This is a genomic window from Arthrobacter sp. AD-310 (assembly GCF_054656615.1).
Genome location: NZ_BAAHNO010000040.1, coordinates 1 through 42732 on the forward strand (window position 1 = coordinate 1; position 42732 = coordinate 42732).

Below are 42732 nucleotides of genomic sequence, written 5' to 3' on the forward strand. Positions count from 1 at the left end.
GCAAAACCCTCGGCTGGAAAACACCCGCACAAGCCCTCCAGCAAATACTGGAAGAATCAGCAGCCTAGAACGTGTTGCAACGACCACTTGAATCCGCCCCCGACGCTCTATCACCTTTGGGCCCAAAACCCCTGACGCCCATGCACTCCTGTGCGAGGCTGGGCACGTGACTGAAACCCCTGGTGACCCGGAACCCCTGATGACCTCCGACGTCGACGGCGGGACGTTCCGCCTCCGGCACGCCACGAGGGTGGACCTGCGCGCCATCGTCCACCTCCTTGTCGACGACACCTTGGGTGCCCGCCGGGAGGCGCGAAATGATATGGCGCCTTACGAGCACGCCTTTGAGGCGATCGACGCCGACCCGTGGCACCTGCTAATGGTCGGCGAGCTGGTGCCGCGGGGCCAGGCGCAGGGACAGGTGGTTGCCACGTTCCAGCTCAGCTTCCTCCCGGGGATCTCCCGGCAGGGTGCCTGGCGCTCGCAGATTGAAGGCGTCCGGGTGGCGGACAGCCTCCGTAGCCAGGGCATCGGAAAGCTGATGGTGGAGTGGGCTGTCGATGAATCCCGCCGCCGCGGCTGTGCCCTGGTGCAGCTCACCACGCACAAGTCCCGCACCGCCGCCCACAGGTTCTACGAGCGGCTCGGCTTCGAGGCCAGCCATGAGGGCATGAAGCTTACCCTGTAGCCGGTCGTCAGGCCTTCGCGGACCCCTTGGCCACGAACAGCGTCTCGGCCTGCTCGAGCGACATGCCGTTGGTCTCGGGCACCTTGAACATCACGAAGAAGAAGGACGCCGCGGCGAACAGGGCATACATGGCGTAGGTGAGAGGCAGGGAACCGGCGGCCATCACCGGGAAGCTGAGGGTGATGGCGAAGTTCGCCACCCACTGCGCCGCCGCGGCCAGGCCCAGGGCGCGGGCCCGGATGCGGGAGGGGAAAATCTCGCCGAGCAGCACCCACACCAGCGGGCCCCACGACGCGCCGAAGCTGACCACGAACACGTTGGCCGCCACCAGCGCAACCGGACCCCATGCGCCCGGCAGGGTGATGTTCTCGCCCGAACCGGTGGCCGAACCAAAGGCCAGCGCCATGGCGCCAAGGGACACCGCCATGCCCACGGAGCCTGCCAGCAGGATGGGCCGGCGGCCGATCCGGTCCACCAGGGCGATGGCAACCAGGGTCACCAGGATGTTCGTGATGGACGTGGCCACCGATATGGTGAGGGAGTCCTTTTCCTGGAAGCCGACAGCCTTCCACAAAGTGGTGGAGTAGTAGAAGATCACGTTGATGCCCACGAACTGCTGCAGCACGGACAGGACGATGCCCACCCACACCACGGCCTGCAGGCCCAGGGTCCTGCCGCGCAGGGATCCCTTCTGGCCGGCCAGCTTGTCTTCCTCGATGGCGTCCCGGATTTCGCGGATGTGCCGGTCCGTGTCATCGGCGGGTGCGATCGCGTCGAAGACCTTCCGGGCCTCATCCTCCTTGCCAAGGAACACCAGGAACCGCGGGGATTCGGGCAGCGTGTAGGCAACCCAGCCGTACACCACGGCAGGCACGGCCGCGGCCAGGAACATCCAGCGCCACGCCTCGATGCCCAGCCAGAAGGCCTGGTCCGCACCGCCGGCGCTGGTGGCCAGGAGCGCGTCGGACAGCAGGGCGGCGAAAATACCGGTGGTAATGGCCAGCTGCTGCAGTGAGGCCAGCCGGCCGCGGACCTTGCGCGGCGAGATCTCGGAGATATAGGCGGGCGCGATCACCGAAGCCAGGCCGATGCCCAGTCCGCCGACCAGCCGCCAGAAGATCAGGTCCCAGACGCTGAACGCGAAGCCCGTGCCCAGGGCGCTGACGAGGAACAGCACTGCGCCAAGCTTCATGGCGGGGATGCGGCCGTACCGATCCGCCACCTTCCCGGCGAGGTAGGCGCCCGCCGCGCAGCCCAGCAGCGCGATGGCCACCGCGAATCCCGTGACGGCCTCGGACAGCGCAAACTCGTCCTTCATCGCGTCCACGGCGCCGTTCACCACCGAGGAATCGAATCCGAAGAGGAATCCGCCCACTGCCCCCGCGAGGGCCAGCCAGATCACCCGCTGGGGTATCCGGGCGGTGGTCTGCTCCTGTGCAGTGGGCATGGTTCTCCCTGGGTCTGGGGTTTGATGGATGCGGTGCGGACGTCGTCGGCTGCGGTACCGGCCAGAGAGCCGGCGCACACGCGCCTAACAGTGTGGCACGTCACCGCCCGAGCTTCCACTTGGCGGCCGGCCCGGCGCAAAAGAAGCCGGCGCAAAAGAAGGACGACGACGGCGGGTGCGCGCCGCCGTCGTCGTCCTCCTTGCGCGGGACCCGCTTGCTAGTGGGCCATGGCCGCGGCGCTGTCCTCCGGCGACGCCTTGTGGTCCGTCAGCTTCTTGTTCGGCAGGGCAAAGCTGATGAGGAACGCGATGCCGGTGAGCGCCGCCGCCGTGAACATCACAACGTCGATGGAGTACGAGAAGCCCTCGGTGATGGGCCGGGTCAGGACGCTGTTGGCGGTGTGCAGCCAGCTGGTGTCGTTGAGGGACTCGTTGGAGGCGCCGTCGCGGAGGAACCCGTACAGCTTGGCGTTGGCGGGATCGGCTGCGACGGCCGGGTCCTGGAGGACCGCGAGGTAGGCCGGGTCTGCCATGGCGGTGCGCATGCCGTCGGCGATCCTGCCCGCGGCAAGGCTGAAGAGCATGGAGATGAACACTGCGGTTCCCACGGCGCCGCCCATGGAGCGGAAAAATGCGGCCGAGGACGTCCCCACGCCCATGTCGCGCGGCGGGACGGACATCTGCATGGCAAGGGTCAGCGGCTGCATACAGAATCCCAGGCCCACGCCGAAGAAGACGGCGATGACGCCGGGAACCCAAAGTCCGGTGTCCACATGCAGCGAAAGTCCCATCACCACTGCGGCCGCAGTGAGGATGCCGGTGCCCATGACCGGGAAGATGCGGTAGGTGCCCGACGCGGAAATGGTGCGCCCGGCCGTGATGGACCCGGTCAGGATGCCGAGGGTGAAGGTGATCATCATGAGCCCGGCCTCAGTGGGCGTCAGGCCCTTAACGAGCTGCAGGTACAGCGGGAGCATGGCGATCGCGCCGAACATGCCGATGCCGATGATGAAGTTCAGCAGCGAGGACAGGCCGAAGGTGGTGTTGCGGAAGAGCCGCAGCGGGATCAGGGCGTAGTCTCCGGCCCGCTTCTCGGCCACGAGGAACCATACAATGCCCGCGACCCCCAGCCCATAGCAAAGGAAGGAGTTCATTGAGGTCCAGCCCCAGCTGCGGCCCTGCTCAGCCACCAGCAGCAGCGGCACGATGGCCAGCGTGATCGCGGCGGCGCCCCAGTAGTCGATCTTCTGCTTTGCGTGCCTGGCGGGCAGGTGGAGGAACAGGAACACCACGGCCAGCGCGGCCAGGCCGATGGGCAGGTTGATGAAGAACACCCAGCGCCAGCCGTCGAAGCCCAGGATGTTGGCGGACCCGGCGAACGCACCACCCACCACCGGCCCGAGCACGGACGAGATGCCGAAGACGCTCATGAAGTAGCCCTGGTATTTGGCCCGGTCCTTGAGCGAGACGATGTCGCCGATGATGGTCAGCGCCAGTGCCAGCAGGCCGCCCGCGCCCAGGCCCTGGACCCCGCGGGCGAACGCGAGTTCGGTCATGGAGTGCACCGAGCCGGCGTACAGCGAGCCAGCCAGGAAGATGGCGATCGCGGTCAGGTAGAGCGGCCGGCGCCCGAAGATATCACTCAGCTTGCCGTACAACGGCGTGCTGACGGTGGACGTGATCAGGTAGGCGGTGGTGGCCCACGCCTGCAGGGAGAGGCCGTCAAGGTCATTGGCAATGGTGTAGATGGAGGTGGACACGATGGTCTGGTCCAGGGACGCCAGGAACATGCCCAGCATCAATCCCACCATCACGGTGACAATCTGGCGCTGCGTCAGCGATTCTCCGGCGGCGCGCGCCGTGGGGGCTTTGGGCATGGGAACTCCAAGGGAAAAGTAAGCAGAGGATAGTTGCTTTCAGTAACTATCCTACGCCCGCTTCCTATTCCCTGTACCGGAGATTTCCCGGGCCGCCCTTACCGTTCCACGAGGATGCCGTCCGGGTCACACCAGATGGTGGCCCCGGTGCGGATGGTCACGCCGTCGATCACCACATCCACGTCCACCTCGCCCGCGCCGGCTTTGGCGCTCTTCTTCGGGTTGCTGCCCAGGGCCTTCACGCCCAGGTCCAGGCGTGCAATCGCCTCACGGTCCCTGATGGCGCCGTTGATAACGACGCCGGCCCAGCCGTTTGCCACGGCGCTTTCGGCGATCATGTCCCCCATAAGGGCGGTGCCCAGCGAGCCGCCCCCGTCCACGACCAGCACGTTGCCGTTGCCCGGGCTTGCCAGCGTGGACTTCACCAGGGCGTTGTCCTGGAAGCAGCGGATGGTGCGGACGGGCCCGGAGAAGTGCGACCGGCCGCCCAGCGACTGGAACTGCAGCGATACCGATGCGAGTTCTTCGCCGCGCTCGTCGTAGAGGTCGGCGGTGTTGATAGCGGTCAGGGACTGTTCTTCTGCTGCCATGGCTTCTCCTATGCCGTTGCGGCCCTCTGCGGTGTCCACTGTCGGGCGGTGATGCCCACGATAGTCTGATTCCGTCGCCAACCAGCCGTCCCGGGGGAACAAGTCATGCACAGGCCCGATACACCAGCACCCCTCGACCACGGCGCCAACGCGGACGGTACGACGGCGGCACTCGCCGAACCCACACAAAGGGTCACGCCACGCTGGGTCACCGGCCTGGTCCTGGTCAACGTCGGCATCAACGCCGCGTTCTTCGGCCCCATCAACGTGTTTATCGGCCAGCAGGCCATCAGCATCGATGCGCCCAGCAAGGAGGCCATCCTGTCGCTGGTCACGGCGTGCGGCGCGGCGGTCTCCCTGGTGGCGAACCCGCTCTTTGGTGCGCTCTCGGACCGCACCACGTCCCGCTTCGGCCGCCGCGCCCCCTGGGTGCTGGCAGGGGCGGTCCTGGCGGCGGCGGCGCTGCTCGCCATGTCGGTGTCCGCAGCCGTGGCCCTGATGGTGCTGTTCTGGTGCCTGGTCCAGCTCGGGGCCAACGCCGCGTACGCCGCAATCACGGCAGCCGTGCCGGACCGTGTCCCGGTGCTGCAGCGCGGCGGGGTGGGCGGGCTGGCGGCCATGGGACAGACGCTCGGCATCCTTACCGGCGCTGTCTTCGGCGCCGTAGTCACCGGCAACTTCATGGTGGGGTATTGGCTGTGCGCCGCGGCGCTGCTGTTGTCCGTCCTTCCGTATCTGTTCCACCGGAACGATCCCGTGCTGCCCAAGGGTGCGGTGCCCCCGTTCCGCCTCGGCGGCTTCCTCCGCGGCTTCTGGATCAGCCCCCTGAAGTACCCGGATTTCGCATGGGCGTGGATCACCCGCTTCCTCGTCAACGTGGGCAACCAGCTGACCATCGTGTACCTCCTGTTCTTCCTGCGCGACGTCATCGGCCACGAGGATCCGGCCGTCGGGGTGCTCATCCTCACCGGCATTTACGCCCTCATGGTCATGGTCACCGCCGTCCTGGCCGGCCCGTGGAGCGACAGGGTGGGCAGGCGCAAGCCCTTCGTCATCGGATCCTCCGCCACCATCGCCATGGCCGGGCTGACCATGGCGTTCTTCCCGGTGTGGCCGGGCGCGCTCGCCGGCGCCGCCATCCTGGGCATGGGTTTCGGCGCCTACCTGGCGGTGGACTTCGCGTTGCTGACCCAGGTCCTGCCGTTCGCCGTCAGCCGGGGCAAGGACATGGGCGTCATCAACATCGCCAACTCCCTTCCCCAGGTGGTGGCGCCGGGGCTGGCCCTCCTGGCCGTGACCAGCTGGGGAGGGTACGCCGTCCTGTTCCTCCTGGCCGCGGTCATCGGCATGCTGGGCGCCGTTTTTGTGGTGATGATCAGGAGCGTGGACTGACCGGCCGAAGGCCGGGGAAGTAAGCCGGCTGACGATTTCGTCACATTACCGTGCCGTATAGTTGAACCGGACTGCAGACGGGCGGGGATGGGGGCGCTCCAGGCTGCCCACCATAGGATCACAACCCCGGAATGCTGATGCCCGAAACCATTTCAGACCATCCGCCCATGGCCGCCAGGCCGTCCGCTCCGCGCCAGCGGCTCCGCTACGCCCGAATCCTCGAGTCCGCGGCCGGTTTTGCCCGCAAGGGCCTTGACTCCGTTGAACTGTCCGAGGTGGCCGCCAAGGCCGATGTTCCGCTGGGCACCCTGTTCCGCTACTTCCCGTCCGCAACGCACCTGATGCTCGCCCTGTACCGCCACCAGCTGGACGAACTGCAAGCCGGATCGCGCAGTGCCTCCGCCCGGTTCCGCGGCCGCGCACTCTCCGGGCTGGTCATGGAGATCTTCCACATGCGGGTCATGCAGCCTGCGGTCGAACAGTGCCTCAGCCGGGGCATCTACCTTCCCGACCGGGACACCACAACGCTGCTGCGGGAGATCGACGCGTTGAGCGAAAAGGTGGTCGCGGCCGAAGCCACCGACGAAGTGGCTGCCCGTGTCCTGCTGTTGACGATCACTGGTCTGGTCCAGTCGGTTCGGAACCGCCGCCTTTCCCTCTTTGAGGCGGAAGAAGACCTGAAAAAGGCTTGCGCACGCCTGTCGCCAGGTGCCGAAAAGGGATTCACACTCCACCGGAGCGCGTAACCGGTCTAGACCAATACGGCAATAAGCACGCCTTTATGCCGTGACGTGAGTCACTCTTGGGCGTGGATAAACGTTTTACCGTGCTCTTTCGCGTCAAGCCGTCGCAGGACCGGCTTCCCGGCTGCCTACCATGGGTTCACCGGAGCGAGCAGGGAGCAAGCATCCCCGACGCTCCAGCGGACCCGACACCCCTGGGTTTCCTGATCGCACCATTTCCATCGCCTGACGCCCGCCCGGGCGCGGGTTCCCATGTGCCGTGCGCGCACGGCGAGCACCAGGAGACAACGACGTGTCCATTGACGCAATCACTGCCATTGACGATTCCGCCACCGCGCCCCTGACCGAGGATGAAATCTTCGGTGCACACCAGGGCGGCAAGCTGTCCGTCAGCACCACCGCCCCGCTGTCCAACAAGCGCGACCTCTCCATCGCCTACACGCCGGGTGTGGCTGAAGTCAGCCGGGCCATCCACAAGCAGCCCGAACTCGCCCGGACCCTGACCTGGGCCGAGCGCCTGGTTGTTGTGGTCAGCGATGGCACCGCGGTCCTGGGCCTGGGCAACATCGGCCCCAGCGCCTCGCTGCCCGTGATGGAAGGCAAGTCCGCGCTCTTCAAGACCTTCGGCGACCTCGACTCCATCCCCCTGGTCCTGAACACCAGCGACGTGGACGAGATCGTTGAAACCCTGGTCCGGCTCCGTCCCAGCTTCGGCGCCGTCAACCTTGAGGACATCGCCGCGCCGCGCTGCTTCGAACTGGAAGAGAAGCTCATCGAGGCCCTGGACTGCCCGGTCATGCACGACGACCAGCACGGCACCGCCGTCGTCGCCCTCGCCGCGCTGACCAACGCCGCCAAGGTCACCGGACGCCCCCTGGAAGGCCTGAAGGTCGTCGTTTCCGGCGCCGGTGCCGCCGGTATCGCCGTGGCCGAAATCCTGCTGGCTGCCGGCATCACCGACGTCGTCCTGCTCGATTCCCGCGGTGTCATCAACAGCAGCCGCGCGGACCTGGCCGCCGACGCCACCAGCAAGAAGGCTGACATCGCCGGCCGCAGCAATCCCCGCGGCGTGACCGGCGGGCCCGCCGAAGCGCTCACCGGCGCCGACGTCTTCATCGGTGTCTCCTCCTCCAAGCTGGATGAGGCGCACCTGGCCCTGATGAACCAGGACTCGATTGTGTTCGCCCTGTCCAACCCGGACCCCGAAGTCCTGCCCGAGGTCGCAGTCAAGTACGCCGCCGTGGTGGCCACGGGGCGGAGCGACTTCCCCAACCAGATCAACAACGTCCTGGCCTTCCCGGGCATTTTCCGCGGCGCGCTGGATGCCGGCGCCCGCCGGATCACCCCGGCCATGAAGCTCGCGGCGGCGCAGGCCATCGCCGAACTCGCCGCGGAGGACCTCGCCGCGGACTACATTGTGCCCAGCCCGTTGGACCCGCGCGTTGCCCCCGCTGTCACCGCAGCGGTTGCGGCAGCGGCGGACACGAAGTAACCCACCCGCCCGGGCGAACCTGCCTGGGCCAACGGCGACGGCGGCGCCTCCGTGCAAAAGGGAGGCGCCGCCGTCGCGCGTTAACAGCCGCCCTAGACTGGGAACCATGACGTCCGAGACCGTGGTGACCATCCTGTGCGGCCTGGCCATCCTGGTGGGGGTGGCCGGCACCGTCATCCCGGTCCTGCCTGGAAGCATCCTGATCGCTGCCGGCGTGCTGGCATGGGCCATCTGGGGAGGGGCCGGCGCAACGGGCTGGGTGGTGTTCGGCCTGGCCGCTGTGTTCGTCGCCGCGGGCATGGCCGCCAGTGCCGTCCTGACCGGCAGGAAGTTGAAACAGCACGCCATCCCCGGAGGCAGCATCATCGCGGGCGTGATAACCGGCGCGGTGGGCATGTTCATCATCCCCGTCGTCGGCCTGTTTGTCGGGTTTGCGGCCGGACTGCTGCTCAGTGAGCTGCTCCGCACCCGCAACATCGGCAGCGCGGCGGCCTCCAGCTGGGCCGCCCTCAAGGCCACCGGGCTGGGCATGCTCGCCGAGTTCGGGCTCGCCTGCCTCGCTGCCAGCACCTGGGTCATCGGGGTGTGGATCGCCGCAGTCAGCGGCTGAACGGTTGCGCCGCCAAAGCCGGGAGGCGTAGAACAAGGGCATGATCGAGCCAAGTTCAGCGCTGGAGCAGGTCCAGGCATGGATGGAAAAGTACCAGGCGGCCTGGGCAAGTAACTCGCCGGAGGACATCCGGGCCCTCTTTACCCCGGAGGCGCGGTATGAAACCCGGCCCGGGGACCCGGACCCCTGGGTGGGCCGGGACGACATCGTAAACCGCTGGCTGGCTGCCCGTGACGAGCCGGGAGACTGGACCTTCAGCTGGGAGTTGCTGGGAACCGACGGCAATACCGCTTTCGTCCAGGGCGTCACCACGTACGCGGGAGACCGGCCCGACTATGACAACCTCTGGGTCATCCGGTTTGACGGCTCCGGCCGCGCGAGCTCATTTACCGAATGGTTTATGGAACGGACCTGACCAGGCGGCATGCGCTGCAGCGGGCGCTCCTTCCGTCTCCCGGACACGGTTAGCATGGAAAGATGAGCGCCGGGGATTCTGCACCGATTTACTGGGACAGCCGGGACCTCACCCCTTTCGGCCATGCCCAGCTGCGCACACCGGTCCATGATCTTGCCGGAGGAGTTGGAGGCCTGCTTAACGGGGTATTGGGCGGCCGCAACCCGGCACTTCTGTCGATTGACGGCGAGGTCCCCCGTCTCAAGCTCCTCCTGCCCAAGCCCGCCAAGGCAGTTCATGAGGCCGTCTTCAGCAGCCGGGAACCGGAGCGCCTGATCACGCTGGCGCGGGCCTATCCCGGCTGGTCAGGGCTCTGCTACCTCATGGCCGGGCTGCTGGCCTACAAGCACGGCGGGTACCTGCGCGCCTCGGAACTTCTGCAGCGCGGGCTCACCACCCGTAACGACGACGACGCGAACCGCTACTCGTCCACCTATCTCACCCGGATCGTGACCCGGATCGAGCTGGCGGAGAGAGTGGAGATCCCTGTCCTTTTCAGCGAGGAGTCGGTGTTCCTTGCCCTGGCCCACTCCCTGCGCGAAACAGGCCGTACGGAAGCGGCGCTGGAGGCACTGAACGGCCTGCCGCCGTCGCTCCCCATGGCGCTGGCCCGCTGCTCACTTGCCTTGGCGCTGGGCCGCAGCCGGACGGTCATCGACTGGACGGAAGGCCTGCTCAACGCGGACGACCTGTCCGCCGCGCTGCTGCTGGTGCGGGCCCGCGCCCTGCGCCGGGAGGGGCGCTACGAGGCCGCGCACCAGGCCATCGCCGAGGTGCTGCGCCGGCGCAAGACCCACATGGCGCTGCGGAACGACGCCCTGACGGACCGGGCATTGCTGGTCCTGGAATCCAGCCGCCGGTCCCTGAATCCGCGCGACTGGGGGCGGCGCCGTCCCGACCCCGAGCCGCAGCGGGAGATCGCTGCGCCCGTTCCGATCCGCAAGGACGAGGAGATGCGCCGGATCTGGGAACAGGACTGGAAGAAGCTCAGCGAGGACTAAAGGGTCCCGAACAGCGGCAGCAACTGCTCGCCAAGCAGGACCATGCCCAGCAGGACCATGATGATGCCGCTCGCCAGGGTGACTGTCCGCGCCGCCTCGGGCCGGCTCTGCAGGAGCGTACGCGAGAGGAGCGCCACCGCGGTGTACACCAAACCGGCCAGGGCCACGAACGTCATGCCCAGCAGCCCGGACTGCACCGGCACCGGCAGGGACGCGTCGGTGCTGACAAACTGCGGGATCAGGGCGACATAGAACAGCAGCCCCTTGGGGTTGATGCCGCTGGTGCCCATGCCCTGCAGGAATGTGCGGAGCCGGCTGGCGGAGCGGCGCCCGACGGCGTCTGCCGCGCTGAAGGAGGCGCCGCGCCACGTGCGGAGGGTGCTGATGCCCAGCCACATCAGGTAGCCGGCGCCTGCGAGGGTGATCCAGCCGAGGACGCCGGGCATCCCCGCGAGGAGGGCGGCGAGCCCGGCCACCAGCAGCGCAGTGTGGAGGACGTAGCCGCCGCACAGCCCGGCCACCGCAGGAACGAAGCTGCGCTGCCCCAGGCCCGCCGTAATGGAGTAGGCCCAGTCCACCCCGGGTGTGCAGGCCAAGGCGGCGGCCACCAGTATGAAGGCCAGGAACAGCTCCGGATTCATGGGTTCTCCTGTCAGCGCATGTGTCAGGAGAAACGATAAGGATTTTCGGCCGCGAAGTGCTGTCCTCTTTTCGCCCGCCACCCGGCCCAGGCGGTAAGATCCTTGCGTGATAGACGCCATCGATAGAAACATTTTGCGCCACCTCAAAGAGGACGGCAGGATTACTGCCACGGCGCTTGCTGCAAAGGTTGGGCTTACCGTGGCTCCCTGCCACCGCCGGCTTCGTGACCTGGAGCAGTCCGGGGTGATCCGCGGGTACAAGGCGGACATCGACCCGGCAGCCCTCGGGCTCGGCTTCGAAGCGATCGTCTTTGTCACTCTCCGCCAGGTGGACCGGCCCACTATGGAGATCTTTGAGAACCGGGTGGCGGACCATCCGAACGTCGTCGAGGCCCAGCGGCTGTTCGGGTCGCCGGACTACCTGCTGAAGGTCATCGCGGAGGACCTGCCGTCCTACCAGCGGTTCTACGACTCCGAGCTAACGTCCCTGCCCGGGGTGGAGCGCCTCACGTCCACGCTGGTCATGAAGAACCTGAAATCGAACGCCGGGCCGCCGGTGTAGGGGAAACCCCGGCCCGTCTTCAGTCGCCCAGCAGCCCCGTGGTGCGGTAGGGGATGACTTCCCGAAGGAACATGCTGGTGGACGTCCGGACGATGCCGGGGCACAGCCTGATTTCTTCCGAAACCCGGTAGAGGTCGTCAGGGCTCCTGGCCACCACCCGGATCAGCAGATCGGTGTCGCCGGCGGGTGCGTGGCATTCCAGGACCTCCGGAATTTTCCGCAGGGCGGCGATGGCCTCGTTAAGGTGGCTTTGGTCCAGTTCCGCGCTGACGGCGGCCGCTACTCCTCGGCCAAGCGCGCCGGGCAGCACCCTGCTGCTGTTGGGCCGGAGGGCCCCGGAGGCCGTAATGGGCTCGAGCCTGGACTGTACCGTACCCCGGGCCAGGCCCAGCCGCTGTGACAGCACCATGATGGGGACCCGGGGATCTTCGTCCAGGGCGCGGAGGAGGCGCTTGTCCGTGGCGTCCAGTTCCTGCAATCTGATCAGTTCCTGTCTTTTCTCCGGGCGATGTTTAGTCAGTCTGACCGGTGGGAGCCCCGCTGGTTGCACCAACTGTAGGCGTAGTGCTGAAATGTTGGCAACCGGGTCACGGCTACCGCCGGATCCCGCAGGCCAATGGCTTCCCGGCACACCACCCGGGCGCTGCAGAACACCTCCCGCAAGGAGGCCGCCGCTGATTGACTCTTGTTCACGCATCGTCATTCCGCATCCTTCACGGCAAGAGCCCCTGAACCACCGATCCCGGACCAGCCAGCATTCGGACGTCCGGAGCCATCGGTAGCTGAGGGGCTCTTGTGCTGTCCGGCTTAGGCTGGAGCCATGACCTCCGCCGGCCGTTTCGCCCCCAGTCCCTCCGGTGAGCTCCATGTCGGCAACCTTCGGACCGCCCTCCTTGCCTGGCTCTTTGCCCGCTCCACCGGACGCCGTTTCCTGCTCAGGGTGGAGGACCTGGACCGCGCCCGGACCGGCGCGGAAGCGGTGCAGTTGCGGGATCTGGCGGCTATTGGCATCTCCTGGGATGGGGACGTGGTCCGCCAGACGGCCCGTGGCCCCCTTTACGTGGATGCGATTGACCGCCTGGCCGCTTCCGGCCTCACCTATGAATGCTTTTGCACCCGGCGGGAAATCCAGGAAGCTCCGTCCGCTCCGCATGCCCCGCAGGGCGCCTACCCGGGAACCTGCCGCAACCTCGACGCTGCGGAGCTCGAGTACAAGCGGTCTACCCGTCCAGCGGCAATCCGGCTCCGGGCCGGATACTCCGAATACACAGTGCACGATGTGCTCCACGGCCAATTCACTGGCGTGGTGGACGACTTCGTCCTGCGCCGCAATGACGGAGTGACGGCCTACAACCTGGCGGTGGTGGTGGACGACGCTGCCCAGGGCATCGACCAGGTGGTCCGCGGCGACGACCTCCTGCCCTCCACGCCGCGGCAGGCCTACCTGGCCTCGCTCCTGCATATTCCGGTTCCGGAATATGCGCATGTCCCGCTGGTGGTTAATAGCGACGGCGTCCGGCTGGCAAAGCGCGACGGCGCCGTCACCCTCGGGGATCTTGCCGCGGCCGGCCTGCCGCCGGAGGCCGTAAGGGACCGCCTCCTCGAGTCCCTGGGACTTCCCGCGGGTTCCCTTGATCAGGCCCTCGCCGCCTTCGATCCTGCCGCGCTGCCCCGTGAACCGTGGGTGTGGCGGTCCTCCGCCTAGGCCGGGTGCGGGGCCTCTTCGGACTCCAGCCTCTTCAGGGCCGTGTGCAGCCGTTCCGCGCCGCGGCGCTCATCAATAATGATGGACACCGCCAGGGCCAGCACGATGACCAGCAGCGCAACGGGGACGGAGGCCCCCAGAGCAGCCAGCCCAACGGCGCCGGCCAGGGCCACCATAATGCCGGCGGCCACGGCGATTACCGTCCGGTCCGGGCCCATCATTGCGCTGTACAGCCAGGTGAGGGCCAGCTTGAAGACGGCCACGGGAATGGCGATGGACGCCACCGCGGCGGCCGCGCTGATGTGGGCCTCGCGGTCGATGTAGTAGGCAGCGACGTGCAGCCCTGCCCCCGTGGCTGCAATGGCCGCGAAGACGGGAATGTGGCCGTAGCCGAAGAGGAAGGAGCGGTGCCGGCGGATGTGCAGGGCGCGCCCGGCCGGGAGCATGAAGTACACCCACCACATCCCGAAGGCCAGTGCCGTGCCGCCGAAACCGACCAGTGCCGCGTCAATGCTCCAGCCGTGATTGGCGACGATCGCCCGGAGCGTTTCGATGGCGCCGATGAGGCACTCGCCCAGGGCGATGATGGCCAGCAGGCCGTAGCGCTCGGCGATATGGTGCGCGTGCCACGGGGTCCGGTCCTTGCGTTCGGCCGCGTACGGGGTGAGCATCTCGAGCACGATCAACGGGATGACCAGGAGGAAGGTGGTGAAAATGTCAGTGCCGAACACCAGCATGGCGATCCAGCCCAACTGCACGGCCGCCAGGTATTTCGCGTACCGCAGGCACGTCTCCCGCCGGGCCGGGTCCTGCCGGGAGGCCCTGACCCATTGCGTCACCAGGGCGAGCCGCATCAGCACATACCCGCCCACGATCACCCGGTTGTCCACGTGGTGTCCCTCGACGATCGAGTGGAACATCGGCTCGATGCCCATCGCCAGGATCAGCACGCCCACGATCTGCACCATGGTGACGAGGCGGAACACCCAGTCATCGGTGTCGTAGGCGCTGGCGAACCAGGTGAAGTTGATCCACGCCCAGATCACGGCGAACATCGCAAAGCCGAACCCGAGCAGCCCGGGTACCACGTGTCCTTCCGCGATCACGTGGGCGAACTGGCTGCCGGCCACGCCGAAGGCGATGACGAAGGTCAGGTCGAAGAAGAGTTCCAGGGGCGTGGCGGCCCGGTGTTTCTCGTGCGGATCGCGGCCGCCCATGCGCGAGATGGCATGGCGTAGAGGGTTGGAGGACATACTTCAAAGGTTACTGCCGGGCCACGGCGGTGTTTCCCTGTGGCTTAGACGCGGCCCAGGGCGTCGATGTCCTCGAGGAAGTCCTGGTGCACTTCCGCGCTGACGGTGGTCCGGGTCTCGGCGATCGCGTCCAGGTAGTCCTGGGTGGACGGGCCCTTCCGCACCGCCTCGCGGACCGATGGCTGCGCTCCGGAGGCCAGCCCGCCGTCGTCGTACACCGCTTTCTCCAGCGCCCGCTGGGACGCGCTCCGGGCAGCGTACTCTATGTCCGCGGGGGAGAAGCCCTCGGTGCGCTCAACCAGGAGTTCGACGTCGACGTCGTCCACCACCGGAGCGGGGATGAAGCGCTGCCACATCGCTTCGCGGGCGTGCCGGTCGGGCAGGCCGATGGGGATGACGTAGTCGAACCGGCCGTGGCGCAGAAACGCTGAGTCAAGGGCGCGGATGAAGTTGGTGGCACAGACCAGCAGCCGGCCTGGTTGTTCGCGGAACGCCGGGATGATTTTGAGGAGCTCGTTGGTGACGCCCTGCAGGGGTGAGGGCGGGTCCCCTGCGCGCTGGGACGCGATTTCCTCCACTTCGTCAATGAAGACGACGGCGTGCTCCAGTTCGGCGATTTCCAGGAACGTTTCGCGCAGCGCCCCGGCCAGCCCCTGCGGGTCGGCTGCGAGGCGGGACGGGAAGACCTCGACGAAGGGCCATTCCAGGCGGGAGGCGATGGCTTTGGCGAAGGTGGTCTTCCCGGTGCCGGGCGGGCCGAAAAGGACGACGGCGCGTGGCGGCACCACGCCAAATTCGTCGGCGAGGTCCGCCTCGGCCAGGGGAAGCACGAGGCGGCGTTCCAGGAGTTCCTTTTCGCGGTGCATGCCGGCGACGTTTTCCCAGAGGTCGCGGGCGAGGACGCGGCCGCCCAGCTGACCGAGCGCGCCGAGTTCCTGCCGCTGGACCGGGATGGTGCGTTCGAAGTAGCGGAGGTTTTTCTTGAGGGCGAAGCCGCGGCCCAGGAACGCCTCCACGCGGGTTTCGGATTCGGGCATCAGGGCGGAGAGCTTGTTGAGCCCGTGCGGCGCCATGCGGTTTTCGACGGCGGCGAGCAGCGAGGTGCCGATGCCGCGGCCGCGGTACTCGGGAAGGGTGGCGAGGAAGACGATCCAGCCCTGGTCGTGCGCGGCGCGGCCGACGGCGGCGCCCACCACCTGTTCACCCTGGACGGCGACGACTGCGTGGTCCTTCTCGCAGGACGCGAGTACCTCGGAGAGGGCGTAGACGGGCTCCACGTTGTGGGCCTTGAGTGTTTCCCACAGGTGCAGGATCCCGTCCAGGTCCGCCGAGTGGAAGTCCCTGATCCGCCAGTTGGTCATGCTGTTCCTCCCGGGTTCGTCGTTGAACTGCGCTGTGCCCGTTGAGCTGCGCTGTGCCCGTTGCACTGCGTTGGTGCTGACCGCAGCGGCACGGTGACTGCACTCGAAGCATAAGGGATCGTTGGACTCCGGCAGGTTGCGGGTCCGTTGCATGACGGGCGCGGGCATTCCGTGGCGGATTCAGATCCCCAGGGAATCCAGCGACGCCCGCAGGGTGTCGGCGGAGTGATGCAGGGCAGCCAGTTCACCATCGTCCATCGGGGTTTCAAGGACGGAATGGACGCCGCCGCGCCCCACCACGCTGGGCAGTGAGAGCGCCACGCCCTCGATTCCGTATTGGCCAGCCAGGACGGTGGAAACGGGAAGCACCGCGTTTTCATCCCGGAGCAGGGCTTCCACGATGCGGGCACCGGACAGGCCGATGGCGTAGTTCGTGGCTCCCTTTCCGGCGATGACTTTGTAGGCCGCCCGCGTCACCTCCGTGGCGGTCTCCGCGAGGTCTTTGGGGGTGAAGACCCGCTCGCCGTCCACCTTCCAGTCGGCCACCGGGATGGGGCCGATGGTGGCGCTGGACCACAGGGGAAACTCGGTGTCGCCGTGTTCGCCCACCATGCTGGCGTGGACGCTGGCCACCGCAACCCCGGCCCGGCGTGCCAGCAGCCAGCGCAGCCGGGACGTGTCCAGGACGGTGCCGGAAGAGAAGACGCGGCCGGCCGGAAGCCCGGAAATCTGCTGTGCAGCGACGGTCAGCACGTCACACGGGTTGGTCACCAGGACGTACACGGCCTCCGGGGCGCGCTGGAGCAGTTGCGGCATTAGTTGTTCGAGGATTCGGACGTTGGTGCCGGCAAGGTCAAGGCGGGTCTGTCCGGGTGCCTGCTTGGCGCCGGCAGTAATGACGACGACGTCCGCGCCCTCGGTCGCCGCGATGTCACCTCCGCCGGTGACGGACGCTGCCCCGGCGGCAAACTGGGTCCCATGGGCCAGGTCGAGGACTTCGGCTTCGGCCTTTGCGGCATTGACGTCGAACAGGGCGATGCTGGTGGCCGATCCGCGGATCATGGCCGCGTACGCCAGGGAAGTTCCCACGCTTCCCGCCCCGACAATGGCCAGCCTGGTTGTGGACATCGGAACCTCGCCTTCCCGGGCCTGGAGCCAGGACCCGCTGTCTGGATCAGGGTAGGCGGGGCCGTTGAGAGTCCCCTGCCCGAGGAGTAGCGTGTGAGCCACCTCACCCGCACCCCTTCAGGAGCAACCATGCCACATCTGGGACGCCGGCTAGGAGCCGTTACGGCTGCGCTGGCGATGAGCGTGACCACCGGGGCAATTATGAGCCCTGCCTCTGCGCACAAAACTGACAGTCAGTACCAAACCGCCAAGGAACCTGTCGCCGAAGGACGCGGCGGTGCAGTCAGCACGGTCGACCCGGAAGCATCCGCGGCCGCCATCGAAATACTAAGCAAGGGCGGAAACGCTGTTGATGCCGCCGTCGCGGCCGCAGCCACCCTGGGCGTCACCGAGCCCTACAGTGCAGGCATAGGGGGCGGCGGCTACTTTGTGTACTACGACGCGAAGAGCGGAGAGGTCAACACCATCGATGGCCGCGAAACCGCGCCTGCGGCCATGCCCACGAATGCGTTTATCGATCCCGCCACCGGTAAGCCCTACAGGTTCACGCCTGAACTGGTGACCAGCGGAGTGTCAGTTGGTGTCCCGGGTACTCCCGCCACCTGGGAGCGGGCGCTGGAGAGATGGGGAAAGTTCAGCCTGGAGAAAGCCCTCGAGCCGGCTATCGAGGTGGCCGAGCGGGGCTTCGTGGTCGACGAAACCTTCCGCCAGCAGACCGATGACAACGACGAGCGTTTCAGGGCATTCCCGGCCACCACTGAACTTTTCCTCCCGGGCGGTCAACTTCCTGTTGTTGGCTCGATACTGAAGAACCAGGACCTCGCTGACACCTACCGGCTGCTGGCCGAGGAGGGAACAGCAGCGTTTTACAAGGGGCCGCTTGCCGAGGAGATTGCCAAAACGGTACAGAATCCGCCGAAGGACCCAGCCACGGCGCTTCCCGTTCCCAAGGGCTTCATGACAACGCAGGACCTTGCAAAGTACCGGGCCATTGACCAGGACCCCACGCACGTGAACTACCGCGGCTACGATGTGTACGGCATGGCCCCCTCCAGCAGTGGAGGCACCACCGTGGGTGAGGCGTTGAACATCCTCGAGACGTTCGACCTGCCGGCGGTCGGAAAGACGGACCGGGCCGCTGCCCTCCACCACTACCTGGAAGCTACTGCCCTGGCTTTTGCCGACCGCGGAAAGTACGTGGGCGATCCGGCCTACGTCACGGTTCCCACCAACGCACTCCTTGACGAGGTCTTCGGCAAGGAGCGGGCTTGTGCAATCGATCCGACAATCGCCGCGACCAAGCCTGTTCCCGCCGGTGACGTCACCTCCTACGACGGCGTCTGCCCGGTCAAACCGGCAGCGCTCGCCTCTGACGCGGATACGGAGAACATTTCCACCACCAACCTCACTGTCTCGGACAAGTGGGGCAACGTGGTGGAGTACACGCTCACCATCGAGCAGACCGGCGGATCAGGCATCACAGTTCCCGGCCGCGGCTTCATCCTCAATAACGAGCTCACCGATTTCAGCACCGTTTACGACGAGGCCGACCCGAACCGCATCCAGCCCGGCAAGAGGCCGCGCTCGTCGATGTCGCCCACGATCGTACTCAAGGACGGCGAGCCCTTCCTGGCACTCGGCTCTCCGGGCGGTTCGACCATCATCACCACCGTCCTGCAGACCCTGGTCAACCGGATCGATTTCGGCATGAGCATCGAGGATGCCTTGGCCGCACCGCGGGCCACACAGCGGAATACGGCGAACGTGACGGCTGAACCGGCATTCATTGACCAGTACGGAACCGACCTTACGTCCCGGTTTGGACACAAGCTGGTGCCGGCGGGCGACGCTTTCACCTCAGCCGCTGAAATCGGCGCCGCCACGGCCATCGAGTTCGACCCCGACGGAAGAACCGTGACGGCTGTTGCCGAACCGGTCAGGCGCGGCGGCGGATCCGCAATGGTCATCCGGCCGTCGCGTTAGGCTCCCGGCCGGACCATAAATACCGACGGCGGCACCCCGGGGTTCCTGAACCAGGGAACCGGGGTGCCGCCGTCGGGCGTTTGGCGCGCTTTACTTCTTGAAGGTTGCCGCCGGAGGATTGGCGACCACCGGCGAGATTCCGGTGTAGCCTTCCCGCGTGGCAGCGATCTCGTGGATCCGCTTGCGGCAGGCGAACCAGCCGAAGACCATCAGGACGGAGGCGATCACGGTGACCAGCATGGTGAGCGGGGAATCGATGAAGACCATCACCAGGACGCCCACCAGGAAGAGCAGGGACAGGTAGCCGGTGAACGGGGCGCCGAACATCCGGAACGACGGCCGCTCGACCCAGCCCTTGTCCGCCCAGCGCTTGAGCTGGATCTGGCACAGGACAATCGTGGCCCAGGTCATGATGATGCCCACTGAGGCGATGTTCAGGACGATCTCGAACGCTTCGGCCGGGACCAGGTAGTTCAGCGGGACGCCCAGCAGGGAAACAGCGGCGGTAATGGCGATGCCGCCGTAGGGGACACCTGCCTTGTTCATTCGTGCCGCGTACTGCGGGGCGGATCCGTTCACGGCCATGGAGCGCAGGATGCGGCCGGTGGAGTACAGGCCGGCGTTCAGCGAGGACAGGGCGGCGGTCAGCACCACCAGGTTCATGATGACGTCGACGCCCTGGACGCCGATGGAGCCGAAGAACGTCACGAACGGGCTGACGCCCTTCTGGTAGGACGTGTAGGGCAGGAGCAGGGCCAGCAGGATCACCGAGCCGACGTAGAACACGGCGATGCGGAAGACCACGGAGTTGATGGCCTTGGGCATGATCTTCTCGGGGTTCTCGGTTTCACCGGCAGCGGTGCCGACGAGTTCGATCGACGCGTAGGCGAACAGGACGCCCTGCATCAGGATGATCATGGGCAGCAGGCCGTTGGGGAAGATGCCGCCGTTGTCCGTGATGAGGCTGAAGCCGACTTCCTGGCCGTCCACGGGGGTACCGAAGATGACGAAGTAGGTTCCGACGATGAGGAATGCGACCAGCGCGGCAACCTTGATGAGGGCGAACCAGAATTCGAGCTCGCCGAAGACCTTCACGGAGACCAGGTTGAGGCTCAGGACCACCACGAGGGCGATCAGGGCCCAGAGCCATTGCGGAACGTCGGCCATCCAGGGGATGTAGTTGCCGAAGAAGTTCATGTAGAGGGCTGCGGCCGTGATGTCCACGATGGTGGTGGTGGCCCAGTTGATCCAGTAGAACCAGCCGGAGACGAAGGCGGCTTTTTCGCCGAAGAACTCGCGGGCGTAGGAGACGAACGAGCCGGAGGACGGGCGGTGGAGGACCAGTTCGCCCAGGGCGCGGAGGATCAGGAACGCGAAGAAACCGCAGACCGCGTACGCGATAACCAGTGACGGTCCTGCGGCGTTCAGGCGTCCGCCTGCGCCGAGGAACAGGCCGGTGCCGATCGCGCCGCCGATGGCGATCATCTGGATCTGCCGCGGCTTCAGGTTCTTGTGGTAGCCCTTGTCCTCGGCGTGCAGCGCCGTCTCCGAAGCGTGCGCGTGGCCGCCGTCGATGATGTGGTCGGGGAGTGGTGACTGAGTCATGGGGTGTCCTTGGGGGATTGTTACTTGCTCAGGTTGGCGAGGCGTTCGGGGCTCAGCAGTTCCTCCAGTTGGGTGGAGGTGAGGAGCCCGTGCTCGAGGACGAGTTCGGCCACGCCCTTGCCGGTGGCCAGGGCTTCCTTGGCGATAGCGGTGGCAGTGGCGTAGCCCAGGTGGGGGTTGAGTGCGGTGACCAGGCCGATGGACTGCTCCACGGTGACGCGGAGGTGTTCAGTGTTGGCGGTGATCCCGCGGATGCAGCGGGCGGTGAGGGTCCGGCAGGCTGCTTCGAGGTGGGAGATGCTCTTGTGGAGGCTGTGGACAATGACGGGTTCGAAGGCGTTGAGCTGGAGTTGCCCGGCTTCGGCGGCCATGGTGATGGTGACGTCGTTGCCGATGACTTCGTAGGCCACCTGCGAGACTACTTCCGGGATCACCGGGTTGATCTTGCCGGGCATGATGGAGGAGCCGGACTGTACGGCCGGCAGGTTGATTTCGCCCAGGCCGGCGCGGGGGCCGGAGGACAGCAGGCGAAGGTCGTTGCAGATCTTGGACAGCTTGACGGCCACGCGCTTGAGCACGCCGGAGAGGTGCACGAACGCGCCCACGTCCTGGGTCGCCTCGATGAGGTCGACGGCGGTGACCAGGGGCAGGCCGGTGACCTCGGCCAGGTGCCGGCAGGCTGCGTCGGCGTAGCCGGCGGGGGCGTTCAGGCCTGTCCCGATGGCGGTGGCGCCCAGGTTGATTTCGTGGATCAGGAGTTCGGCTTCGGCCAGCCGGAGCCGGTCTTCGCCGATCGTGATGGCGTAGGTGCCGAATTCCTGGCCGAGGGTCATGGGGACGGCGTCCTGCAGCTGCGTCCGGCCCATTTTCACGACCGTGCGGAACTCCAGGGCCTTCTCCGCGCAGGCTTCTTCGAGTTCGGCCAGGGCGTCCAGGAGTTCCCGGGCGGCGAAGATGGTGCCCAGCTTCACGGCGGTGGGGTAGACGTCGTTGGTGGACTGGCTGAGGTTGACGTGGTCGTTGGGGTGCAGCCGGGCGTAGTCGCCTTTGGGGTGACCGAGGATTTCCAGGGCGCGGTTGGCGATGACCTCGTTGGCGTTCATGTTGGAGGACGTTCCGGCGCCGCCCTGGATGACGTCCACCACGAACTGGTCCGCGAGCCGGCCGTCCAGGATGTCGCGGCAGGCCTGTTCAATGGCGTCGGCGCGTTCAGCGTCCAGCAGGCCGAGTTCCCGGTTGGTCCTGGCCGCTGCAAGCTTTACGGCGGCGAGGCCGCGGACCAGGTGCATGTTGGAGGAGAGTTTCTGCCCCGTGATGGGGAAGTTCTCCACAGCGCGCAGGGTGTGCACGCCCCAGTACGCGCCGGCGGGGACGTCGCGGTCGCCGAGCAGGTCGTGCTCGGACCGGACATCCGTGGTGGTTGCGGTGGTGGTCATGGGGTCCTTACGTGGCGTCGTTGTCGGGTTCGGACAGGGTTAGGGAGGAAGCGTGTTAGTTCAGGAAGTCGGTGGCCTGCAGCAGGCCTACCTGGTGGCCGCCGCCCAGGACGGGTGCGGTGGCGATGGAGGCGAGCGGCGCGGGGTCCACACCCAGCGCCTCCAGCAGCCGTACCGTGGCGGGCATCCGGGCGCGGTCGCCGCCGTCGGAAATCTTCACGGCCACGGCGCTGCCGTCCGCGAGGCCCACAAGCTGCACGCCCTCGAAGCCATCCTTGGCCACGGCACCGGGGAGCCGCCGGATGAGTTCGGTAACGTCCCGCCCCTCACCTGCCACCATGTTCGGGTGGTGCTGGATGGCGAGGCCGACGGCGGCTTCCGCGCTTGCGTCGTCGAGCGCAGCCGCGCGGGCGATGCGGCCGAAGGCGCGCGCCATGCCGTGCAGGGTCAGCGCGAACAAGGGAGTGCCGCACCCGTCGGTGCTTACTGCCGTTGGTTCTTCGCCGGTCAGTCCGGTGATGGTGTCGCGGGCCAGCTGCTGCAGCGGGTGTTCCGGGTGCAGGTAGCCCCGGACCGGCCAGCCGTTGATGACGCACGTCGCGGCCATGGCGGCGTGCTTGCCGGAGCAGTTCTGGGTCAGCTGGGTGGTGCTTCCCCCGCCGCGGAGCCAGTCCTCGCGTTCGCTGGTGCCGTAGGGGAGATCAGTGCTGTTTTCCAGGTCGGTGATGCTCAGGCCGTGCAGTTCAAGGATGCGCAGGGCTCCGTCGCGGTGTTCCGTTGCACCGGAGTGGCTGGCGGCGGCCAGGGCCAGGAGGTCCGCCGGCAGCTCAAGGCCGGCCCGCACCATGGCTACGGCCTGCAGTGGCTTGAGCGAGGAACGCGGGTAGAACGGTGCGTCCGGGTCGCCTGCCGTTGCCACGGGTGTGCCGTCCGCGTCCAGGGCAACCGCGGAGCCGTAGTGGATACTCTCCACCAGGCCGTCGCGGACGGCGGCGACCAGGGGAGTGTGCTGCGGCAGGCTTTGTGGGGCCGGGGCAGCAGTGCGGGCAGCAGAAAACGCAGGGGAGTGCATGGGGTCCTTGAAGGGGTGGTTGCTTGTTAGTTGTTCAGGATCGAATCGAGGGCCTGGCCCACGGCGTCCAGGTGCGAGGCCATGGCGTCACGGGCAGCTTCCGCGGAACCTGCCTCGATGGCTGCGAGGATCCGCTGGTGTTCAATGTCGGATGCGTGCTGCCGGTCGGCCACCATGTTCAGGGTTTCGGACTGGTGGGCGAGGGCGTCGCGGATGTCCGCCACCACGCTGGCGAACACTTTGTTGCCGCTGGCGCGGGCTATGGCCGCGTGGAAGCTGGAGTCCAGGGTGACCCAGGCTTCGGGATCGTTCTCCTCGGCCATTGATGCGACAAGCTGGCGAAGGGTCTCGAGTTCTTCGGCTGTGCGGCGTTCGGCGGCGAGGCCGGCGGCCGGGACCTCGATGTGCGGACGGGCCTCGGTCAGGTCCCGCGCGGAGTACTGGCCGAGGGTGAGGTCGTTGGCCACCTTGTCGGCAACCACGAACGTGCCCTTGCCCGTCTTCGTGACTGTCAGGCCCAGGGCGGTGCAGGAGCGGAGGGCTTCCCGGATCACGGAGCGGCTGACGCCGTAATTTTGCGCCAGTGCGGCCTCCGAGTTGAGCTTGCTGCCCACCGGGAATACACCGGACTCAATGTCGCCGCGGATGGCGTTGAAGACCGCCTCTGCGGCGCTAAGCCGTGCTAGGGGGACCACAGGCGGTCCTGCTGTCCGGCTGTCTGACAGGTTCACGCTTTAAATATGGCACCGGTCACAACGTGTGTCAATCGCGGACCGCCCACCCGTAGCCTCAGGCGCATAAATCGGAACGAACGTGTCGCTTCTGCTCTTCCTTGCGCGGATGGAGTGCGAGTAGGCTGACCCATATGAAGAACCGGCACGATCGTACCTGCGCGCAGCGTTGACGATGTCTTTCACGGCTGTGCTTGCGGGCGAGATCCGGGCGAGGAGAAGGGGGCTTCGGCTGACCCAGCGGGACCTCGCTGACATGGCAGGGGTTTCCGAGCGCTTTGTCCGCTTCGTCGAGCAGGGAAAGCCGAGCGTGCAGCTGGACTCACTCCTTGCGGTGTTGGAAACCCTCGGCCTGGAGCTTCAGGTTGCCACCCGACGGCGCGGTGGTGTTACCCAGGAGAGCCAGCCATGAGGCACCGCGTCGCGGACATCTACAAGGCGGGTGTCCTCGCTGCCCGGCTGGAGCGGCACGGCGGCGGAACCCGCTTCACCTACCTGCCGGCCTATCTCCAGAGCGGGGGACCCGCCGTCGCAACTTCCCTGCCGCTGACCGCCGAGCCAGTGCTCTCGGCCGCCGGAGCCGCTCCGCCCTACTTCACGGGCCTGCTCCCGGAGGGCCGCCGGCTCAATGCGCTGCGGCGGTCGATCAAAACCAGCGCCGATGACGACCTATCGCTGCTCATCGCCGCGGGTGGGAACCCTGTGGGCGACGTGCAGATTGTGGGCCATGGCGAACCACTGGACCCGGACGAGCACGCCGTCCGGCTGGACCCGAAACTGCCTGTCGACTTCGACCAGCTGCTGGGAGACCCGGACCTGATCGACCCGGTGGCGCTCGCCGGCGTCCAGGACAAGCTGTCCGCCGGAATGATCAGCCTCCCGGTGGCAAGCACGGGGAAACGGTTCATCCTGAAGCTCAACGCCCCGGAGTTCCCGCACGTGGTGGAGAACGAACTGGTGATGTTCCGGTACGCCGCGAAGCTGAGGATCCCGCTCAGCCGGGTGCGGATGATCCGTGATGTCTCCGGCCGTCCCGGCCTGCTGGTGGAGCGCTTCGACCGCGTCCCGGCACCGGGTGGCGGACCGGACGATGTGCTGCGCCTCGCTGTCGAGGACGGGGCCCAGGTGCTCAAGCTCTATCCGGCGGACAAGTACAACGTGTCGTACGGCCAGGTCTGCCACGCGCTCGCTCACCACTGCTCCGCGCCCCTGCCGGCCTTGCGGAACCTGGCCATCCAGGGAGCCTTCGCCTGGTTGACCGGCAACGGCGACCTCCACGCCAAGAACGTCTCCATGGTCCGGCAGCCGCACGGCGAATGGGTCATCGCCCCGGTTTACGACATCCCCTCCACAGTGGTCTATGGCGACAAGACCCTCGCCCTGACCATGGGAGGCAAACGCACGGGCATCTCCCGCCGCCACTTCCTGGGCTGGGCAACGGAGCTCGGGTTGCCGGACCGCGCCGCCCTCAAGGTACTCGAACTGGCGCTCAACGCGTCCGGACCGCTGATCGCCGACCTTGAGGCTGGAGCGGCCTTCGCCGTCGTGAACGGGCAGAAAGGGAACGGCGACGGCGGCGCACCCTTCCCGGACATGGTCACCCGGGCGTGGGTCAAGGAGCTGAAGCACCGCCGCCGGCTGCTGGAAGGGTAAGCCCGTCAGCGGCGTCCATACCAGCGGAGGACACGAAGGGCGCGCAGCGTGTTCCAGCGGCTGGGTTTTCCGTCGCCGTCCTCGAGCGGGAAATGGACCTTCCCGGCGTGGGTGTTTTCCAGGAGCCATGCGCCGTCCGGTTGCTGCTTTGACCGGACCACCTCCACTGCCTCGCCGAGGCGCGGGTCCGGGCCGATGCCGTCGGCGCGGAAGTAGTCCAGGCCGCGGAGGACGTCATAATACCAGCGGGTCGGATACGAGAAGCGCAGCCAGTCTTCACTGATGAGGTCGCCGGTAGATTGACGCCGCAGCAGTTTCCGATCCAGGAGGTACTCCCCGCCGGCCCTCCGGGCAGCCCGGGATGCTGGCGTCCCACCGGTGGCCTGCTCGTATTCGAGCAGGCCTTCCAGGACGCAGATGGTGCTGTGGAATGACGACCGCGTGGAGCCCCGTTCCGCTTCGCAGTTCCAGCCGCCATCGTCCAGCTGGTCCCCGACCAGCCGCCCCCAGCCTGTTGTGGCAACGCGGCTTCGCTCGGTGGCGATGTCACCGGCAGAAGCATCGGTGAGGTCACGCAGGACCTGCCACCGGATGGCAGGGTCGCCTTGGAGGAGCCAGCCGATCACGTCCCGCACTGCGTCAGAGATGCTGGATGCCTGCCCGCTGCATCGCGTCCTTGTAGACCTCCACGTTTTTGGCCAAAAGTTCTTCCTGTTTCGCTTCCGATACGGCGAAGGCGCGGCCGCCGAGTGCAGTGGCTTTGTAGACCTTGATGCCGGCGTCCTTCAGCGGCGAATGGTAGGTCTTCTCGTAGAGGGTGAGGAACGTGGAGGCGTCCGTTCCGTGCGCGATGATGGCTGAGACGCGGGAGTTGATCTTCAGGAACTGGCGGAAGGGGCGCAGCCCGTCCGTCTTTTCCTGCACGCTCAGGGCCGACGGGCTACCGGGCTCCCGCACCCAGGGGTAGGCGTTCCACGGCATCACGTAACGGGGGTCAAGTTCGGCCAGTTCGTAGATCTGGGTGGCCCGCCGCGCGGCCTCATCATCATTGTTGTGGGAGACGAATCCTGACTCCGTCCCCTTGCCCGGGCTGCCCTGGAGGGTGACGATCCTGCATTCATCTTCGTCGTGCACTGGATCGATGTAGGGGACGATCGAGCCGGGCTTCTTTTCCATAAGTTCGTCGCAAAGCTGGGTCACCTTCGCGATATTCGGTTCCTGTAGCAGGGCCTTTTTTTCGTCCCAATCAATCGTCACGATGTCTCCCTAAGCAGCACGGCGTCCAGAGTCAGGCGTCTTAAGCCACTTTACGCTTTCGGTCCTGAGGGTGGGCACGGGAATTTGTGCGCTGTCCGGGAAATCCTGGCGCGGGATCCTACGGGCCGGCCCACCCGCCGTCGCACGTCACGCGCCCGGCCACCAGCGTGGCCGCGACCGGCATGCCGGCCAGCCCGGCATCGGGAACCGAGAGCGGATCGGCGTCCAGCAGCACCAGATCGGCCGGGCCGCCCTCAAGGACCACGCCGCGCCTGCGGCTGGAGGCAGCCAACGCCTGCTCCCGCGTAATGGCTTCCTGGGGCTGCCACGGTTCCCGCCCGTCAAAGGCCGACCGTGTGGTGGCCGCCGATATCGCGGCCCATGGATCCAGCGGAGCCACCGGCGCGTCCGAGCCCAAAGCCAGTGACGCTCCCGCGTCCAGCAGCGAACGCAGCGGGAACGCGCGCTCCGTCCGCCCCGCCCAGTTGGCGTCGGCGGCGTCCCGGTCGTCCAGCGCGTGCACCGGCTGTACGCTGGCCACCACGCCCAGGCGCCCGAAGCGGGCAAGGTCCTCCCGCCGGACAAACTGCGCGTGCTCGATCCGGCCGCCGCTCCCGGACCATTCAAAGGCATCCAGGGCCACCTGGTTCGCGGCGTCGCCAATGGCGTGCACTGCGGGGAGGAAACCGGTGTCCGCTGCCCGCCTCAGAAGGGCGCGCAACTCGTCCACGGGAACGGTTAGCAGCCCGTGCCCGCCAAACGGGTAGGGGTCCACACAGTAGGCGGTCCGGGTGTTCAACGACCCATCGATCAGCACCTTCAGCGGACCGACGCGCAGCAGGCCGCCGCTCCCGGCAATGTCCAGGCCCGTCCGCATTCCGTCCGCAACCGCGCGGTCCAGGTCCTGCGGGTAGACGCCCGCCTCCACCCGCAGCGCATCGAAGCCGCCGGCCATCCGGCGCAGCCACGGGTCGCGGTTCCACGTCATCTCGAAATCCACCACGCCCACCACGCCACGGGCGGCCGCAGCCCGGGCAGCGGCGTCCACCCAGCCGTCCACAAGCTCATCCGGCAGCCGGCCCAGGTCGCGTGTCAGGCGGAACGCGGGCTCTTCCCGCAGCAGCCCCGACGCCGCTACCTCCAGCCCGAACCGCCGCGCGGCCGCGGTGTTCACCCAAACACAGTGCAGATCGTGGCTGATCAGGGCGGTTGGCCGGCCGCCGGTCGCGGCATCCAGCAGGGCCAGCGACGGCGCATCCGGCCAAAGCGCGTCGCGGAACCCCACGCCCACGGCCGTCAGCGGGGCACCGTCGTCACCGTCACGGAACCGACCGATAAAACGTCCGACGGCGGCGGCAGCCGCGCGGGCGGTCGTTGCCGCAGAGAGGTCAAGCCTGTTCGCGTGCATGGCCCACTGCGTCATATGGACATGCTCATCCCACAACCCGGGAATGAGGTACCTGCCGCCGCAGTCGATGGTGCGGACCTGCCGGGAACCGTCAACGGGGGTCCCCGCAGGGCAGATGCCGGCGATGGACCCGTAGCGGACGTGGACATCCAGCAGGGAATGCGACCCCGGCCTGAGTACGGATGCCAGGACCAGGTCCGTACCGGCGCCTGTCACGCCGGGCCCCGGAGCCGCTCCATTTCGCGGCGGTCCTTCTTGGTGGGCCGCCCCGCGCCCCTGTCGCGCTGCGGCAGGCCGAGCGCCGGCGCGAGAGGGCGCGGCGGCGTGTGGTCCGTGAAACAGTGCGAGGCGGCCTCGGCACCGACACGCTTTGCAATCAGCCGGCGGACTTCAAGGATCCGTTCGTAGCCGGGCATCCGGACCGTCACGGTATCGCCCGTCACGAGCGTGGCGGAGGCCTTGGACGGGCTGCCGTTCAACCGGACATGCCCGGCGCGGCAAGCGGCAGTCGCCGCGGAACGGGTCTTGTAGGCGCGGATCGACCACAGCCATGCATCGATGCGGACACTGGCGGGGGCGGAAGGAAGGCTGGTCATGATTGGCACCGAGTATAGCCCCGGCGCCTTCGTAACCAGCCCTGGCCTACTCCACAGTGACGCTGATCCGCTGCACCATGTTGTTGCCCATCCCCTGGTAGTTCCAGTTCTGCTCCAGGGGCTGGACCGCCCCGGTGGCATCGGTGGCGCGGCAGGACAGCACGTGCCCGCCCGGCTCGGCGATCCACGGCAGTGTCCACTTCCGCCACGCGTATCCACCCACCGGCTTTTCCAGCTGTGCCGGCAGCCAGGTGCCGTCAATCCCGACCTCGACCCCTGTCACGGCACCCTCGCCGGACCAGGCCCGCCCCTGCAGCAGGACGGGGCCGGGACCGAGGATCCGTTTCCGGGTGAAGAAGTCCGGGACGCCCGGCGGAACCATCAGCGAACGCACCCTGATCCGTGAAACAGGCGTGCCGGCGTCGTCCGCTGACTGCTGGTAGCGGTAGGCGACCTGCTGCTGGAACCCGGTGAACGGCGAGGTGACCACTTCAATGGATTTCAGCCACTTCACGCTGGCCATGCCGTACCAGCCGGGAACCACCAGCCGGAGCGGGTAGCCATGCTGGGGCGGCAATTCGGCGCCGTTCATTTTGTAGGCGAGCACGACGTCGGCACGCAGCGCCTCATGGACCGGCAGGCTGCGTGCGTAATGGTGGGGGACGCCGCCCTGCACCCCGGCGTCTGCACCGGTGAAGACCACCTCGACAGCGTTGTGCAGCACCCCGGCCTTACCGAGCAGGTAGGCCAGGGGAACCCCGGTCCAGTGCGCGGTTCCCACACCTTCCTGGCCCCACGGCTGGCTCATCGGCCGCGGCGAAAGCAGGGAGCGCCCGTTGCCCGCGCACTCCAGCGTGACTGGCACGGTGATGGCCGGATCCCGGCGCAGGGCCGCCATGCTCAGCTCCAGTGCCCGCTCCACGGCCCCGCTGATCCGCAGGTGCCAGGAACCGCCGTCGATATCCGGAATGTCGAAGTGCGTCAGGACGTAATGCAGCCCCGGGGGAGTGACTTCGCGCCGCAGCGCTTCCAGCGGCATCGAGTGGTTCCGGGCTGACAGCTGGAGCTCCTCGCGGGTGAGCGGGCCGGCAGTGGGCCCGCCACCCGGGAGATCCGGCGGATCCGGAGCTTCAGCAGGTGTGGAGGGCAGGTTGTGGTCGATTTGCGTCATGGCGCTGCGATTCTGTGGGACGGGCGGGGTTGTGCTTCCTTGCCTCTGGTTTACGCCCGCCCCGGGCACCCGTCAACGCCAAAAGACCCAAGACAAGCTACAGCACAGGCCGGGTCAGGAACTCCTCGAGGCTGATCGGGTCCTGGCCCGTCAGGCCGTGCACATCCGTCGAGACGCCTGCCATTTCACCTGCAGCTATGGCGGTGTACGTGCTCACCCAGGCGTCGACCTGCCACTTGGGCGCGTTGTAGACGGCCCGTGAGGCATAGGCTTCCTCCACCGTTTCGGCCCGGTAGGTCACGGTCCTGCCGGTCCCCTTGGTGATGATCTCCGCGGCCCGTGCCATGGTGAGTTCTTCGGGGCCGGTCAGGTTGTAAGTCTTGCCCTTGTGGATCGCGGGGTCGCGCAGCACGGCGACGGCGCTGCCTGCGATGTCTTCGCGGGCCACGCCTGAGAACGCGCCGTCGCCGGCAGGACCCTTGATGACACCTTCCTCGTCCGTCATCAGGGGCAGGAAGTCGAGGTAAAAGTTGTCCCGCAGGAAGGTGTACTCCATTCCGGATGCCTTGATGCGTTCCTCCGTGGCGTAGTGGTCCCGGGCCAGGGTGAACGTGGCGTCCGGGGCGGCACTGTAGAAGGAGGTGTACACCACGTGCTGCACCCCGGCCTGGGCCGCGGCGTCCACGAAGGCGTAATGCTGCTGCAGCCGGTCCTCCGCTTCGGCAGCAGAGACCATGAACAGCACCCGGACCCCTTCAAGGGCGCGGCGGGCAGCCTCCGTGTCCCCATAACTGCACACCGCGGTGGCGGCCTGGTCCAGTTCGGGGGCACGGGCCGGGTTCCGGACCAGCAGGCGCTGGGCGAAACCTAAATCGGAAAGCTGCCGGGCCACCATCCCGCCCACGCCGCCGGTTGACCCGGTGACGGCAAGGTCCGGGAGGTCCGCTGCCATCCCTAAGCTTCCCGCTTTGCCGGCGACTTGGTCTGCGCGGGATCCCGCTCCGCGAGCGAACCGATGGCGTCATCGATCCGCTTCAGAACCTCCGGCTCCAGCTTCACGCCGGCGGCGGCCACGCTGTCCGCGATCTGCTCCGGCCGGGAGGCGCCCACAATGGCTGAAGCGACGTTCGGGTTCTGCAGCACCCAGGCCACGGCCAGCTGGGGCATGGACAGGCCCGCTTCTTCGGCCACCGGCTTGAGGTCCTGCACGCCCTTCAGGACGTCGTCGCGCATCCAGCGCTCAATCATCCTGGCGCCGCCCTTTTCGTCCGTGGCGCGGCTGCCCTTCGGTGCAGGCTGGCCCGGCAGGTACTTGCCGCTGAGGACACCCTGGGCCATCGGCGACCAGACGATCTGGGAAACCCCCAGCTCCTCCGATGCGGGCACAACCTCAGCTTCGATGACCCGCCACAGCATCGAGTATTGGGGCTGGTTGGAGATGAGCTGGAAGCCGAGTTCCCTGGACAGGGCATGGCCGGCGCGGAGCTGCTCTGCGGTCCATTCGCTGACGCCGATGTACAACGCCTTACCCTGCCGGACAATGTCCGCGAACGCCTGCATGGTTTCTTCCAGCGGCGTTTCGAAGTCGTAGCGGTGGGCCTGGTAGAGATCGATGTAGTCCGTCTGCAGCCGGCGCAGCGAACCGTTGATGGAATCCATGATGTGCTTGCGGGACAGGCCCAGGTCGTTCTTGCCCTTGGGGCCGGTGGGCCCGTAGACCTTGGTGAAGATTTCGAGGGACTCGCGGCGTTCGCCCTTCAGCGCCTCGCCCAGGACGGTCTCCGCTGCGGTGTTCGCGTAGACGTCGGCGGTGTCAAAGGTGCTGATGCCTGCATCCAGGGCTGCCCGGACACACTGGGTGGCGACGTCGTTTTCCACCTGCGAGCCGTGCGTGAGCCAGTTGCCGAACGTGATTTCGGAGACCTTGAAGCCGCTGTTTCCCAAGTACCTGAATTCCATGGGTTTCACGCTAGCCCAGATGGTTGCTCAGGGTAAGGGCTTTTTCGCGTTTCCCGCGCACCGTTGGACGCGGCCTCTTTGATGACCTGCTGCGGCCCGGTCAGGGAAACAAGCGATCCGGTGTCCAGGGGCGCGAGCCGGGGCGGGTGCGGCGGCGGCTTCTTGAAGGCCCTTGGCACCTCATGCAGGGGCCGCTCGTTATGCAGGGTGGACTCCACCAGGGGCGCCACCTCCACCACTTCGTCGGCGGGCACCTTTGGGTCCGGCAGGTCCCGCACGGAGAGCTTGATCTCGGGCGCGGCTGCGCGTGCCCGCGCGATGGCCCGGGCATCCGCTTCAGCAACCGCGGACGCCCAGTCTTCGGCCAGGACCGGCGGTTCACGCCGGGCCGCCGTCAGCGCCGGGTGGTGTTCGACGGCGCCGCGGACCGCCGATTTCAGGTGTGCGGGCTTCAACGCGGCGCGCCAATCGCGGGCCGGCTTACCGGACAGGCGCCCGGGCAGCCCGGCCTTGGCCGGAGGGGAGGAGCCGGCGGCAGCACCGTCGTCGGGCGCTTCCTGCGCATCGTGCAGCCGGGTTCCGTACAGCTGCACCAGGGGGATGTCCTCCTTGCGGGACCGCCCGCGGAACAGTCCCATGATGACGACGGCGGCCAGGCGGCCTACGCCGGCCAGCACCAGGGTGACGACGCCGAGCAGGAAGAGGATGAAGAACATCAGGACCGCGACGCCCACGGTGCCCAGGAACGTCAGGTTGAGGATGAGCGTATCCGGGTTTTCCACGTCATCTCTCCTCTCCACGGGCGAACCGGCCCGCTCCTGCGCCCCTCTGCTTCCGCCGCAGTTCCGGTTCCACCTTACGGATTTTTGGTGCTCCTTGCCGCCGGCTTAGCCCGCGGGCCGGGGGTTGTAGCAAAGCTGTTATCGGATATGACAGCATCCCGGTATGACAAAGAGTGCGGGGCAGGAGAATTGCGTGTGCCTGTCCGGGGAGCAGTACGCGCAATGCTGCGGCCGGTTCCATTCGGGGGCGGAGGAAGCAGCCACGGCAGAGCAGCTGATGCGGTCCCGGTACAGTGCCTTCGCCCTGCTTAACGCCGGGTACCTCCGCCGCACCTGGCACCCGGACACCGCCCCGAAGGACCTGGAACTGGACCCGGATATGCAATGGCGACGCCTGGACATCCTGTCCACCGGAGCCGGCGGCCCCTTCGATACCGCCGGGACGGTGGAATTCCAGGCCCGCTACCGGCACGGAACCGAACGCGGGGTTCTGCACGAACTCAGCAGGTTTGTCCGGGAAGACGGCCGCTGGTTCTACGTGGATGGCGACGTCCTTTCCTCCTAACGGCGCCATCCCGGCTACTCGTCGTCGTAGTCGCTGTCCGGCGTGAAGCCTGCCTTGTCCACCCGCCGGTGGAACCTCATCCCTGCGAGGCCGCCCAGGACCGCCCCCACCAGGGCCACCAGGGCAACCACAACTGCGGCGATGATGCTGGTGGTGGTCAGCTGGCCTTCGTTGATGGGGATCCGGGGGAAGCTGTTCAGGCTGGCGAGCACGTTGAACTGCTGCCCGGCCACCATTCCCAGGACGGCAACGATGATCGCGGCGATCAGCGCCCAAATCCACACCATCAGGCCTTGCTTGGCGCCGTTGAAGCGCGCCATCCGGCCGGCCACGTAGCCGCCGCAGTAATAGGAGAGGAACAGGATCACCAGCAGGACGATAATGCCCACCAGGCCTACGGTTCCGCTGTTTTGTGCGGCCTGGTTGACGGCCTCATTGACGTCCGTGTTGTTGGCCAAGCCCACGGCTGTTCCGGCCGCAGCCACCAGGGCAGTCAGCAGGACGGCCATGCCGGTGGCTGTCAGCCAGCCGAAGAAGGCAGAGCCCACTTTGATCCCGCCGAACTGTTCCTTCTCGCGCGCGACGGCGGTCTGCCGGTCCGTGAGGTTCGGGTCCACGGCGGGCGCGGCGACTGTGGGGGAGTAGTCCCGTTCCGCGTAGGCTGCAGGCCGCTCCGAGTAGGTGGAGTCCGGCCCGGCGCCGCTTGCAGGCACCTGGTCAAAAGAGCGGGTGCCCTGGCTGTCCGCATCGGCGGCGCGGTAACTTCCGCTCCGGTCGTTGTCCTCCCGGGCTCGCCGCGGAGGCAGGTTCTCTGGGTCCGTTGAGCTGCTCATGGCTCAACTCAACCATCACCGGGAAGTGATAGCAAGCGTGCTTACTATTTTGTGACCTGCGGTTTTACCGGTATTTGCGGTGCAGGTTGTCCTTCCGGGACGGCCCGGGAGAGGCATCGGCGATCCACGGGCCGGTGCCTTCGGACTGGTCCAGGACGCCTTCCTCCAGCCAGGTGTAGTCCCCGGCCAGGACCTTGCGAGTGAGCCCGGAGTCGGCGTCGTCCGTGTTCCGCCACAGCTGGTCGAAGTACTCCTCCACACGCACCCGCGCCTGTTCGCAGTAGGCTTCGGCGAGCTCGTACGCGCCCGCGGCCCGCTCCGGCGCGGTGTGCAGGAGCATTTCGGCACGGGAGCAGCAGGCGGTCATGGCGAACAGTTCGGCGCCGATGTCGACTACGCGGCCAAGGAAGGCCTGCTTCCGCTCCATCTTCGCCTGCCAGCGGCCCATACCGTAGAAGGTCTGGCGCGCCAGCCGGCGCGAGGACCGTTCCACGAACCGGAGGTGCTTGGCGAGCCGGCCAAACCCGCTGTACGAGCGCGGGTCCATGCCGGCGCCGGCCACGAGTTTGGGCAGCCACTTTGCGTAGAAGCCGGAAGCGCCGACGGCGGCCTTCGCCTTGTCCTGCAGGCTCGCGTCCATCGACGCGAGGTCGCCCGCGGCGGCCAGGTGCGCGTCCACGGCTTCACGGGCGATCAGCAGGCGCATGATTTCGGAGGAACCTTCGAAGATCCTGTTGATCCGCAGGTCCCGCAGCTGCTGCTCGGCCGGGACCGCCCGTTCCCCGCGGGCGGCCAGCGATTCGGCGGTTTCGAAACCGCGGCCGCCGCGGATCTGGACCAGTTCGTCGGCGATCCGGCAGCTGATCTCCGTGGCCCACAGCTTGGCCAGGGCCGCCTCGATCCGCACGTCTTTCTGGCCGGCGTCGGCAAGTTCGGCGGACAGTTCGAAGACCGCGTCCAGGGCGAAAGCGGAGGCGGCAATGAAGGCGATCTTTTTCCCCACGGCCTCGTGTTGCCCCACGGGCCGGCCCCATTGTGTCCGGGCGTTCGACCACTCGCGGGCAATCTTCAGGCTCCAGCGTCCCGAGGCCACGCACAGCGCCGGGATGGAGAGCCTGCCTGTATTCAGCGTGGTCAGGGCAATTTTCAGGCCCTGGCCTTCGCGTCCAAGCCGGTTGGCCCCAGGCACGCGGACCTGGTGGAACCGGGTAACGCCGTTTTCGATCCCACGCAGGCCCATGAACGCGTTCCGGTTTTCCACGGTGATGCCGGCGGAGTCCATTTCGACCACGAAGGCGCTGATCCCGCCCTTGTGCCGGGTGCCGTCCGGACCGGTGTAGGCGGGCACCACCGCCATCACCACCACCAGTTCGGCGATCACGCCGTTGGTGGTCCACAGTTTCACGCCGTCGAGGAGGTACGCCTCGCCGTCGTCCGTGGGCGTCGCGGTGCTGCCCATCCGGGCGGGATCGCTGCCCACGTCCGGCTCGGTGAGCAGGAAAGCAGTGATGGCGCCGGCGGCGCAGCGCGGCAGGTACTCACGCTTTTGCTCCTCGGTGCCGAACACCTTGACCGGCTCCGGGACGCCGATGGACTGGTGGGCCGAAAGCAGTGCGCCGAGGCTGGGGTGGACGCTGCCGAGCAAGGCCAGGGCACGCCCGTAATAGACCAGGGAGAGGCCGAGGCCACCGTAGTCGCGCGGGATCTTCATGCCGAAGACGCCAAGATCGGCGAGGCCGCGGATGTATTGGTCCGGGATCTTCGCCTCGCGCTCGATGACGCGCCCGTCCATGGTCCGTGCGAATTCGGTAAGCCGGGCCATGAACGCCTCACCCCTTTCCACATCCCCCGGATCGGGGGTTGGCCACGGGTGGACGAGGCCCAGGTCGAAACTGCCCAGGTAGAGGCCTTTGGCGAAGCTGGGGCGGTCCCAGCCGGACTCCCGCGCGGCTTCGGCCACCGCGCGGGCGTCCGCGGCGGTGGCGCCGGCGCCTATGTTTCCGGCCGGAACGGGAGTTTCCTCGGCGGGGGCCTCGGTGGACGGGGTGTCAGTTGCGGAGGTCATGGGTTATCTCCTTGGCCGGATCGGCCGCCGTAGCCATGGATCCGCCGGGTTGGAGAACCCTTTAGCTGTCCCTCAATATTACCCGCGGGTAGGTTCCGGTACTAGGGGCGGGCTGCGCCTGGAAGTCCCCGGCAACGTCCACTGTGGACGCGTGGTGGACCACCTGCTCCCATGCCGAATTGATGCCGTGCACGATTGCCAGGAGCGTGTTGGCCACCACCATCCACGTCAGCTTCCCGACGCCCAGAAGTACCAGCGCAATCAGCCCGGCTGTGAGGACGAAGGCTGCAAGGATGAGGGCAAACACCAGCGTGCCGATGAACACCAGCGTGCCTGTTTCGAGTGCGCTTATATCGAACTGCATGGATCCCCCTGTTGCGACGTTGCGACGGCGAAAAGCTGCCCTGGCCGATCAGTAGCAGAAGCACCGGCCAGTAGCAGAAGCGTAGGAGAACCTGCTCCCGGCCAGCCAGAGCCGCAACAGCTGCAAACGGCGGTTGATATGGGATCGATACAGTACCCCGCAGTAGGTCACGGAGCGGTCGCGGACACTGCGTTAACCTTGTGTGTGGCAGTTTTTGCGTCCCTGCCTGCCATCCCCACCCGCAGAACAGCCCAAGGAGAGTGTGTGCCCCGCTCCGCCAGGTCATCCGCTGACGCCATCAGCGCCCGGCTTCGGGACCTCGAACTCCTTACCAAGGGACCTGCCTGGGCGTTGACCCGGTCGGCGCCCTGGGTGATTGCCGTGCTCCAGGCATCCTTTACGCGTACCCGGCCGCAGCTGCCGCTCGAGGAGTTCCATGCCGACGTCGACTCCTTCCTTGAGGAGCTCCGCCGGCAGGACCCCGGGCTGGGCGGCGGGGCGAACGGAAAGTCGTTCGGCGACGAATGGACGCGCCGGCAGTTCCTGACCCGGCGGAACCAGTCCGGCCAGATTGTGTATGAAGTGACAGAGCCGGCCGCCCGTGTGCTCGCCTTCCTGGACAGCCTGTCCAGCGAGCGCTCCACGCTGAACGGGTCCCGGCTGGGCACGCTGCTGGGCGATGTGGAGAAGCTTGCCAACGAGACCAACCCGGACCAGAGCGCGCGCCTGGAATCCCTGGAAGAGGAGATCGAGGAGCGGCAGCAGCTGATCCAGGACATCAGCAGCGGCGACTTCGACGGGCTGCTCGACGACGACGAAGCGGTGGAGGCCGCCGGCAACATCCTTGACCTCGCTGCGAGCCTGCCCGCGGATTACAAGAAGATGCGTGACCGGATCGAGGAGCTGGTGGGCGAACTGCGCAACCAGATCATCGAGGAGTCGCTCACTAAGGGTGCCACCATGGCCCAGGTACTGGAAGCGGACAAGAGGCTCCGGCAAAGCCCCGAGGGCAGGACGTTCCGTTCATTCACCGCCTTCCTGGAGGACCCGCAGCAGCAGCTGCGGTTCCGGTCGGCGATCGGCGAGGTGCTCAGCCGGCAGTTCGCGGACGAGCTGTCCCCCGAGGACCGGGAAACGCTGAAGAACCTGGTGGCCGAGCTCCGGCAGCAGCACAGCCAGATCCAGAGGATCTACGGCAAGCTCAGCGAGAGCCTGAACACCTACGTCCAGAGCGATGACTTCCGTCAGTCGGTCCGGCTGCGCCAGGTCCTCCGCGAAGCCGAGCAGGCTATCCGGTCCATGCCCTATGAGCGCGACCGTCCAGGCCTGGTGCCCGGACCGGTGCTCTACAACGCAGGGTTCGAATCGTTGTCGATGGTGAAGCTCTTCGACCCGGACGAATTCGCTGCCCCGCCGAAGCTCGCCGACCCCATCTCCTTCACCGACTCCGACCGCGTGCGCTCGCCGAGGACCGGCAAGGCCAAGCCGGCGGTCATCCGGACGGCCATGGCGGGGGCCGCGACCCTCGCCGAGGCATGGCAGCAGCTGCCACCGGAGGAGCAGCACATCAACTCCATCCGCGCCCTCCTCTCGGAAGCGTTGCACTCGGGAGCTGAATTTAACCGCGGGGCCGTGGACGGCCTGGATTTTGAACAGATTGACGGCACCACACGCAGGGCCTACCTGCCGGTGGTCACGCTCGCAAAGGATTGACGATGACTGAAGAAATCACGACGCCGGTGGTTGAGTCTGCACCCAGCCCGGTGGTTGAGCCGGCCGAAACCCATGCGGCTTCTTTTGCCGGTGCAGTCTCGCCCCGGGACACCTTTGTGGACGGCGCGGCCCTGTTCCCCGGCGACACGGGGGTACTGCCCATGAAGGTGCGGCAGGCGCTGGTGAAGCTGCTCAAGGGGCCGTATGTCGATGGCGGCCGTGACGAGAAACTGTGGACCGTCCTGCTGGACAACCAGGTGATCCTGCGAAGCCGGCTGTCGGAGCTGTTCCTGGCCCTGCAGCTTGACCACGAGCGGAAGATCGCGGTGCTGCGTCCGGTGGATCCCGACGCGATTGGGGGGAGCGCCCGTTCGAGCATCCTGCGCCAGCAGCGGGCACTGAGCCGGGTGGAAACCATCGTCCTCCTTCGGCTGCGACTGCTCCTTGACCGGCACGTCACCGCCCAGACGGACCCCACGATCACCCGAGAGGAAATCGCGGACCTCGTGGCCCACTACCAGCCCGCCGGCCAGCACGACGCCCTCCGTGACTCGGACGTCGTCACGCGTGCAATCACCAAGCTCCTGGCCCGCCAACTCCTCCTCCCCACCGGCCTGGATGACGTCTACACCATCTCCAACGCCCTGCCCCTGGCCCTCCCCTTCGAAAACGTCGGCGACATCCCGGCCCACATCGAAGCCCTGGTAGCAGCATCAGCAGACCAGTCGGGCACAGAGCCGCTCCTGGACCTGGACGCAGATCCCGTAGGGGAGCCTGCCGCAACCGGGGATGACAACGACGACACGGAGGAAGCCAAGTGAGTATCGCGAGCATGCTTCCGATGGGTGACGTGACGAACCCCGGCCAGATGCGGCTTGCGCTGGTGCAGGTGGTGAACTGGGGGACGTTCCATGGGGCGCACACGATGCATGTGGACCGTGACGGGACCCTGTTGACGGGCAACTCGGGCGTCGGCAAGTCCACCCTGTTCGATGCGATGCTTCGGGTGTTCGATGCGCGGCCGCGGTCCAACGAGGCGGCGGCGCAGCGCTCGGGCGGTGCCGTTGAGGACAAGCGCACCACGTTCACATACATGCGCGGCAAGGTGGGCGACAAAGCGGTGGGCGAGGGCTCGGCGAGTGCCTTCCAGCGGCCCGGTGCCACGTGGTCAGCCGTCGCACTGACGTTCGATAACGCCGCCGGCACACGGGTGACGGTCTCGGCCCTGTTCGATCTGCCAAAGAACGGCACCGAGTCCAGTGTGGGCCGCTTCTACCTGATCGACAGCACGCCGCTGGACCTGGAAGCCGTGGAAGGCATTGCCGACAAGCGCTTCACCAAGGCGTCTCTGGAGGCGATTTTCCCGCACGCCCAGGTCTTCGACGTCCATAAGGCCTTCGCGGAGCGGTTCCGCCGGCTGCTGGGCATCAACTCGGACCAGGCGCTTCCGCTGCTGCGGGTCATTCAGGCCGGCAAGGGCCTCGGCGGCAGCGTGAACACGTTCTTCCGCGACCAGGTGCTGGACGCTCCGGCCACGCTGGCGGCCGCCGACGACGTGGTGGAGGAATTCAGCAACCTGATGTCCATCCGGCAGCGGCTGGAGGACGTCCGGCAGCAGCGCGACCAGCTCGCTCCGGTCCCGGGCCTGAACCGTGAGTACGCACAATCGCTCCTGGACGCCAACAGGCTGCGGGAGCTGGCCGGCGAGGAGTTCGAGGCATACCGGCACCGGCTCTCGGTCACGGTCCACGAGAAAACCCTGGCCCGGTTCAAGGAGCTGGCCCAGGCGAAGGCCAAGGAGCTGGCTGCCGAGCGGTCCGTCCGTGACGCGCTCGCCAAGGAACTGCGCCAGCTCGAAGCCGATTACAACAACCAGGGCGGCAACGCGATCTCCGCCATCGAGCAGTCGCTCGAGAACGCGCGCGTGGGCCTGAAGCTGCAACGGCAGGTCGAGGAGGCGGCGCAGCAGGCGCTGGCCGACGCCGGGCTGCAGCTTGCGTGGTCCGCGGCGGGCTGGGAGCAGGCGCACGAGCAGGCGGCGGCACGGTCGGCGGAACTGCAGGACGATTCCCAGGCCCTCCAGGAGCTGCGGTTTGAGGCGTTTGACGCCCACGCGACGAAGAAGCGCGAGCTTGCCGCGGCTGAGCAGGAGCTCGTGTCGCTGAAGACGCGCAAGTCGCTGCTGCCGCCGTCGAGCATTGAAAACCGCGCCGCGATCGCTGCCGCCACCGGCATCCCCGAGGACCGCATGCCGTTCGCAGGCGAACTCATGGACCTCGCCGAGGGGGAGGAACGCTGGCGGCCGGCCGCCGAACGCGCACTCCGCAGCCTCGCCACCACCCTGCTGGTTCCCGGCGAGCACTTCGGCGCCGTCACGCGCTACCTGAATGACCACAACGTCCGCGGCGCGCTGCGGGCCGTGGACGTCTCCAAACCGCTCGCCGGTGGCGCCTTGGCCGTGGAGGATGCGCGCGACGGCGACCTGCTCACCAAGCTGGACATCCTCGCCTCCGGTGCGGCTGCTGAGGCCGGCGCCTGGATCCGCGAGCGGATCGCGCTGGACTTCGCCTACCCCTGCGTCGAGGACCCGGACGAACTTGCCGCGCTGGACAAGGGCCTGAGCCTGGGCGGTGTGGTCAAGCGCAACCGCCACACCGTGGAGAAGGACGACCGCTTCACCAGCCGCCAGGACTATGTGCTCGGCTTCGACAATGCTGCCAAGCTGGAGCTCGTCGCCGGCCAGGTGGAGGACCTCCGGCAGGAAGTGGCCAAGGCCGCCGAGCTCGCGCAGAGCCGCGAGGACTCGCACCAGGGCATGAACCGGCAGCTGGACGCCCTGCGCCGGATTGCAGGGGACGACCGCTCGTGGGAGCAGGTCTCGGCCGCGGTCGCATCCGATGAGCTGGCCAGGATTGAGCAGCGGCTCAAGGACGCCCTGGCGGCCCAGGCCGACCTGGAGCCGCTCCGCGCCACCATTGAGGAAGTGCGGCAGAAGCACCAGTCCAGCACCGAGTCGGCCGCCGTCCTCCAAAGCGAGTACAAGGCCCTGGACCGGCAGCTGACGGTCGCGGATTCGCTGCTGGAAGGTGCCCGGGAACGCCTGGCTCAGGCCCCGCCGTCGGACGCCACCGTTGCCGCGCTGGAACCGTACTTCGCCGACTTCGGCGACGTGACGGAGATGCACGAGCTGGATAACCTGGCCAACCGGGTCCGGACCGCGCTGCTGGGTGAACTGCATGCGGCCGAGTCCCGCGGGCAGGCAACCGCCGAGCGGCTGACCCGGATCTTCGAGGGGTTCGTGCGCGAGTGGGGCAGCGCCATTTCGGCGGACCACGGCACCAGCATCGGCGCAGCCGGCGAGTTCGAAAGCCGTTACCACGCCATTGTCAGCGACGGCCTGCCCGCCCAGGAGGCCGAGTTCCGGCAGTTCTTCAACCAGCGCACGCACGAGTCCTTCAGCACGCTGCTGCACCTGCTGGACGAGGAACGCCGGTCCATCACCAGCCGGATCCTGCCGCTGAACGGAATCCTGTCCCAGGTGAACTTCCATGAGGGCAGCTACCTGGAACTCGACATCAAGCAGACCCTGCCGCCGACGGCCAAGCAGTTCAAGGACGCCATCCAGAACGCGCTGAAGGCGCGCCACACCCGGCCCGCCAAAGCGGAGGCCGGGCGGGCGGACGGCACCGAGGAACGGGATGAGGACGCAGAGCTGACCGCCCGCTACAAATCGTTGGAAACCCTGGTGAAGCGGCTGGGGTCGCAGGCTCCGGAGGACCGGCGCTGGCGCGCGGAGGTCCTGGATGTCCGCGGGCATTTGTTCATCCAGTGCAAGGAGCACCGCGAGGTTACGGGGGCCCGTGCAAACGGGAAGAACAGCGGCAAGAAGACCGAGGTGTTCATGCATGCCGATACCGGGTCGATGTCCGGCGGTGAGCGGCAGCGCTTCACGGCGTTCATCATGGCAGCTGCCCTGAGCTACCAGCTGGGCATCGCCGACCAGGGGTTCACCACCTACGGCACCGTGATGATGGATGAAGCCTTTGTCCTGGCGTCCGAGGAATTCGCCGGCGCCGGTATCAAGGCACTTCACGAGTTCGGCTTCCAGCTGCTGCTGGCCGCCCCGGAGAACGTGATCGACCTGTCCCGGCACCTCGGTTCCGTCACCGAAATCCTGCGGGACCGGCGGACCAACCGCTCAGGCGTCCTCACCGCTCCGGTCATTAAGCCCCGGCCGGGCGAGGAAGGAGCCTGGCGGTCGGAGGCGAACCCGGTGGACATCGTACTGCGGTGAAATAACTGCAATTCGCGGAATATAACAAGTTGATGGATTTATTGCCCGGGCTCTGGTGGCCTGTGTTTTTGGTATGCCACTCTGGGCTTCACCAACTCACCCCGCCAGAGTAATTCCCATAGGTACTGCGGAACGCTGGGTCCGCATTGTTCCCCAAGAGAACGACGGCGTCCTCTTGAAAGGCCCTTCCAATGCGTCCAGCACAACGCTCGTCCTTTTTCCTTGCTGCATCCGCCGCCGCGGCGCTGTCCCTCGCCAGTTGCGCAGCCGGCACTCCCTCGGGCAGCGGGGCAGGTCCGGC

39 protein-coding genes are annotated in these 42732 nt (G+C 67.1%); 16 read left to right on the plus strand and 23 right to left on the minus strand.

Going from position 1 to position 42732, the window contains the following annotated elements; genetic code table 11:
- Positions 1-199: 199 nt before the first annotated feature.
- The gene (locus tag ACYQ1Z_RS19010) at positions 200-688 is read left to right on the plus strand and encodes an N-acetyltransferase family protein (protein ID WP_459794145.1); all 489 of its coding nucleotides are present in this window, start codon (positions 200-202) and stop codon (positions 686-688) included.
- Positions 689-695: 7 nt separating this feature from the next.
- Here ACYQ1Z_RS19010 and ACYQ1Z_RS19015 read toward each other — a convergent pair whose 3' ends face one another.
- The 3 genes from ACYQ1Z_RS19015 to rraA form a co-directional block, all read right to left on the minus strand.
- Positions 696-2135: a sugar porter family MFS transporter gene (locus ACYQ1Z_RS19015; protein WP_459794107.1), complete on the minus strand. Its 1440-nt coding sequence runs from the start codon at positions 2133-2135 to the stop codon at positions 696-698.
- A gap of 218 nt (positions 2136-2353) precedes the next feature.
- Positions 2354-4012, minus strand: coding sequence for an MDR family MFS transporter (locus tag ACYQ1Z_RS19020; RefSeq protein WP_459794108.1), 1659 nt, complete (start codon positions 4010-4012; stop codon positions 2354-2356).
- Positions 4013-4110: 98 nt separating this feature from the next.
- Entirely contained in the window at positions 4111-4602 is a 492-nt protein-coding gene (rraA, locus tag ACYQ1Z_RS19025; RefSeq protein WP_459794109.1) for a ribonuclease E activity regulator RraA, read from the minus strand.
- A gap of 105 nt (positions 4603-4707) precedes the next feature.
- Here rraA and ACYQ1Z_RS19030 point away from each other — a divergent pair, with 105 nt between their 5' ends.
- From ACYQ1Z_RS19030 to ACYQ1Z_RS19055, 6 genes are all read left to right on the plus strand, one after another.
- Positions 4708-5994, plus strand: a complete 1287-nt coding sequence (locus ACYQ1Z_RS19030) for an MFS transporter (RefSeq protein ID WP_459794110.1) — start codon at positions 4708-4710, stop codon at positions 5992-5994.
- Between the two features lie 137 nt (positions 5995-6131).
- Positions 6132-6740, plus strand: coding sequence for a TetR/AcrR family transcriptional regulator (locus ACYQ1Z_RS19035; RefSeq protein WP_459794111.1), 609 nt, complete (start codon positions 6132-6134; stop codon positions 6738-6740).
- A 289-nt stretch (positions 6741-7029) separates the two neighbouring features.
- Positions 7030-8229: an NAD(P)-dependent malic enzyme gene (locus tag ACYQ1Z_RS19040; RefSeq protein ID WP_459794112.1), complete on the plus strand. Its 1200-nt coding sequence runs from the start codon at positions 7030-7032 to the stop codon at positions 8227-8229.
- Between the two features lie 106 nt (positions 8230-8335).
- Positions 8336-8839 carry a DUF456 domain-containing protein gene (locus tag ACYQ1Z_RS19045; RefSeq protein ID WP_459794113.1) on the plus strand — a complete coding sequence of 168 codons (504 nt, stop codon included), beginning with the start codon at positions 8336-8338 and terminating at the stop codon, positions 8837-8839.
- A 40-nt stretch (positions 8840-8879) separates the two neighbouring features.
- Complete coding sequence (locus ACYQ1Z_RS19050) at positions 8880-9254, plus strand: nuclear transport factor 2 family protein (protein WP_459794114.1); 375 nt, start codon at positions 8880-8882, stop codon at positions 9252-9254.
- Positions 9255-9316: 62 nt separating this feature from the next.
- Complete coding sequence (locus ACYQ1Z_RS19055; protein ID WP_459794115.1) at positions 9317-10294, plus strand: hypothetical protein; 978 nt, start codon at positions 9317-9319, stop codon at positions 10292-10294.
- Here the strand turns inward: ACYQ1Z_RS19055 and ACYQ1Z_RS19060 are convergent.
- On the minus strand, positions 10291-10935 hold the full coding sequence (locus ACYQ1Z_RS19060; protein ID WP_459794116.1) for a LysE family translocator: 645 nt from the start codon (positions 10933-10935) through the stop codon (positions 10291-10293). The two genes, ACYQ1Z_RS19055 and ACYQ1Z_RS19060, sit on opposite strands and share 4 nt — an antisense overlap.
- A 106-nt stretch (positions 10936-11041) precedes the next feature.
- On the opposite strand from ACYQ1Z_RS19060, the gene ACYQ1Z_RS19065 reads away from it, so the two are divergent.
- Positions 11042-11497, plus strand: coding sequence for an Lrp/AsnC family transcriptional regulator (locus tag ACYQ1Z_RS19065; RefSeq protein ID WP_459794117.1), 456 nt, complete (start codon positions 11042-11044; stop codon positions 11495-11497).
- A 19-nt stretch (positions 11498-11516) separates the two neighbouring features.
- Here ACYQ1Z_RS19065 and ACYQ1Z_RS19070 read toward each other — a convergent pair whose 3' ends face one another.
- Positions 11517-11975 (minus strand): Lrp/AsnC family transcriptional regulator, encoded by a 459-nt coding sequence (locus ACYQ1Z_RS19070; protein WP_459794118.1) that lies wholly within the window; start codon positions 11973-11975, stop codon positions 11517-11519.
- A gap of 342 nt (positions 11976-12317) precedes the next feature.
- Between ACYQ1Z_RS19070 and gluQRS the strand changes: the two genes are divergently transcribed.
- Positions 12318-13202, plus strand: a complete 885-nt coding sequence (gluQRS, locus tag ACYQ1Z_RS19075; protein WP_459794119.1) for a tRNA glutamyl-Q(34) synthetase GluQRS — start codon at positions 12318-12320, stop codon at positions 13200-13202.
- On the opposite strand, the gene ACYQ1Z_RS19080 is transcribed toward gluQRS, so the two are convergent.
- The 3 genes from ACYQ1Z_RS19080 to ACYQ1Z_RS19090 form a co-directional block, all read right to left on the minus strand.
- A complete protein-coding gene (locus tag ACYQ1Z_RS19080) occupies positions 13199-14455 on the minus strand; it encodes a low temperature requirement protein A (RefSeq protein WP_459794120.1) in 1257 nt (418 codons plus the stop codon). The genes gluQRS and ACYQ1Z_RS19080 overlap by 4 nt on opposite strands.
- A 44-nt stretch (positions 14456-14499) precedes the next feature.
- Entirely contained in the window at positions 14500-15816 is a 1317-nt protein-coding gene (locus tag ACYQ1Z_RS19085) for an ATP-binding protein (RefSeq protein ID WP_459794121.1), read from the minus strand.
- 180 nt (positions 15817-15996) lie between these two features.
- Entirely contained in the window at positions 15997-16944 is a 948-nt protein-coding gene (locus ACYQ1Z_RS19090) for an L-lactate dehydrogenase (protein WP_459794122.1), read from the minus strand.
- A 129-nt stretch (positions 16945-17073) separates the two neighbouring features.
- Between ACYQ1Z_RS19090 and ggt the strand changes: the two genes are divergently transcribed.
- Entirely contained in the window at positions 17074-18927 is a 1854-nt protein-coding gene (ggt, locus tag ACYQ1Z_RS19095) for a gamma-glutamyltransferase (protein WP_459794123.1), read from the plus strand.
- A gap of 90 nt (positions 18928-19017) precedes the next feature.
- Here the strand turns inward: ggt and ACYQ1Z_RS19100 are convergent, their stop codons facing one another.
- From ACYQ1Z_RS19100 to ACYQ1Z_RS19115, 4 genes are read right to left on the minus strand one after another with little or no spacing between them, the layout of a single operon-like run.
- Positions 19018-20532, minus strand: a complete 1515-nt coding sequence (locus tag ACYQ1Z_RS19100; RefSeq protein ID WP_459794124.1) for an amino acid permease — start codon at positions 20530-20532, stop codon at positions 19018-19020.
- A gap of 20 nt (positions 20533-20552) precedes the next feature.
- Positions 20553-21968, minus strand: a complete 1416-nt coding sequence (locus ACYQ1Z_RS19105; protein ID WP_459794125.1) for an aspartate ammonia-lyase — start codon at positions 21966-21968, stop codon at positions 20553-20555.
- A 55-nt stretch (positions 21969-22023) separates the two neighbouring features.
- Positions 22024-23040, minus strand: a complete 1017-nt coding sequence (locus ACYQ1Z_RS19110; RefSeq protein ID WP_459794126.1) for an asparaginase — start codon at positions 23038-23040, stop codon at positions 22024-22026.
- A 26-nt stretch (positions 23041-23066) separates the two neighbouring features.
- Positions 23067-23771 carry a FadR/GntR family transcriptional regulator gene (locus ACYQ1Z_RS19115; RefSeq protein ID WP_459794127.1) on the minus strand — a complete coding sequence of 235 codons (705 nt, stop codon included), beginning with the start codon at positions 23769-23771 and terminating at the stop codon, positions 23067-23069.
- Positions 23772-23946: 175 nt separating this feature from the next.
- Here ACYQ1Z_RS19115 and ACYQ1Z_RS19120 point away from each other — a divergent pair, with 175 nt between their 5' ends.
- Both ACYQ1Z_RS19120 and ACYQ1Z_RS19125 read left to right on the plus strand, forming a co-directional pair.
- Positions 23947-24183 (plus strand): helix-turn-helix transcriptional regulator, encoded by a 237-nt coding sequence (locus ACYQ1Z_RS19120; RefSeq protein ID WP_459794128.1) that lies wholly within the window; start codon positions 23947-23949, stop codon positions 24181-24183.
- Positions 24180-25424 carry a type II toxin-antitoxin system HipA family toxin gene (locus tag ACYQ1Z_RS19125; RefSeq protein ID WP_459794129.1) on the plus strand — a complete coding sequence of 415 codons (1245 nt, stop codon included), beginning with the start codon at positions 24180-24182 and terminating at the stop codon, positions 25422-25424. The genes ACYQ1Z_RS19120 and ACYQ1Z_RS19125 overlap by 4 nt, the downstream gene beginning before the upstream one ends.
- 5 nt (positions 25425-25429) lie before the next feature.
- Here ACYQ1Z_RS19125 and ACYQ1Z_RS19130 read toward each other — a convergent pair whose 3' ends face one another.
- From ACYQ1Z_RS19130 to ACYQ1Z_RS19165, 8 genes are all read right to left on the minus strand, one after another.
- Entirely contained in the window at positions 25430-26059 is a 630-nt protein-coding gene (locus tag ACYQ1Z_RS19130; protein WP_459794130.1) for a hypothetical protein, read from the minus strand.
- A 4-nt stretch (positions 26060-26063) separates the two neighbouring features.
- Complete coding sequence (locus ACYQ1Z_RS19135; protein ID WP_459794131.1) at positions 26064-26681, minus strand: uracil-DNA glycosylase family protein; 618 nt, start codon at positions 26679-26681, stop codon at positions 26064-26066.
- Positions 26682-26799: 118 nt separating this feature from the next.
- The gene (locus tag ACYQ1Z_RS19140; RefSeq protein ID WP_459794132.1) at positions 26800-28305 is read right to left on the minus strand and encodes an amidohydrolase; all 1506 of its coding nucleotides are present in this window, start codon (positions 28303-28305) and stop codon (positions 26800-26802) included.
- Positions 28302-28685, minus strand: coding sequence for an RNA-binding S4 domain-containing protein (locus ACYQ1Z_RS19145; protein ID WP_459794133.1), 384 nt, complete (start codon positions 28683-28685; stop codon positions 28302-28304). The genes ACYQ1Z_RS19140 and ACYQ1Z_RS19145 overlap by 4 nt, the downstream gene beginning before the upstream one ends.
- A gap of 46 nt (positions 28686-28731) precedes the next feature.
- Complete coding sequence (locus ACYQ1Z_RS19150; RefSeq protein WP_459794134.1) at positions 28732-29856, minus strand: sulfite oxidase; 1125 nt, start codon at positions 29854-29856, stop codon at positions 28732-28734.
- Between the two features lie 97 nt (positions 29857-29953).
- A complete protein-coding gene (locus ACYQ1Z_RS19155; protein ID WP_459794135.1) occupies positions 29954-30808 on the minus strand; it encodes an SDR family oxidoreductase in 855 nt (284 codons plus the stop codon).
- A gap of 2 nt (positions 30809-30810) precedes the next feature.
- Positions 30811-31815: an aldo/keto reductase family protein gene (locus ACYQ1Z_RS19160; protein ID WP_459794136.1), complete on the minus strand. Its 1005-nt coding sequence runs from the start codon at positions 31813-31815 to the stop codon at positions 30811-30813.
- Positions 31816-31820: 5 nt separating this feature from the next.
- Positions 31821-32597, minus strand: coding sequence for a hypothetical protein (locus ACYQ1Z_RS19165; protein ID WP_459794137.1), 777 nt, complete (start codon positions 32595-32597; stop codon positions 31821-31823).
- A gap of 163 nt (positions 32598-32760) precedes the next feature.
- Between ACYQ1Z_RS19165 and ACYQ1Z_RS19170 the strand changes: the two genes are divergently transcribed.
- On the plus strand, positions 32761-33162 hold the full coding sequence (locus ACYQ1Z_RS19170) for a YchJ family protein (protein ID WP_459794138.1): 402 nt from the start codon (positions 32761-32763) through the stop codon (positions 33160-33162).
- A 14-nt stretch (positions 33163-33176) separates the two neighbouring features.
- Here the strand turns inward: ACYQ1Z_RS19170 and ACYQ1Z_RS19175 are convergent, their stop codons facing one another.
- The 3 genes from ACYQ1Z_RS19175 to ACYQ1Z_RS19185 form a co-directional block, all read right to left on the minus strand.
- A complete protein-coding gene (locus ACYQ1Z_RS19175) occupies positions 33177-33995 on the minus strand; it encodes a TIGR04086 family membrane protein (protein WP_459794139.1) in 819 nt (272 codons plus the stop codon).
- Between the two features lie 64 nt (positions 33996-34059).
- On the minus strand, positions 34060-36060 hold the full coding sequence (locus ACYQ1Z_RS19180; RefSeq protein WP_459794140.1) for an acyl-CoA dehydrogenase family protein: 2001 nt from the start codon (positions 36058-36060) through the stop codon (positions 34060-34062).
- 61 nt (positions 36061-36121) lie between these two features.
- On the minus strand, positions 36122-36424 hold the full coding sequence (locus tag ACYQ1Z_RS19185) for a hypothetical protein (protein WP_459794141.1): 303 nt from the start codon (positions 36422-36424) through the stop codon (positions 36122-36124).
- Positions 36425-36688: 264 nt separating this feature from the next.
- Here ACYQ1Z_RS19185 and ACYQ1Z_RS19190 point away from each other — a divergent pair, with 264 nt between their 5' ends.
- From ACYQ1Z_RS19190 to ACYQ1Z_RS19200, 3 genes are read left to right on the plus strand one after another with little or no spacing between them, the layout of a single operon-like run.
- Positions 36689-38137 (plus strand): DUF3375 family protein, encoded by a 1449-nt coding sequence (locus ACYQ1Z_RS19190; RefSeq protein WP_459794142.1) that lies wholly within the window; start codon positions 36689-36691, stop codon positions 38135-38137.
- Positions 38138-38139: 2 nt separating this feature from the next.
- On the plus strand, positions 38140-38958 hold the full coding sequence (locus tag ACYQ1Z_RS19195) for a DUF4194 domain-containing protein (RefSeq protein WP_459794143.1): 819 nt from the start codon (positions 38140-38142) through the stop codon (positions 38956-38958).
- The gene (locus ACYQ1Z_RS19200; protein ID WP_459794144.1) at positions 38955-42431 is read left to right on the plus strand and encodes an ATP-binding protein; all 3477 of its coding nucleotides are present in this window, start codon (positions 38955-38957) and stop codon (positions 42429-42431) included. The genes ACYQ1Z_RS19195 and ACYQ1Z_RS19200 overlap by 4 nt, the downstream gene beginning before the upstream one ends.
- Positions 42432-42732: the final 301 nt, after the last annotated feature.

Bases quoted from the DNA above. Each gene is read 5' to 3' on its own strand.
- ACYQ1Z_RS19010 (WP_459794145.1), top strand. From the start codon at position 200: ATGACCTCCGACGTCGACGGCGGGACGTTCCGCCTCCGGCACGCCACG.
- ACYQ1Z_RS19015 (WP_459794107.1), bottom strand. From the start codon at position 2,135: ATGCCCACTGCACAGGAGCAGACCACCGCCCGGATACCCCAGCGGGTG.
- ACYQ1Z_RS19020 (WP_459794108.1), bottom strand. From the start codon at position 4,012: ATGCCCAAAGCCCCCACGGCGCGCGCCGCCGGAGAATCGCTGACGCAG.
- rraA (WP_459794109.1), bottom strand. From the start codon at position 4,602: ATGGCAGCAGAAGAACAGTCCCTGACCGCTATCAACACCGCCGACCTC.
- ACYQ1Z_RS19030 (WP_459794110.1), top strand. From the start codon at position 4,708: ATGCACAGGCCCGATACACCAGCACCCCTCGACCACGGCGCCAACGCG.
- ACYQ1Z_RS19035 (WP_459794111.1), top strand. From the start codon at position 6,132: ATGCCCGAAACCATTTCAGACCATCCGCCCATGGCCGCCAGGCCGTCC.
- ACYQ1Z_RS19045 (WP_459794113.1), top strand. From the start codon at position 8,336: ATGACGTCCGAGACCGTGGTGACCATCCTGTGCGGCCTGGCCATCCTG.
- ACYQ1Z_RS19050 (WP_459794114.1), top strand. From the start codon at position 8,880: ATGATCGAGCCAAGTTCAGCGCTGGAGCAGGTCCAGGCATGGATGGAA.
- ACYQ1Z_RS19055 (WP_459794115.1), top strand. From the start codon at position 9,317: ATGAGCGCCGGGGATTCTGCACCGATTTACTGGGACAGCCGGGACCTC.
- ACYQ1Z_RS19060 (WP_459794116.1), bottom strand. From the start codon at position 10,935: ATGAATCCGGAGCTGTTCCTGGCCTTCATACTGGTGGCCGCCGCCTTG.
- gluQRS (WP_459794119.1), top strand. From the start codon at position 12,318: ATGACCTCCGCCGGCCGTTTCGCCCCCAGTCCCTCCGGTGAGCTCCAT.
- ACYQ1Z_RS19080 (WP_459794120.1), bottom strand. From the start codon at position 14,455: ATGTCCTCCAACCCTCTACGCCATGCCATCTCGCGCATGGGCGGCCGC.
- ACYQ1Z_RS19085 (WP_459794121.1), bottom strand. From the start codon at position 15,816: ATGACCAACTGGCGGATCAGGGACTTCCACTCGGCGGACCTGGACGGG.
- ACYQ1Z_RS19090 (WP_459794122.1), bottom strand. From the start codon at position 16,944: ATGTCCACAACCAGGCTGGCCATTGTCGGGGCGGGAAGCGTGGGAACT.
- ggt (WP_459794123.1), top strand. From the start codon at position 17,074: ATGCCACATCTGGGACGCCGGCTAGGAGCCGTTACGGCTGCGCTGGCG.
- ACYQ1Z_RS19100 (WP_459794124.1), bottom strand. From the start codon at position 20,532: ATGACTCAGTCACCACTCCCCGACCACATCATCGACGGCGGCCACGCG.
- ACYQ1Z_RS19105 (WP_459794125.1), bottom strand. From the start codon at position 21,968: ATGACCACCACCGCAACCACCACGGATGTCCGGTCCGAGCACGACCTG.
- ACYQ1Z_RS19110 (WP_459794126.1), bottom strand. From the start codon at position 23,040: ATGCACTCCCCTGCGTTTTCTGCTGCCCGCACTGCTGCCCCGGCCCCA.
- ACYQ1Z_RS19120 (WP_459794128.1), top strand. From the start codon at position 23,947: ATGTCTTTCACGGCTGTGCTTGCGGGCGAGATCCGGGCGAGGAGAAGG.
- ACYQ1Z_RS19125 (WP_459794129.1), top strand. From the start codon at position 24,180: ATGAGGCACCGCGTCGCGGACATCTACAAGGCGGGTGTCCTCGCTGCC.
- ACYQ1Z_RS19145 (WP_459794133.1), bottom strand. From the start codon at position 28,685: ATGACCAGCCTTCCTTCCGCCCCCGCCAGTGTCCGCATCGATGCATGG.
- ACYQ1Z_RS19150 (WP_459794134.1), bottom strand. From the start codon at position 29,856: ATGACGCAAATCGACCACAACCTGCCCTCCACACCTGCTGAAGCTCCG.
- ACYQ1Z_RS19155 (WP_459794135.1), bottom strand. From the start codon at position 30,808: ATGGCAGCGGACCTCCCGGACCTTGCCGTCACCGGGTCAACCGGCGGC.
- ACYQ1Z_RS19160 (WP_459794136.1), bottom strand. From the start codon at position 31,815: ATGGAATTCAGGTACTTGGGAAACAGCGGCTTCAAGGTCTCCGAAATC.
- ACYQ1Z_RS19170 (WP_459794138.1), top strand. From the start codon at position 32,761: ATGACAAAGAGTGCGGGGCAGGAGAATTGCGTGTGCCTGTCCGGGGAG.
- ACYQ1Z_RS19175 (WP_459794139.1), bottom strand. From the start codon at position 33,995: ATGAGCAGCTCAACGGACCCAGAGAACCTGCCTCCGCGGCGAGCCCGG.
- ACYQ1Z_RS19180 (WP_459794140.1), bottom strand. From the start codon at position 36,060: ATGACCTCCGCAACTGACACCCCGTCCACCGAGGCCCCCGCCGAGGAA.
- ACYQ1Z_RS19185 (WP_459794141.1), bottom strand. From the start codon at position 36,424: ATGCAGTTCGATATAAGCGCACTCGAAACAGGCACGCTGGTGTTCATC.
- ACYQ1Z_RS19195 (WP_459794143.1), top strand. From the start codon at position 38,140: ATGACTGAAGAAATCACGACGCCGGTGGTTGAGTCTGCACCCAGCCCG.